The 54876-nt window shown below is 66.0% G+C and carries 37 protein-coding genes, 1 tRNA gene and 1 pseudogene; 15 read left to right on the top strand and 24 right to left on the bottom strand.

Annotated features, from left to right (window positions below):
* Positions 1-720 (top strand): beta-ketoacyl synthase N-terminal-like domain-containing protein (locus tag ON44_RS16420; protein ID WP_040690876.1); only part of this gene is annotated, 720 nt, incomplete at its 5' end.
* 46 nt (positions 721-766) lie between these two features.
* Here ON44_RS16420 and ON44_RS53445 read toward each other — a convergent pair.
* The 4 genes from ON44_RS53445 to ON44_RS16400 form a co-directional block, all read right to left on the bottom strand.
* Entirely contained in the window at positions 767-1171 is a 405-nt protein-coding gene (locus ON44_RS53445; protein WP_040690874.1) for a helix-turn-helix domain-containing protein, read from the bottom strand.
* A 30-nt stretch (positions 1172-1201) separates the two neighbouring features.
* Entirely contained in the window at positions 1202-2011 is an 810-nt protein-coding gene (locus tag ON44_RS16410) for an AfsR/SARP family transcriptional regulator (RefSeq protein WP_051182091.1), read from the bottom strand.
* A gap of 511 nt (positions 2012-2522) precedes the next feature.
* Positions 2523-2894: a nuclear transport factor 2 family protein gene (locus tag ON44_RS16405; RefSeq protein WP_040690873.1), complete on the bottom strand. Its 372-nt coding sequence runs from the start codon at positions 2892-2894 to the stop codon at positions 2523-2525.
* A 60-nt stretch (positions 2895-2954) separates the two neighbouring features.
* Entirely contained in the window at positions 2955-4445 is a 1491-nt protein-coding gene (locus ON44_RS16400) for a DHA2 family efflux MFS transporter permease subunit (protein ID WP_063721576.1), read from the bottom strand.
* Between the two features lie 139 nt (positions 4446-4584).
* Between ON44_RS16400 and ON44_RS16395 the strand changes: the two genes are divergently transcribed.
* The 5 genes from ON44_RS16395 (at position 4585) to ON44_RS16375 (ending at position 7612) form a co-directional block, all read left to right on the top strand.
* On the top strand, positions 4585-5172 hold the full coding sequence (locus ON44_RS16395; protein WP_040690871.1) for a TetR/AcrR family transcriptional regulator: 588 nt from the start codon (positions 4585-4587) through the stop codon (positions 5170-5172).
* 479 nt (positions 5173-5651) lie between these two features.
* Positions 5652-6020, top strand: coding sequence for a hypothetical protein (locus tag ON44_RS16390; RefSeq protein WP_245567188.1), 369 nt, complete (start codon positions 5652-5654; stop codon positions 6018-6020).
* Entirely contained in the window at positions 6010-6762 is a 753-nt protein-coding gene (locus tag ON44_RS16385) for a hypothetical protein (protein WP_157187183.1), read from the top strand. The genes ON44_RS16390 and ON44_RS16385 overlap by 11 nt, the downstream gene beginning before the upstream one ends.
* Entirely contained in the window at positions 6759-7244 is a 486-nt protein-coding gene (locus ON44_RS16380) for a roadblock/LC7 domain-containing protein (RefSeq protein ID WP_245567187.1), read from the top strand. The genes ON44_RS16385 and ON44_RS16380 overlap by 4 nt, the downstream gene beginning before the upstream one ends.
* Entirely contained in the window at positions 7241-7612 is a 372-nt protein-coding gene (locus ON44_RS16375) for a hypothetical protein (RefSeq protein WP_040690869.1), read from the top strand. Before ON44_RS16380 ends, ON44_RS16375 begins: the two co-directional genes overlap by 4 nt.
* Positions 7613-7694: 82 nt before the next feature.
* Here ON44_RS16375 and ON44_RS16370 read toward each other — a convergent pair whose 3' ends face one another.
* Entirely contained in the window at positions 7695-8840 is a 1146-nt protein-coding gene (locus tag ON44_RS16370; RefSeq protein WP_040690867.1) for an esterase/lipase family protein, read from the bottom strand.
* 230 nt (positions 8841-9070) lie between these two features.
* Positions 9071-10591, bottom strand: coding sequence for a long-chain-fatty-acid--CoA ligase (locus tag ON44_RS16365; RefSeq protein WP_245567186.1), 1521 nt, complete (start codon positions 10589-10591; stop codon positions 9071-9073).
* A gap of 102 nt (positions 10592-10693) precedes the next feature.
* On the opposite strand from ON44_RS16365, the gene ON44_RS16360 reads away from it, so the two are divergent.
* The gene (locus ON44_RS16360; RefSeq protein ID WP_040690864.1) at positions 10694-11344 is read left to right on the top strand and encodes a TetR/AcrR family transcriptional regulator; all 651 of its coding nucleotides are present in this window, start codon (positions 10694-10696) and stop codon (positions 11342-11344) included.
* Positions 11345-11698: 354 nt separating this feature from the next.
* On the top strand, positions 11699-12562 hold the full coding sequence (locus ON44_RS16355) for a hypothetical protein (protein ID WP_040690863.1): 864 nt from the start codon (positions 11699-11701) through the stop codon (positions 12560-12562).
* A 92-nt stretch (positions 12563-12654) separates the two neighbouring features.
* On the opposite strand, the gene ON44_RS16350 is transcribed toward ON44_RS16355, so the two are convergent.
* Entirely contained in the window at positions 12655-13221 is a 567-nt protein-coding gene (locus tag ON44_RS16350) for a DUF8020 domain-containing protein (protein WP_245567185.1), read from the bottom strand.
* 297 nt (positions 13222-13518) lie between these two features.
* Between ON44_RS16350 and ON44_RS16345 the strand changes: the two genes are divergently transcribed.
* The 3 genes from ON44_RS16345 to ON44_RS16335 all read left to right on the top strand — a co-directional run bounded on the left by ON44_RS16345 (position 13519) and on the right by ON44_RS16335 (position 17673).
* Positions 13519-14562 (top strand): T6SS phospholipase effector Tle1-like catalytic domain-containing protein, encoded by a 1044-nt coding sequence (locus ON44_RS16345; RefSeq protein WP_040690860.1) that lies wholly within the window; start codon positions 13519-13521, stop codon positions 14560-14562.
* Between the two features lie 62 nt (positions 14563-14624).
* Complete coding sequence (locus ON44_RS16340; protein ID WP_051182089.1) at positions 14625-16418, top strand: gluzincin family metallopeptidase; 1794 nt, start codon at positions 14625-14627, stop codon at positions 16416-16418.
* Between the two features lie 7 nt (positions 16419-16425).
* Positions 16426-17673 carry a ComEC/Rec2 family competence protein gene (locus tag ON44_RS16335; RefSeq protein ID WP_157187182.1) on the top strand — a complete coding sequence of 416 codons (1248 nt, stop codon included), beginning with the start codon at positions 16426-16428 and terminating at the stop codon, positions 17671-17673.
* A 58-nt stretch (positions 17674-17731) separates the two neighbouring features.
* Here the strand turns inward: ON44_RS16335 and ON44_RS16330 are convergent, their stop codons facing one another.
* Positions 17732-18952, bottom strand: coding sequence for a hypothetical protein (locus ON44_RS16330; RefSeq protein WP_040690855.1), 1221 nt, complete (start codon positions 18950-18952; stop codon positions 17732-17734).
* A 303-nt stretch (positions 18953-19255) separates the two neighbouring features.
* On the opposite strand from ON44_RS16330, the gene ON44_RS46830 reads away from it, so the two are divergent.
* Positions 19256-19843, top strand: a complete 588-nt coding sequence (locus tag ON44_RS46830) for a hypothetical protein (RefSeq protein WP_051182088.1) — start codon at positions 19256-19258, stop codon at positions 19841-19843.
* Positions 19844-19849: 6 nt separating this feature from the next.
* On the opposite strand, the gene ON44_RS16320 is transcribed toward ON44_RS46830, so the two are convergent.
* The 3 genes from ON44_RS16320 to ON44_RS16310 form a co-directional block, all read right to left on the bottom strand.
* Complete coding sequence (locus ON44_RS16320) at positions 19850-37954, bottom strand: non-ribosomal peptide synthetase (protein ID WP_085998550.1); 18105 nt, start codon at positions 37952-37954, stop codon at positions 19850-19852.
* A 130-nt stretch (positions 37955-38084) separates the two neighbouring features.
* Complete coding sequence (locus tag ON44_RS16315) at positions 38085-38501, bottom strand: hypothetical protein (RefSeq protein WP_157187181.1); 417 nt, start codon at positions 38499-38501, stop codon at positions 38085-38087.
* Positions 38502-38889: 388 nt separating this feature from the next.
* Complete coding sequence (locus ON44_RS16310) at positions 38890-39297, bottom strand: PaaI family thioesterase (protein WP_040690851.1); 408 nt, start codon at positions 39295-39297, stop codon at positions 38890-38892.
* 64 nt (positions 39298-39361) lie between these two features.
* Here ON44_RS16310 and ON44_RS16305 point away from each other — a divergent pair, with 64 nt between their 5' ends.
* Positions 39362-39970, top strand: coding sequence for a TetR/AcrR family transcriptional regulator (locus ON44_RS16305; protein WP_051182087.1), 609 nt, complete (start codon positions 39362-39364; stop codon positions 39968-39970).
* A gap of 33 nt (positions 39971-40003) precedes the next feature.
* Here ON44_RS16305 and ON44_RS50250 read toward each other — a convergent pair whose 3' ends face one another.
* The 4 genes from ON44_RS50250 to ON44_RS16290 form a co-directional block, all read right to left on the bottom strand.
* Positions 40004-40168: a hypothetical protein gene (locus tag ON44_RS50250; protein ID WP_157187180.1), complete on the bottom strand. Its 165-nt coding sequence runs from the start codon at positions 40166-40168 to the stop codon at positions 40004-40006.
* A gap of 63 nt (positions 40169-40231) precedes the next feature.
* Positions 40232-40305: transfer RNA gene (locus ON44_RS16300), tRNA-Leu, on the bottom strand.
* Between the two features lie 97 nt (positions 40306-40402).
* Entirely contained in the window at positions 40403-41989 is a 1587-nt protein-coding gene (locus ON44_RS16295; protein WP_083897917.1) for an amino acid permease, read from the bottom strand.
* The gene (locus ON44_RS16290) at positions 41956-43422 is read right to left on the bottom strand and encodes a peptide MFS transporter (RefSeq protein ID WP_083897920.1); all 1467 of its coding nucleotides are present in this window, start codon (positions 43420-43422) and stop codon (positions 41956-41958) included. Before ON44_RS16290 ends, ON44_RS16295 begins: the two co-directional genes overlap by 34 nt.
* A 295-nt stretch (positions 43423-43717) precedes the next feature.
* Here ON44_RS16290 and ON44_RS16285 point away from each other — a divergent pair, with 295 nt between their 5' ends.
* Positions 43718-44530, top strand: coding sequence for a neutral zinc metallopeptidase (locus ON44_RS16285; RefSeq protein WP_040690848.1), 813 nt, complete (start codon positions 43718-43720; stop codon positions 44528-44530).
* A 6-nt stretch (positions 44531-44536) separates the two neighbouring features.
* Here ON44_RS16285 and ON44_RS16280 read toward each other — a convergent pair whose 3' ends face one another.
* The 9 genes from ON44_RS16280 to ON44_RS16240 form a co-directional block, all read right to left on the bottom strand.
* Positions 44537-45484 carry a Ppx/GppA phosphatase family protein gene (locus tag ON44_RS16280; protein ID WP_040690846.1) on the bottom strand — a complete coding sequence of 316 codons (948 nt, stop codon included), beginning with the start codon at positions 45482-45484 and terminating at the stop codon, positions 44537-44539.
* On the bottom strand, positions 45481-46020 hold the full coding sequence (locus ON44_RS16275) for a DUF501 domain-containing protein (protein WP_040690843.1): 540 nt from the start codon (positions 46018-46020) through the stop codon (positions 45481-45483). Before ON44_RS16275 ends, ON44_RS16280 begins: the two co-directional genes overlap by 4 nt.
* A complete protein-coding gene (locus ON44_RS16270; protein WP_040690841.1) occupies positions 46017-46664 on the bottom strand; it encodes an FtsB family cell division protein in 648 nt (215 codons plus the stop codon). Before ON44_RS16270 ends, ON44_RS16275 begins: the two co-directional genes overlap by 4 nt.
* A 17-nt stretch (positions 46665-46681) precedes the next feature.
* On the bottom strand, positions 46682-47968 hold the full coding sequence (gene eno / locus ON44_RS16265) for a phosphopyruvate hydratase (protein ID WP_040690840.1): 1287 nt from the start codon (positions 47966-47968) through the stop codon (positions 46682-46684).
* Positions 47969-48125: 157 nt separating this feature from the next.
* On the bottom strand, positions 48126-48851 hold the full coding sequence (locus ON44_RS16260; RefSeq protein ID WP_040690838.1) for a lytic transglycosylase domain-containing protein: 726 nt from the start codon (positions 48849-48851) through the stop codon (positions 48126-48128).
* Between the two features lie 210 nt (positions 48852-49061).
* Complete coding sequence (locus ON44_RS16255) at positions 49062-50660, bottom strand: ABC transporter ATP-binding protein (RefSeq protein ID WP_051182086.1); 1599 nt, start codon at positions 50658-50660, stop codon at positions 49062-49064.
* The gene (locus ON44_RS16250; protein WP_083897919.1) at positions 50657-51532 is read right to left on the bottom strand and encodes an ABC transporter permease; all 876 of its coding nucleotides are present in this window, start codon (positions 51530-51532) and stop codon (positions 50657-50659) included. Before ON44_RS16250 ends, ON44_RS16255 begins: the two co-directional genes overlap by 4 nt.
* A 44-nt stretch (positions 51533-51576) precedes the next feature.
* Positions 51577-52500, bottom strand: a complete 924-nt coding sequence (locus tag ON44_RS16245) for an ABC transporter permease (protein WP_040690878.1) — start codon at positions 52498-52500, stop codon at positions 51577-51579.
* Positions 52500-54017, bottom strand: coding sequence for an ABC transporter substrate-binding protein (locus ON44_RS16240; protein WP_040690837.1), 1518 nt, complete (start codon positions 54015-54017; stop codon positions 52500-52502). The genes ON44_RS16245 and ON44_RS16240 overlap by 1 nt, the downstream gene beginning before the upstream one ends.
* Positions 54018-54332: 315 nt before the next feature.
* Between ON44_RS16240 and ON44_RS16235 the strand changes: the two are divergent.
* Positions 54333-54876: pseudogene (locus ON44_RS16235) on the top strand (TauD/TfdA family dioxygenase); the annotation flags it as partial.

Raw genomic sequence — 54876 nt, 5'->3', positions numbered from 1 at the left:
ACCCTGCGCCAGGATCTGCCCTATCTGGTCAATCCCGCGCAGATTCCCAATACGGTGATGAACAGCACCGCCGGTCATATCGCGATCCGGCATCAGCTGAAGGGCGTCAATGCCACGCTGTCGGGTGGTGCCGCATCCAGCCTGCTCGCGTTCCGGTATGCCCGGATGGCGATCGCCCTCGGCCGGGCCGAGCGCCTGCTCGCCGGTGGTGTCGAGGAACTGTCCGCGCCGTATGCCTGGGGTTGGCGGCAGGCCGAATTACTGCCCGCCACAGCGCCTATGGGCGAGGGATGCGCATTGTTCGCGGTGGCCGATGCCGCCACCGTCGAGCAGCCGGCGGCCGAACTGCTGGCCTGCGAGATCGGATTGGCCGGGCCGCAGCAACGGCTCGGTGACGGTCTCGCCATCCGAATCGATCGCGCGCTGCAACGCAGTGGTGTGACACCGGAGGACGTAGCCGCCGTCGCGGTGACGGCGAGCCGAAATTCCGGCCTGGCTCGCGCCGAACAGCTCGCGCTGGGCGCCACCGTCGGCGAGCAGCCGCGCCGGATCGATACGTCCGCGGTCGTCGGCGACACCTATAGCGCAAGTGGCGCACTGCAACTCGCCGCACTGCTGGCGACCTGGAAGCGGGAGGACGCCGCCGCTGGGGCCATCGGTCTGGTCACCACGGTCGGTCTCGACGGGAATGTCGGTTGCCTGGTGGTCCGCAACCGATAGATTCCGCAAATGAGCGGGCCGGAACCGATCGAGGTTCCGGCCCGTTTCATGCGCCACGCCTCGCCGGATCCGAATGCGCTTGTCCGCCTGCCTTGTTCACCACATCGAGCCGCGATACCGCACCGAGTTTGGTGAAGATATTGCGCAGATGCCGTTTGACGGTCCCCTCCGTAATCGCCAATCGAACCGCAATCTGCCTGTTGCTCAATGCCATTGCCACCAGATCCACGATCTCGCGTTCCCGTGGCGACAGCAGGTTCCGGCCCGTTGGCACCGGAACCGCAAGCTCCCCCAACGCCGCCAGCGCATCATCGAGCGCCGACCGTGCCCGCCGCAGTACCTCCGGCTCCGGCGGCCAGGTGTGCGCGTACTGCTCGAGCAGCCGACCGGCCAACTCCACGCGGTTACCGACTCGCAGCTGCAGATCCGGTTTCTCGCCTCGAACCGTCATGCCCGCCCCCATCCGCCAACTGCCGCCGAGTCATCGAGCGACGGGACGCAGGGCGGGCGGCTGCGCGTCGGCGGTCAGGATCTCGCGCTGCAGCCGTCGCAGTTCATCGCTCGGGCCGAGACCCAATTCGCGGTCGAGCAGCACGCGCAGTTCGTGATAGGCCCGCAGCGCCTCGCTGCGACGCCCACTGGCGTGCAGTGCCTCGATCAGGCGCGCGTGCAACCACTCGTTGAGCGGATCGAGCGCGATCAGGCTGCGCAGTTCCGGAATGAGGTCGCGATGCAGGCCCAACCGCATATCGGCCTCGATACGCAGTTCCTGTGCGCGGGTCTTGAGATCGTGCAGATGGGCGACGTGGCGGGACAGGATTTCACCGAGCACCAGATCGGCCAGGGCCCGGCCCTGCCACAGCGCCAGTGCCGACTGCAGGCTTTCCCTGGCCTCGGCGAACGCACCGGCGTGCATCTGGGTGCGCCCCTTATCGACGAGCTGGCCGAAGATCCGGCTGTCGATCTGCTGGTGCGGCACACACAGCTGATAGCCGCACGGCCAGGTGACCAACGCATCCGCACCCTCCACGGTAGACAGCGCCGACCCCCCGGCGAGCATCTTGCGCAGGTGATAGACGTGCGTGCGAGCGGTGGAGGTGGCCTGACTCGGTGGGTTGTCACCCCACAACTCGTCGACCATGGCGTCCATCGAGACCACCTCCCCGGCATTGACCAGCAGTAGGGCCATCAGTCGCCGCACCTTCGGGCCCCGGACGACACCTGGCACCTTCAGCGGGCCGAGCACACGGTATGGCGACTGCGGGAATTGCTCCCGAGCGTGCGATTTCATCGAATTTACAGTGTTCACCGAATACCCCCCGGTATTATGGTTTGCCAGAAAAGCGAATCAAGGAATTCGATCTGTGCGACGCTGCACATCCTCGACCAAAGCTATCAAGATTTTCCGCGACCGTCGATGTGTGTCAGATCGCAATCGGCTCATCCGACGAATACACACGAAAAATTCAGGTAATTCCACGAGACGCTCGATTCTTCGAATCACGGAATTCCGCAGTTGAATAAACCCTACCCACCCTTTTTATCTGCCGGACAGCACGGTTCGTTACGGCCCGACTTCCCATGCCACCGAAAATGGGGGCAATTGATTTGCGTGGTTATCGATGCGCGAACACGAAGTCGGCGGACCACCGATGCGGGTGGCCGCCGACGCACACGCGAAGATCCCGGGCGGAGCGAATCGTTATGATTCCGCCGTCCGCCCGGGACCAACGCATCCTGCTGCGATATTCCTGGAATGCCCTCCGTCCCAGCAGCTATCGCGGGATCACACCCCTACCCGATCACAAACCCATGAACATGTAGACGGCATTCATTCGACCGTCCGCACCGCGCAGGATGAAATCTCGACCGGCGCCGACGACCTGGTCACTGCCGTCCACCATCTCCCACTGCAATGCCACCGAGTCGTGGTTGGCCACGGTATTGACATGCCGGAACCGGAAACCGGCCTCCTGGATGTTCTGCTTGTTCACCCGGTCGATATTCGCCCGAATGTCCGGGACCCCCGCGAAGCTCGCCCCGGCCGGTGAGATGTGAAATGCCGCCGCGTCGGCCCACATCGCCTCGATCGCGGCATGGCGCTTACCCTCGTCGGCCTCGTTCCACATGCCGAAGTAGTCGCTGATGAAATCGTCCAGATTTGCCGAGCTCATAATTCTCGTCCTTTCGTTGGGTTTCGAACAAAACGGGTCGGGGGGCTCCGGCCCGACGTTTCAGGCCACCAGGTCGCCGCGTAATTCCTCGGCTTCGGGTGCGGGCGATTCCGTGCGGCCGCGCGGCAGCACGATGGCCGCGAGCACCGCCCCGACGGCGGCCACCACCGCGCCGACGATCGTCGCCGAGCGCACCCCGTCGAGGAAGGCATCGGTCGCCGAGGCCAACAGCTGGGCGCCACCATCACCGATGAAGCGGGCGGCCGCGGCGGCACCGCCGATCGAACTGGCGGCGGCCTCGTGCAGGCTCGGCGACAGGCCGTCCGGAACAGTCACCCCGTTGCGATAGCCGGTCGTCACCACACTGCCCATGACCGCGATACCGAGCGCACCGCCCAACTGGAACGCGACATCGGCGACCGCGGATCCCGCGCCGGACTGGTGCGCGGGCGTGGCCTCCAGCACCGAATTCGTCGAGGGCGCGGTGCCGAATCCGACGCCGATGCCCATCACCCCGAGCGCGAGCAGCACCCGACCGCTCGACGGTGCGTCACCGGCGGCGAGCACCACCAGCGAGACCACCATCAGCACCAGGCCGAACATCGACACCGGGCCGAGCCCGAACCGCTCGACCAACTTGGTGGCCAACGGCGCGGCGAACATCATCGTGCACAGCGCGAGCATGTGCGCGCCCGCCTTCAGCGGCTCATACCCCAGCGCGAATTGCAGATACAGCGTGACCAGGAACAGCGCGCCGAACAGTCCGAAGGACAGGGTCGAGATCGTCACCAGCGGACCGCCGAACCGGCGGTCGCGGAAGACCGCATCGCTGAGCATCGGATTGCGCGCACGGCGCTCCCAGACGATGAAGCCGGCCAGCACCGCGACACCCCCGATGACCAGGATCAGCGTGCGCGCGGAGGTCCAGCCGTGTGCGGGCGCCTCGATTATGCCGTCGACGGCCGCGAGCAGACCCGCCACCGACAGCACCAGACCGACCGTATCCAGACCCGGATGGTCCTCGTTGCGCGATTCCGGAATGAGCAGCAGGCAGCCGATCAGCGCCGCGCCGATGAGCGGCAGATTGATCAGGAAGACCGACCCCCACCAGACATTCTCCAGCAGGACGCCGCCGATCACCGGGCCGAGCGGGACACCGAGTGAGGCCGCGCCCACCCAGATGCCCATGGCCTTGGCCCGCTCCTCCGACGGGAAAATATGCCGGATCAGCGACAGTGTGGACGGCATGATCAGCGCAGCACCCAGGCCCATTCCGACCCGAGCCGCGATGAGTGTGGCCGCACTGCCCGCAAGCACCGCGGCGATGGAGGCGATGAGGAAAACCACCATGCCGCTGGTGAAGCCGAGTCGGCGACCGAAGCGATCGACGAGTCCGCCCGCGAACAGGATCGGCGCCGCGAACGCCAGCGAATAGGCATCCACCATCCACTGCAACTCGCCGGGCGTCGCGCTGAGCTGGTCCTGAATGGACGGTAAGGCCATCGTGATGATCAGAGTGTCGAGCCCGGCGACGATGAGCGCCAGGCACATTATGGATAGGATCGCCCACCTTCGGGGGTGGGGAATGGTCTCGGTCACGGGTCGTCCCCCTCGGACACCGGATATCGTGTTGACTGTGTCAACCTAACCGGCCCTGTGGACAGCGTCAACTTTCTTTTATGCTCGTTTGATGAACAAAGCCGTCGACACCCGCACAGCCCTGGTAGCCGCGGCCAGCGAGTTGCTGACCAAGGGCGGTCCGGACCATGTCACGCTGCGCGCCGTCGGCGCCGCGACCGGGGTATCGCGGACCGCGCCCTATCGCCACTTCCAGGACAAGGACGCGCTGCTCAGTGCGGTGGCGGCGGAAAATCTGACCTGGTTGATCGGCCAGATGCGGCAGGCGGCCACGGATACGACGGGTGAGGGCACCCCGCTCTATCGCGCCTGCCTCGCCTACGCCCGCGGCGCGATGGAACGCCCCGATCACTACCGCCTCGAATTCGGCGACTACCAGATCCAGTCCCCTAGCCAGGTGCTGCTCGACGCCGCCGACGAATGCGCCGCGTACTTCTACGAACTCGTCGCCGACGCGCAGCGGGACCGGATCCTCATCCCCGGCGATGTTCGCGAGATCGCCGCGCTGATCTGGGCCATGCTGCACGGCCAGGTCCACCTCACACTCGCCGAACATCTGCACGAGCCCAGGACCGTCGAGGGTGCGACGGTCATGCCACGACTGATCGCGCTCGCCCTGCAAAGCCTCGCGCCGCACTGAGTTTCGGCCTCCTCGCCGGAGCCGCCCCGCCACCCCACCGAGCCCGGCATCCACACACTGGCCCCGCCCCGAATGCCGCCCGGGCTTCGCCGTCTCCCGCACAACTCGGCCGCCTGGCCGCGTGTTCGCCAGTCAGTAGCTATGCTGGACATATACGTTTGCTGATCGAAATGCCGGTTCTCCACTGCCACCGCGACTCTCGTCGCCTCGACACCAACAGTAGTTAATACCGAATGACATTCGGCCGTCGGCAGCCGAAAAGTGAGTATTCCGTGCCACATTCGGCTCGGCCGACATTTTTGATACCGAAAGGTATTGATACCGAAAGGTATTCTTATCCGCGTATCCGGCGGAAATGCGGCGCTCGGTCAGAAATCTGAAGAATTCGCCTTCCATCACCTGTCCGCAGTGTGTAGCGTCTGGACCGCTGGAATCCCCGAAATGACAGGCCGGGCGCGGTGATCGGTATCGACGACTGCTTGAAACGCATCATGGACATTCCCGGTGCGCGCAGCGTGACGATGGTGGACAGCGCGAGCGGTCTGGCGATCGCCGCGGCGGGTCGGCACGACCATGTCGATCAACACGAGGATGCCGCTACCACGACTGATGTGGTCCGCACGGTGCTCGGCTGTCCGGCGCTGGCGACCGATCGCGACGACGACCTCACCGAGATCATCGTGTGCGGCACCCGCGGCTATCACCTGTTGAATCTGGTGAACGGCGACTTCGACGGTCGCCTTTTCGTACACGTGCTATTCGACGAGGACACCGGAAATCTGGCCATCGCGAGATTTCGACTCCGCACAATTCTCGGCGAATTTGTCGAGGACGCTCATGGTCGTTGACGTCGCGACCGAACTGCGGCGACTGGAAAAGCAAAGAAGCACCGGCGTACTGTGCGCGGGCGATGGCGCATTTCACCTCGCAGACGGTGCGATAACCGCCGCCGACTGCCTGCGCACCACCGATCTGGAACGGCTCGCGATCGCGGCCGGTGTAGCGACCGCGGCGGAATGGCAGCGGGCCGCGTCCGGCGATCCGGGCCGTGTGCCGGTCCTACCGCGACTGGAAACCCTGGCGTTGCTGTCGGTCTTCGACGCCGCCTACTTTCTACTCGCAACGCCGGTCGTTCCAGAATTCCGATCGGCGCCGCCGCACTGGTTGACCCCGGTCTGCCAGATCCCGCCGCAGGTACTGCTGCACGAGTGCGCCCGGCGGGGTGATCCGGAGGCCGAACCATGGCCGGCCGAACTGGTCGACCGCGCTCCCGTCGTGCCGGTGCGCCGTGTCCGGCGCAGACGCGTCGCGCTCAGCGGCGGCCAGACCGAGGTACTCGCCGCCGCCGACAGTAGGCGCAGCGTCACCGGCATCGCCCGCGACCTGGGCCGCACCAGCTACGGCGCGCTGGTCGCGGTGCGCGAGCTGACCGCGGCGGGACTCATCGAGCCGCCCGATCTGGGTACCGAGCCGCGGCAATTTCTCCCGCGCCGGGTGCGCCGGGCCCCGGTCGCGCACCCGCAGAGCTGGGAGCCGGTCGATCGCGATGTGCTCGTCCGCCTCCGTGCGGCGTTGGAGGAGCTTGCGTGACCGCGCGGAAGAAACTGCTCGGCGAGTTGATGGGAAGGTTGACGAAGGTGGCGATGTCCGGACCCGAACCGAATGCGGCGGTGCTGGCGGAACTGAAGGCGCTACGCGATCGTCTGCCTCATCTGACCGGCACGCTCGTCGCCTCGAGTGACGGACTGCTCGTCGCACACGATCTGCCACCCGATATCGAGCCGACCCGCATGGCCGCGCTGGCCTCGGCCCATCTGTCGCTGTCATATCAGCTGGCCGTCACCGCGCACGGCGGTGGATTCCGCGAGGTCGTGGTGCACGGCACCGGCGGGCACGCGGTGATCTACGCGGCGGGCTGGACCTCGCTGATGGTGCTCGCCGGACCCGAGGTGAATGTCGGCCGCCTGCACCTGGAATCACGCCCGGTAGCTCGCAATATCGCCGATCACCTGACAGCCACCGACTCCGGAAAAGACCGGACCTGGAAAACCGATCGAAAGGAACCGATATGACGAATCTGGATCTGGCGCTGAAGGACATGATGGGGATAGACGGTGCGATCGGCGCCGCCGTCGTCGACTACAGCAGCGGCATGGCCCTCGGCATGCTCGGCAGTTCCAAGGCACTGGATCTGCAGGTCGCCGCGGCGGGGAATACCGAGGTGGTGCGCGCCAAGCTGCGGACCATCGAGCAGCTCCAGATCAAGGAGGATATCGAGGATGTCCTCATCACGCTGACCGGCCAGTACCACATCATCCGCCCGATGACCGGCCGCAAGTCCAAGGGCCTGTTCCTCTATATCGCCCTGGACCGTGGCCGGGCGAACCTCGCGCTGGCTCGGCACCGCCTCAAGTCCATCGAAGAGGATCTCGAGGTGTGAGCTTGCGGTGCAACACCTTTCGCAGCCGGGCGGTGTGGACATCGACCACACCGCCCGGCGTCGAGATGAATCACGTTGCGGACTAGAGCTTTCCGCCGCCACCGATCATCCAGGGATTGAAGGTGCAATCCAGGTTCCGGTTGGCATCGGGGTCGAGGGTGTGCAGCGTGATCGATGCGGCGCGGGGGGAATACATGATCGTCAGGTGGTCGGACATGTCCTGCGGGCAGCCATCTTGGAGAGTGATGTTGTGGACCGTCGCATCCGGGCCTGGCTGTAGGAAGGTCCATTCGTATGGGTTGGACACTTCGTCGTGGCTGGTGCCGACGGTCGTGTAATCGACTCCGGGCACGGTATCGCCATTTGCGTTGAGGGCCGCGTAGAACGTCGAGCCCACAGCCTGTTGGATATTGGTGATGCCGACGATCGGTTCGTAGAAACCGAGAATGTTCACGCCGAGATTGGTGATCAATCGGCCGAGTGTCGCCATTCCCATCAGGGAGGTGCCGTGATTGGTCGCACCGAAGGTGATCAGCTTGTCGACTTTGTCCGCACCGCCATCGAACTCGAGGTATTGGCTGGAAACCGGGCCGCCCTGGGAATGCGCGACGATATCGACCCGATCCGCACCGGTGGCCGACCGCACACGATCGACGAATTCGCTCAATTGCCGCGCGGAATCCTCCATCGGCCCGACGCCGTAGCGGCCCGGCAGCACGGGGCCGATACCACCGCCCTCCAGCAGATTGGATCGACCGTAGTTGAATGCGAAGACGCAATATCCGGCGCGGGCGAGCTGCGGCGACAGGTACGCGAAGGTGTCGTAGGCATTGAGCCAAGTGCCGTGCACCAGCACGACCGGCCGCGGATGGGCCGCCGACGGGGTGCAGTTCGCCCGGTTCGCGCCGGGTGGGGCCGCATCGGGATGGGTCAGGCCGTATCCGAAGGCGGCCAGGTAGGCCGACACTTCCGGGCCCTCGCCCACGGCGGCCGTGGCGTGGCTGCGCGAACCGGATCCGGAGCTGCTGCCGGTATCGACGATCGCCTTCGGCTGGTTGCCGTCCGGCGCGGGCCGCAAGCCCGCGTTCAGGTAGTCGATGAGCTCCTGCTGAGTAAATCGCGGAGCCGGGTCCGCGGTCGATACGCCGACGCCCGAACTCGCGGCGAGTGCGGTAACGCCGGTAATAATGGCGAGACCGAGCGCTCTTCGGCCGATTCTGTGCTTCATTGCAAAACCTTTCCTGCCGCTTCGTGATTCAATCGTAATAAAGCGGCAAGATCATCATTACGGTCCGTTCCTTCGATGTCACTGCGCTTTCGAAACAAGAACACGGTCGACATACTGTCGTGGCATACACTGAATAACAGGCAGCATGACCGACACCCATTATCGCGATCACAAAGATCGCGATAATTCGTATTTTGAATTATTTCGCCCCTACAGTCGGGCAAAAACACTCAGCTGAACTGTTTCTTCAGCTCTCGCTTGAGCACCTTATGACTCGGCCCGAGCGGAAGTTCCGCGACGAACTCGACCCGTCGCGGATACTTGTGCTTCGCCAGATGCGCACGCCCGTAGGCGATCACGTCGGCGGCGGTCACCGGTGCCGCGGGCACGACGACCGCGCAGACCTCCTCGCCGTAGGTCTCATCCGGCACTCCGATGACCGCGACCGCGGCGATATCCGGATGCCGCAGTAGCGCCTCTTCGACCTCCGTCGGATACACATTGAACCCGCCGCGGATGATCATGTCCTTGATCCGGTCCACAATCGTCAGGTAGCCGTCGGCATCCTTGACGCCCAGATCACCGGTGCGGAACCAGCCGTCGACCACCGCCGCTGCCGTGACCTCCGGCTTCCCGAGATACCCGTTGAAGACATTGTGGCCGCGGATGACCACCTCGCCGAGTTCACCGATGGGCAGCAGCGCAATCCGCTTCGTTTCGGACGGATCCGCGATCTCCACATCGACGCCCCAGACCGAATGTCCGACCGTTCCCGGTTTCACGCCGAAGTCCGGCTGGTTCACCGCCGCCGTCGGCGAGGTCTCCGACAGCCCGTAGCCTTCCAGGATCCGCGCACCGAAGACCTCCTCGAATGACTCCAGCACCGGTTGCGGCAGCGATGCGCCACCGGAGATGCACAGCCGCAGTCGCGGCGGATCCGGCAGGTCGCGGGCGGCGGCGATCAAGCCGACATACATGGTCGGTACGCCGTGAAAAGTGTTGACGCCCTGTGCTTTCATCAGACGGACGGCCTCGCCGGCCTCGAAGCGAGGCAGCAGCACCAGGCCGGCGCCGGCCCGCCAGGTCGCATTCATCGACACCGTCTGTCCGAATACGTGGAACAGCGGCAGCGCGCCGAGCGCCACATCATCGCTGCGAACATCGTTGGCGTCGAAGGCATTCACCGTCGCGTTCAGCACCATATTCAGGTGACTGAGCTCGGCGCCCTTGGGGCGACCGGTGGTGCCGCTGGTGTATAACACCACGGCCGGATCCTCGGGCCGCCGCGTGACAAAGTTCGCAATGGGCTGTGCATCAAGGGAATTCGGCTCGACCAGTGATACCTCAGCAGCGGTCGCGGCCGCGCGGCCCACCTCCGCGAACCACGGATGACACACGAGCAGGCGAGCATCGCTGTCGCGCAGCACATGTTCGACCTCACCCGCGGTCAGCAGCAGATGCACCGGGACCACCACCGCACCCGCGGCGATAATCGCGTAGTAGGCGGCCGGAAATTCGGCGGTATTCGGGCACATCAGCGCCACCCGGTCGCCCGGCCGCACACCGAGTTCGATCAATGCGGCGGCCTGGCTCCGCGCCCGGCGCCACAGCTCGGCGAAGGTGATTCGCTGCGCGCCTTCTATCAGCGCGATCCGGTCGGGTCGCCGTCTCGCTTGTTCGGCCGGGATGCTCGCCAGGGACAGTGTCGCGTTCATGCCGCAGGCCCGGTGAATCTCGTCATCGCTCTCCAAAACTAGCAGCGCAAGTTTCCAGCCAACCGTACGGGACAGAAACTAGCGATGCAAGTTTGATACGGCTGCTGCAAGAATGCGAGCACCGAGAGGAGGCGATACATGGCCCGACCCCGCCGACCGCTGCTCACCCACGAGCGCATCATCGAGACCGCATTGGCCCTCGTCGATGCGGATGGGCTGACTGCGGTTTCGACCCGCCGTCTCGCCGCCGAACTCGGCGTGCAGGGACCGTCGCTGTACAACCACGTCGGCACCAAGGACGAAATCATCGATGCGGTGGTCGATTCCGTGCTCGGCGAGGTGGATACCTCGATGTTCGGCGAGCTGTCGGCCGATAATCCGGATTGGCGATCGGCGCTGCGCCGCTGGGCCCATTCCTATCGGAGCGCGGTCGCCGCGCATCCCAATATCGTCCCGGCACTGGCGAGCGGACCCGGTCTCCGGCCCAACGCATTACGCATGGCCGATGCGGTATTCGGCGGTTTGGTCGCGGCGAATTGGCCGCGCCGGGAAGCCACGACCGTGGGCACTCTGATGCGCTACTTCCTCACCGGATCATCGCTCGGTTCGTTCGTCGCAGGCTTTCCCACCGACGCCGAGGTCTATGCCGAGGAGTACCCGCACCTGAACGAGGCACATCTACTCGCCGAGCGGCAGCAGCGGATCGATCAGGACGCATTCGAGGTCGGTCTCGAATCGCTGCTGGATGGGCTCGAGGGGCGCTACCGGTTACTGCCGCGCACTCGGTAGCTCGATCCCGGTGCGCTGGTAGGCATCCCGAGGCGGCTGTCTATCGGGTCACAGTCGGCGCGGTTGCCGGAGCCGTATCGACGCGGCTACCCGCGCATTTTGCCGACCGCGAAAACACCTACAAGAGAGCAAGTTTCATCGAATTCACCCGCCTCGGCGACGCTTGTATCACGGCCGTTTCACAAGTTACGTGTGCATGGGGTCACGTTGCCCCGCCGACCGCGGAGTCCTAACGTAACTCCCTGTTAACAGACGATGTCGTCTGTACCAATTCCTATTATTCGTCCCAGGAGGACATGCCCCGCAGCGTCCGCTTCCTCGAAACCGGAAGTGGCACAGCAGGTGTGGTTAGAAATGGCACACACAACGCCTTGGCAAGAAAACAATGTTCAGCTCGGTCGCCCCGAGAACGATGACGATCTCATCGGCGAGGTGACCGCACAACGTTTCGATCTACGGTCCGATTGGGGTTATCTGTGTGCCCCGGGTCTGGGTCTGGTCACCTTCCTACTGCTGTTCCAGCCGTGGATTTCGGCAACCGGGCCCAACGGCACCGTCACCTCCAATGCATTCGGCCGGATCGACGGATTCACCACCGGCTCATTCCAATCCGTGGTGAGCATCAGCAGCACCTGGGCCGTCCTCACCACCCTGGCGATCGCCGGTACGGTCGTCGCGACCGTGATGTTTTTCCGGGTCCGCAGTCGGCTGCTTTCCTATCTGGTGCTGGGCTGCAGCATTGCCGCCGCCCTTTTCGTACTCGCCGCCTTGTCCTACCTCAACGGCAAAGCGCCGGAATTGCGCGAAATCACCGAATCCGCAAACCAGTCCGGACTTTTCAGCTGGCTCTTCGGAAATAACTCGGCAACCGACCTCGCGGGTGAACACCGAATCGCCAGCGCCGGTCTCGATTTCGCCGCCACGCTCAGCGCTGTCACCGCATGCGGTGCCGCACTGGCCGCCGGTGCCATGAGTCTGCGCAAACAAGGATTCACAGTTCGCCTGATCTCGGCTCCCCAGCCGAATGTCACTGCGGCGGAGAACACGTCGGAGCAATCCGCCCAGAAGGCATCGGAAACCGACGTATTCCTCTGGGAACAACTGGCTTTCGACGATGACCTGGCCGTTTACGACCCCCAGGTCCGCCGCCGGATGGTTCGTCGAACCAAGACAGCCGATCGCCGCCCACCCGCGCGCGAAACGGCACTGACCAGGTAACGCGCGCAACGCAGCGGGCAAAAGCGGGCCGGGCGGCCAATAGGCGCCCGGCCCGCTTGCATTGTGTTCGATTACCTCCGATGCGTGACCTGTCACGGGAACGGCGAGAAGAAGCCGATCGCCGCACCGATGGCTGCGCCGATCGCGCATCCGAAGATCGCACCGACCAGGAAGAACCAGATACCGATCGCAACACCGACCAAGCAACCGATGGTTGCGCCGACAGCGATCGAAATCGGTCCCCAGGCCTGGTGCACGCCGGGCATATTCTGGGAGTCGACGGCCTCAGTTGTCGGTCCGCCGACCGGCGTGAGGGTCAATTGCGTGCTGGTCCTGTCCAGCGACGGTGTCACCGCGAGGCTCTGTCCGGCTTCGGTACGCAGTGTCGTCGGGATGCTGCCGACTACCGCACCATTGTCCGCGAGGACCGTGACGGCATCGGGTGTGACGACGAATCTGCCGGAGGCCAGGCTCACCAGAGCACTTGTGTGATCGGCTGCGAGAGTCGTTGTGTAGGCGATCGGGCCGTCCGCGGCGTTGAGGCTGACATCGGTCAGCATCCCCTCACCATGTGCGGTGGCAGTGGCTATGCTGGTCGCCGCAACGGCCATAAAGGCGGTCGCTATCAATTTCTTGACGAACATTGGACTTCCAATCATTTCCGATTTCCATGACGTTCCCCGACAAACGGCACCCGGATATCTATAATGATGCTCCGCGTATTTGATTGAGTCGACAACTTCTTTGCGGAATGAAAGTCGGTTTTACTCCCCTAGGGAATAGGAAATCGGATTCCGATCGAATAACATCGAGCGGTCGATTCGATTTCCCCGCCGAGCGCATCGTCTAACTACGCACAGTGCCACCGAACGCGGAAAATCGATCGCCGACCGGGGGCGAAACTCAGGTACCGCACTACTCGATACTTCGCGGCTCGACAGGCCCACACTCGTTGCGTGTCCACCGGTAAGAACATCGTCATCTGTCTCGACGGAACAGGCAATCAGGTCCGCGCCAGCGGTAGCACCAACGTGGTCCGCCTGTTCGAGATGCTGGACCTGAGCGATGCCACGAAACAGATCGCCTACTACGACCCGGGTGTCGGTACCTTCAGCTCTCAGGGCGCATGGACGCCTCCGGCCCGGTGGTTCTCGCGAGTGCTGGGCCTAGCGGTCGGCAGCGGGCTGCGTTCGAATCTCGCCGAGGCCTACTCCTATTTGATAGAGCACTGGCAGGCGGGCGACCGGGTATTCGTATTCGGATTCAGCCGCGGCGCGTATACCGCGCGAGCGCTGGCCGGATTACTGCATGAGCCCGGCCTGCTGCGGCCGGGTAGCGAAAATCTCGTCCAGTACGTCGTCAGCGCCTACACCCGCAAGACCACGAACTGGCCGGAACTTCGCCGATACGCGCGCACCTTCTGCTCGAAGTCCGCGGACGGCGACTTCTCGATTCCCGTCGAATTCCTCGGCGTATGGGACACGGTCAAAGCCGCCGGGCTGCTGCGCTGGGAACTGAAATGGCCCTTCACCAGGCAGGTGCCCAATGTGGTGAAGGCACACCACGCCGTTTCGATCGATGAGAAGCGCCGTCCGTACGAGGAATACCTGGTCACTCCGAAGGGAAACCGGCCGATGCTCACCGAGGCCTGGTTCGCCGGTGTCCACTCCGACGTCGGCGGTACCTTCGAGGACGATCCGAAGCTGGCCGAAATCGCGCTCAAGTGGATCACCGACGCTGCGCTCGAGGCCGGATTGCTGCTGCGCGCCGGGACTTACCTGGACACCTGCGCGATACGCCCCGAGCATGCGAACGGCAGCGTGCACCGAATGGGCTGGATCTGGGCCCTGCTCACCTACCGCCGGCGGAAGGTTCCGGCGGGTGCTCGGGTGCACGCGAGCGTGCGGTCACGGTGCGAGAGCGATACGACGTATGGAAAACGAATCCCCCGGGATGTCATGTGGGAAGACGAGCAATGGACGAAACTGCGAACTCAGTAGAGTACGCGAGCGGAATCTGTCCACCGGCCCGGCGCAGACTGCGTACTTTCGCATTCGACCCGATGTCGACGCGTCTGTCCGGCCAGTTCCTCACACTGGATATCCCGTTCGAACACATCCGGGGACCGGGCCCCGACGGCACACTCGTGCAGGTGGTCGATTTCGACGCCAGCCGCAATGCCTGGTACGAGCCGGTCGACCTCGACGATCCATTTGTCTTGGCGCAGGACGGAATTCGACCGACCGAAACCGATCCCCGTGCGCACCAACAGATCGTCTATGCGGTCGCGATGAGCGTCATCGAGCGATTCGAACGGTTCATGGGACGTCGATTCCGGTGGCACCGAGACCAGATCCTGCGTCTGGTCCCGCACGCTTTCGAGGGGCAGAACGCCTATTTCGATCCGCGGCGCCGCGCCCTGCTGTTCGGCTATTACCAAGCCGATGCCGAGAATCCGGGCGCAAATCTCCCCGGACAGGTCATCTTCACCTGCCTGTCGAGCGACATCATCGCGCACGAGGTGACACATGCGATCGTGCATCGAATCCGGCGGCTGTACAACGAATCCACCAACCGGGATGTCTTCGCCTGGCACGAGTCCGTCGCCGACTTGATCGCGCTGTTCCAGCATTTCGCCCACCGAGACGTAGTGCTCGACGCGATCGCGACCACATCGGGAGTACTCGAGAAGAGTGCGGGGCTGCTGGACCTGGCCAGGGAGTTCGGCGAGTCCACCGGACGCGGCGCGGCATTGCGTTCGGCGCTCGAGGACCGCAGCCGCACACCCGAACGATTTCGCGCGGCACAGGAGCCGCACGAACGCGGTGCGTGTTTCGTGGCGGCGGTATTCGACGCGTACTTGGACGCCTACCAAAGCGCGATCGCGGATCTGCTGCGGATCGCCAGTGGCGGCACCGGAGTGCTGCCGCCCGGTCGCCTGCACCCGGATCTGGTATCTCGGATCGCCGACGAGGCGGTCAAGACCGCGGACCGGATGCTCGGGATGGTCGTGCGGAGTTTCGACTACCTCCCGGTATTGGACGTCACATTCGGCGATGTCGTCCGGGCGATCGTCACCGCGGATCGCGGGCTTTATCCCGAGGATCGGCAACACCTGCGCAGCACGCTCGTGGAGGCGCTGCGGCGGCGCGGCATCTGGCCGATAAGCGTCACCTCGCTGACCGATGAAGCGCTGGTCTGGCAGCGGCCGGACACCCGGCTGAACCTCGGCGACGGCGATCACCCGGTGGATTTGTCCCGGGTCATCCTGTCCGCATCGAAGGATCTCGACCCGATCGGTATTCCGGGTGAATTGCGTACACCCGCCGTACTCGACGGCAACGGCACCTCCGGTCGGGAAAGTTCTTCGGCCCGACATTCCGTTTTCGAGCAGGTCGCCCAGGAGCTCATCGGATGGGCCAACGCGAACGCCGCCCGCATCGGACTGGATCCGAACTTCAAAATCAGCTGCGAGGGAATCCACGTCTCGTACCGGATGGCGGGCGATCGGTTGCCGCGTCCCGAATTGGCCATCCAGTTGCTGCAGCGTCGCGCGGATCTCGAAGATGCGGGCCAAGGGAAGCACCAACCGGTGATCCGCGCCGGTACCGCGCTCGTCGTCAGCGCCGACGGGAGCGTGGACTATGTGATCGCCAAGCCGCTGCCGTTCAGCGACGAGTCGTCGGCGGCTGACGACACTGCCATCGCGTTCCACCGGGCGGGCAAGCAACGGCTGGCCGCGATGCGGGAATGGTTCGACCGATTGGAAGCCGACGACGCGCTGAGCGCATGGACGCCCGAGCACGCGATCCACCGCCTCGACTTCGCGGCGATCCACGCGCTAACAGATGAGTAGGTACGAAATGTCAACGCCGACAACGATTGCCGTCCGGATGTACAACGTCGGATTCGGCGACGCGTTCACCGTGACGGTGCGGCGCAAGAACGAAACCTGGCGCATGCTGGTCGACTGCGGCGTGCACAGCCAGGGCCGCGCACGCCCGATCCGCGACTCCGTGCAGGCCATCATCGCCGACCTCACCGAGGCCGATCCGCACCACCGACCGCACCTCGACATCGTGGTCGCCACCCATCACCACGCCGATCACATCACCGGATTCGCCTGCCGGGAATGGGAACAGGTGACTGTGGACGAGGTGTGGGTGCCATTCGTCGAGGATCCCGACGACGAGGACGCGCGCCGGATCCGCAGCGGGCAGGTCGATGCCGCGAACGGTCTGCTCGCGCTGATCGAGCGGCGCGGCAACGGGCGTCGCATGTCGGCGACCGTCGAACAGGCACAGGCATTCGCGGTGAACTCGCAGGGCAATGCCGCCGCGACCGATCGCCTCCTCGGCCGCAATTTCAGCGGATTCGCCGCACCCCACCGGGTGCGGTACCTGCCGAGCAAGGACGAAACCGAGAATACGATCGCCGTGGATCGCGTCGGGCTCGTCGCACATATCCTCGGGCCGCCGCGCGATGCCCGATTCCTGAAGCGCATGGATCCGCCTGCGAAGCAATCGTGGCCCTTGGTACGCGCGGGCGCGTCCGCGGAGAGCGACGGCAGGCCGACGCCGCTGTTCAATCGGCGCTATATCGCGCGGAATACCCTGCCGGACCGCCTGCTTCAGGCGAAGGCGGATCTGGACCTGGACGAACTCGTCGACGATGACGATCGACTGCTGCGCGCCGCCTCGATTCTCGAGAACGCGGTCAACAACACCAGCGTCTTCTTCGTGCTGGATATCGCCGGAACCCGGTTGCTATTTCCGGGAGACGCGCAGCAGGGTGCATGGGAGCACGTCCTATCCGATCCGCGCAATGTCGATCTCGTGTCCCGCCTGGCCTTCTACAAGGTCGGACATCACGGTTCGCACAATGCCACACCCCGGCGTTTCATCGAAAAAGATTGGCAGACAGAAGGTTACGCGATGATTCCGTTCGGACTCGTCAAGCGCTGGGCGAAGACCATTCCGAAGAAATCGCTGGTCGATTCGCTGGTGAGTCACGATCACACCGTCATCCGAGCCGACACGGCTCCCGATGTCGTCCCCGGCAAGATTGCCGTCAACGGTGACCTGTGGTCCGAGGTAACGCTCACCGCCTGATCCTCATCCGAGCCGGACTTGCCGAGGTGGGACGTTGCGGTCGCCGGGTGGGTCGGCGTCAGCCGCCGTGCAGCCAGCGTTCCTTCAACATCCAGTGGTTGGCCCACCAGGCGCGTATGACTTCGGGATCTGCGTTCAGCGATGGTGGTGGGGACTCACCGGGAAAGAGCCAGTTGCCCTCCGGCGCGCCGACGGTGGTCGATGTCGGCGCTTCGGTCGTGGTGGAGCCGGGTTCGGTCGGGAGTGCAGAGCCTGGCGTCGACTCCGTTGTGGGTGCGGCACCGGGTTCGGTCATCTGCGTTGTGGGTGCGGAGGCGGTTGCCGGCGGGGTGCGGCGAGCCGGTGGCCGTGTGGGTGCCATCGGCACGATCTGTTGCGGCGTCGGTTCGACGGCGGTCGGGGTAGTGGGCGGTGCGGATTCGATGGTGATCGGCGCGGATGGGATGGCGGCTGCGGGCGTGCTCGGTGGCAGCGATTCGGCGACTCGGCCGATGGCCTCGCTCGGGTGGTCGTCGAGGATCTGCGCCACCGCGATGCCGGACGCACCCAGTACCGTCGCAATGGCGGCGGCGCCCAACAGCATTCGTCGTTTCCGACGGCCGTTGCTCGGCACCACCACCGGTAGCTCGCGCAGCCGCTCGGCGGCAATCAGTGCTGCCCCGCGGGCTGCGGCATCGGCGTAATCCGGAACCAATGTCACCGGCGCCTCGAATCCGACTTGCAGCACGGTCGCGATGTCGGGGTCACCCGCCCCCGAACCGCAGACAGCGACGGCGTCCAGATCAACGGAATCCAGGATCGGCGATATCCGGCTGATCATGTGGCCCGCGGAATCGGCGTCCACTGGGCCGGAAGCCCAAGAGTCGGCTGCCGATACCGTGTCGCGCGCCGGTCCGAGGAGCACGAACGAGGTCTGGCCGTCCACGAGCTCCAACACGAGCACGGTGCCGAATTCGTCGAGTCCGCGCTCCTCCCTGGCCAGCACAGCCAGCGCCGATCGATCCGAGACCAGCGACGAAGACGCCCACTTCCCGGCCGCCAGCTCCGATACGATCGACCGCCGCTCGGCCACCGACCGGTACACGATGGCAACGTCCTCGACCCCGGTATCGTCACCCAGCTCGTCGGCGAGACCATCCAGTAGGCCGCTGATCGCAGCGCCGACCGCACCCCCGCCCAGCCGTCGCTGTACCGAACACAAAACAATCCCAGGCGGCCCCGCCGCCAACACGACCCCGCGCACCACCGCCTGCTCCACCGATATCCCGACTGTGGCCATACCGAACACCCCTACTCGGAGACAACTCTCGCCTGTCATTCGCCACGGACACGTCAACCGATTGCACCCCGGTCGATCTGAATCCCCGCGTATCGCACACCGCTTGGACATAACCACAGATTTGCGAGGACGCACGGGATTTGGCAGTTCTCCCTAATCCGGCCGCGTCGGCCGCTTAAGCTTGCTGCGCCGCAACGTGCGACAAAAGCTCGAGGTCGACAAGCTAAGAGGTAGACGTCCAGGAGGTGCGGAATGCCGGAAGCCGGTCGTTGGCGTGGATCACGTCCGATATTGATTGCGAGCATGTTGCCAGTTGCGATCGTCCTCGGCACCGGAGTAGCGAACGCATCCCCGGCTGAGACCGCGCAGGCGCCTGCCATCCCATCGGCGACAGTGGACTGGCTATCCGACAGCCACCGCGGCGATCGAGCTGTCGGCCCAGCGCATCCGCTCGCCGCCGACCGTTGGACCCGAGTCGAGACGGTGGACGCGCCGGACGTGCCGCCGACCGTGGATCAGCAGCCGATCCAGGCCTTCTGCGAGCGCATCCCGGTAGATCCCGGCAGATGCAGCGCCACCGCCGTCGACGCGGGCGTCGGTGCGGTGATCGGTGCAGGCATCGCCGCGGGAGTGTCCGCGCCCGTCGCGATAGCCGCCGGAATGGTCGGCGCGGCCGCCGGATTCGTCGCCGGTATCCCGTTCCTGCCGACCGGCTTGGTTGTCGGCCCGCTCCTCGGCGCGGCCGTCGGCGTCGCCATCGTAGCCGGACCTGCCGCCCTGCTCGGCGGGGCGCTCGGGGCGTCGCTCGGGGCGATATTGGGCATCACCACGCCACTCCCGCAAGACGGCCGAACCGATGGATCCGGCGCGTCCACCACCTCGCCGAGATAAACGCGGTCACCGATCCAGTCGTGCGTTGAGAACCCGGGCGATCTGGGCAACCGCACCCGGTTCGGTCATTGCGAGGTGGGTCGCATCGATGTCGAAGATCGAAATCTGCCCGCTGACCACCCGCGCCCATCCCTCGTGACCCGCAGCATCGGACCGCCTTTCACGTGTCGCGGTGAAGTAGAGCATGTCGCTGTCGAAGACCGCGGGCCGCCAGACGCCGGCCGCCCGGATCGCCAGGTTGTAGGCGTCGGTCAGGCGCTCGATCATTGCGGCGTCGATACCGAGGCTGTCCCCCAGGTGCCGTTCGATCAGGTCGGCGGCCTCCTCGGCGGTCGCATCGGGGCGCACGAAATCGACGCCCATGACCGGGCCGAGATTGCTGATCAGTTCTCCGGCCGTGACAGCGGAGAGGGTCGACTCGTCGACACCACCCACCTCGGCGTCCAACAGTGCCAGTAGCGCAACCTGTTCACCGGCGGCGCGCATCTCGACGGCAATGGCATGGGCGATCGCACCGCCCAGCGACCAGCCGAGGAGGTGATAGGGGCCGTGTGGCTGAACCGCGCGAATCTCGTCGAAGTAGCGTTCGGCCATTTCCGCGATCGACGTCGGACCGGGCACCTCGCCGCCGATTTGTGGCGCCTGAAGGCCGTAGATCGGTCGACCGTCGGAGAGGTACCGGTCGAGTGTGCGGTAACACCACGACAGGCCGACGGCCGGGTGGATACAGAACAGTGGTGGTCGGTCACCGCCGGTCCGGATCGGCAGCAGCACATCGAAGCCGGCGGTCCGGTCGACGGTAGGCCCGGAGCGCATTCCGGATTCGATCCGCTTTGCCAGGTCGGCCGGGCAGGGATCCGACAGCATCCAGCTGATCGGAACCTCGTAGTCGAGTTCTTTGCGCAACTCGCTCACCACTTGCACCGACTTCAGCGAGTTACCGCCCAATGCGTAGAAGTCGTCGTCGGCGCCCACCCGATCCATGCCGAGTGCCGCTCCGAAGGCCCGTACAACCTCCGCTTCCAGCCACGACGAGGGCTCCCTGAACTCACCGAGCGCGAGCACCGGCTCCGGTAACCGCGTGCGGTCCAGCTTGCCCGACGCGGTGAGGGGCACCGTGTCGAGCACCATCACCGTGGTCGGCACCATGTAGTCGGGCAGTTCGGTTGCCGCGTGCGCCATGACCACCGCGGTGTCGACAGTGGCGCCGGCGGCAGGCACCAGGTAGCCGACGAGGTGGTCCACCGCACCGGTGGAGTGCACCACAGCGATCGCCCGGGCGACGCTCGGATGCGCGGCGAGCACTGCCTCGATTTCACCGAGTTCGATACGCAGGCCGCGCAGCTTCACCTGGAAATCGGTGCGGCCCAGGTATTCCAATTCGCCGGTATGGCGCCAGCGCACCAAGTCGCCGGTGCGGTACAGGCGCCTGCCGTCACCGTACGGGTCGGGCACGAACCGTTCCGCGGTGAGGCCCGGACGTGACCGATAGCCGCGCGCGAGCTGGGCGCCCGCCAAGTACAGCTCCCCGGCGACACCGGGCGGTACCGGATGTAACCGGTTGTCGAGTACATACGCCCGCGAGTTCCATACCGGTGTGCCTATCGGCATGCTCCCACTGTCGGCTTCGGTCACCCGATGCGCGGTCGCGCACACGGTGAACTCGGTCGGCCCGTACAGATTGTGCAACTCGATCCCGGGCACTATTCGCTCCACCGCGGCCACCACCTCGGGGCCGAATGCCTCACCGCCCACCAGGAGCGTCCGCACCGACTCCAGCGACTCTCCAGGCACCGCGTCCGCGAGAACCGCCAGCATCGACGGCACGAACGCGGCGATCGTGACCCGCTGGGTGGCAATGGTTTCGGCGAGATAGGCCAGGTCGGTATGACCATCGGCTCGCGCGATCACCATCCGCGCCCCCATCGCCAGTGTCGCGAACAGCTCCCACACCGACATGTCGAACGTGGCCGGGGACTTCTGCAGCACCACGTCATTCGGCGTCAGTGCGTAGCTCTCGTTGACCCACCGCAGCTGGTTCACCACCGAACCATGCAGTACCGCAACACCTTTCGGTCGCCCGGTGGACCCAGAAGTGAAGAGCACGTACGCGATGTTGTGCGGTCGCAGTGGTGCGAGCCGATCGGCGTCGGTGACCGGCGCGTCATCGAATCCGGATAGCTCCAGCCCATCGAGGGACGACAGCTCCAGCACCGGCGCGGCGACCGACAGCATGTACGCGATGCGGTCGGCCGGAAGGTCCGGATCGACCGGCACGTACCCACCGCCGGCAGCGTGCACCGCGTACATGGCGGTGACCTGGTCCAGTGAACGCCGCATCCGCAGCGCCACCAACGACTCCGGCCCCACTCCACGGGAGATCAACCACCGCGCCAACCGGTATACGCGAGACGCGAATTCCGCATAGGTCAGCGACTGTTCGCCGAATGTCACCGCGGGCCGGTCCGCATGCGCCTGCACGGAGTGGGCGAAGACCGAGGCGAGCGTCTCGCCGGAAGGGAGCCCGCGATCGGTCGAATTCCACTGCACCAGAACGGCTTCCCGCTCATCGGCACCGAGCAGATCCACCTCGTGCACCGGCTGTGCCGCATCGGTGACCAGTGCGCCGAGCAACCGCAGCAGGCGATCGACGATCGTGGTCACCGTCGTCGCGTCGAAGAGGTCGCTCGCGTAGGTCACCGCGCCGCTGACGCCTGCCGGGGCACCGGTGGAGTCATAGGAATCCGATACCGCGATCTGCAGATCGAACAGTGCGGTGTCGATATCGGCCGTCATCACCGACGCCGAGAGCCCCGGCAGTTCGAACTGGGCCCCGCCGATGTTCTGGAATGCCAGCATCACCTGGAACAGTGGATGGTGGGCGTGCGATCGCGCCGGGTTCAGCTCCTGCACCAGCCGCTCGAACGGAACATCGGCGTGCCCGAACGCGGCCAGATCGGTTCCGCGCACGTGCTCGAGCAGTTGGGTGAACGTCATCCCCGGGGTCAACCGGGTCCGCAGCACCAGGGTGTTGACGAACATCCCGGCCAGATCGTCGAGCTCCGGCTCGCCGCGTCCCGCATACGGAGTGCCGATCGCGATGTCGTCCGTATCGGCCAGCCGGGCCAGCGTGGCCGCCAGCGCGGCGTGGAAGACCATGAACAGTGTCGTGTTGTGTGCCCGCGCGACCCGCTGCAATCCCGCGTGCAGATCGGCGCCGACGGTTATCGGTACGCTCGCGCCCGCGTGGGTCTGCACGGGCGGACGCGGGCGGTCGGTCGGCAGCTCGAGCAAAATCGGAAGTTCCGCCAATTCGACTGTCCAGTAGTCGATCTGGGCGCGCAGCAGCGAGTCGGGATCGTCTTCGGTCCCCAGCACGGTCCGCTGCCAGATCGCGTAGTCGGCGTACTGCACCGGCAGTGGCGGCCGGCTCGGTGTCTCCCCGACCAGGTGTGCCGTGTACGCGGTCATCATGTCCCGTGCCAGTGGGCCGAGCGACGCCCCGTCGCAGGAGATGTGATGCACCACCACGGCCAGGATCCACTCGTTCGGCCCGAGCTCGAACAACCGGACCCGCACCGGCGCCTCGACCGTCAGATCGAACACCGTCGAGACGAACGCCGACAACGCTTCGGCCAGTTCATATTCCGCGATCGAGGTCACGGTCATCGGCGCGATCGCCTCGGCGGCGGGAAGGACAACCTGCGACGGCTCGCCCTCGCCATACGGGTATACGGTCCGCAGTACCTCGTGCCGGTTCAGCACATCCTCGACGGCCGCGCGCAGCGCGTCGAGATTCAGATTCCCGGACAGCCGTAGCACGATCGGAATGCTGTAGGCCGCCGAGCCGGGGTCGAGCCGGTTCAGGAACCACATTCGCTGTTGTGCGTACGACAGGGGAATTCGCTGCGGCCGTTGCTGTGCGGTCAGCGCCACCCGACCGGTGTCGGCCCGCGATTCGGCGCGCGCGGCCAGCCGCGCGACCGTCGGCGCCTCGAAAATCATCGACGCCGGGATGGTCGCGTCGAGGGCGGCACCGATCCGCGCGGCCAGGCGGGTGGCCACCAGGCTGTTGCCACCCAGTTCGAAGAAGTCGTCGTCGGCGCCTACCGGACTATCGATGCCGAGGACCTCGGCGAATACGCCGGCCACTATTTCCTGCACCGGTGACTCCGGGGCTCGGAATCGCTTGGCCTGGACGACAGGTGCGGGCAGGGCCGCGCGGTCGAGTTTTCCATTCGGCGACAGGGGGATCGTGTCCAGGATCATCACCGCGGCGGGCACCAGGTACGACGGCAACACCTCGGCCAACGACACCCGCAATTCTTCGCCCGACAAGCTCGCCCCGGATTCCGGCACCGCATAGGACACCAACATCACCGAACCGGTGTCCTCCCGCTGCGCCACGGTGACCGCGTATGCGACATCCGCCCGCGCGCTCAACACCGCGTCGATCTCGCCGAGCTCGATACGGTAACCGCGGATCTTCACCTGGGAATCGTTGCGCCCCAAAAATTCCAGGGCACCGTCGGTATTCCAGCGCACCACATCACCCGTGCGATACATGCGATGTCCCGGTTCCCCGAACGGGTGCGCCACGAACCGCGCCGCATTCGTCACCGCCCTGTTCAAGTACCCGCGCGCCAGCGCAGGACCCGCCAGATACAGCTCTCCGGCCACCCCTACCGGCACCGGCTGCAACCGGGCATCCAAAACCAGCGTCTGTATTTCCGGCAGCGGGGTACCGATCGTCGGCCGGTCGGCCGGTCGCAGCGCACCCGTCGCCGTGGCGACGATCGTGGCCTCGGTCGGCCCGTACAGCACCCGGAACTTCCTGGCGCCCGCGATGTCGGTGCCCGCCCATCGGCTCACCAGATCCGCCGGGACCTCCTCACCACCGGACATCACCAGCCGCAAGTCGTCCAGCCCGGCCGGATCCACCGAGGCGAGCGCGGCCGGGGTCAGAAAGGCATGGGTGACCCGCTGTACGTGCAAGAGCTCGGCCAGCTCGCCGCCGCCGTAGACCCCTGTCGGCGCCACGACCAGGACAGCGCCCCGGCTGACCGCGATCAGGATCTCCATCAGTGCGGCGTCGAACGACGGCGACGCGAAGTGCAAGACCCTGGACGTGTGCCGAAGCTCGCGGTCTGCGCGCCACTCCGAGACGAAGTCCGCGATGCCGGAATGTGTGATGGCGACGCCCTTCGGCACCCCGGTCGATCCGGAGGTGAAGATCACGTAGGCGACATCCGAGGCCCGCAGGGGCCGCGGCCGCTCGTCATCGCCGATCGGGCCGCTGGCCGACGCGTCGATCCGCGCGGCGACGGCCGGGTCGTCGAGCACGATCCAGTTCACCGGATCGGGCAGCTCGGCACGCGCCGACGACACCGTAATTCCCAGCGTCGCATCGGAATCCGAGACCATCTGCTCGATCCGGCTCGCGGGATAGCCTGGGTCCACCGGCACGTACGCCGCACCCGTCTTGACCACCGCCCACCACGCGACGACGGATTCCATCGACCGCGCCGCCGCCACCAGCACCGGACGCTCCGGTCCGGCGCCACAGCGGAGCAGTACCCTCGCCAGCCGGCTGGACCGCTCGTCCAGCTGCGCATACGACAACGTGACATCCCCAGCGACAACGGCGATACCGTCGCCACTGTCGCGCACGGCCGAGGCGAATACGTCCGGCAGTAGACCGGAGGGCTCCGGCGCAGCCACGGTATGCGCCCCCACCCGCGACGTGAGCGCCGAGCGCTCGTCGGCTTCCAGCCAGTCGATATCCCCGATCACTACGGCCGGATCGTCGGCGACGGCTTCCAGTACCTGCACCAACCGTCGGACGATCGCCACCGCGGTCGCCTCGTCGAACAGATCCCGCGCATAGGTCATCGTTCCCGAGATGCCCTGCACCACACCGGCATTGCCGAACGAATCGGACAGCACCAGTTGCAGGTCGAACTGGGTCGCCCCGGTATCCACATCCACTCGGGCGACCCGGACACCGGGCAGCGCGATATCGGCCGTCGACACGTTCTGGAACGCGAGGGCCACTTGGAACAACGGATGCCGCGCCGCCGATCGTTCCGGGCTCAACGCCTCCACAACCCGCTCGAACGGCACGTCCGTGTGCTCGAACGCCAGCAGATCCGTCTCGCGAGTGCGCATCAGCAACTCGGCGAACGGCTCGCCCGTATCCACCCGGGTCCGCAATGCGAGGGTGTTCACGAACATCCCGACCAGATCGTCCAGAGCGGGCTCGCCGCGCCCCGCGACCGGGGTGCCGATCACTACGTCATCGCTGTCACCGAGACGCCCCAATACCGTTGCCAGCGCCGCATGCATCACCATGAACAGCGACGACCCGTGCGAACGTGCCAGCGCGAGCAACCGCTCGTGCAGCCTGGCATCGATCTCCACCGGAATCCGGCTTCCCGACAGCGATGCGACGGCCGGGCGTGATCGGTCCGCGGGCAGTTCCAGCCGGTCCGGTGCACCCGCGAGCGTCGAGCGCCAGAACTCCAGTTGCGCGGACATCAACGACGCCGGATCGTCCTCGGTCCCCAGCATCTGCCGTTGCCACCACGCGAAATCCGCGTACTGCACGGCGAGCGGCTCCCATTCCGGCGCATGCCCGGCCAGTCGCGCGGCATACGCCGCCATCACGTCATGGGCCAGCGGCCTCATCGACTGACCATCGCCTGCGATGTGATGGACCACCAGCACCAGCAGGAATTCTCCTGTGCCACCGTCGAGCTCGAACAATCCCACCCGCATCGGCACTCCGGCCGTCACATCGAATCCGCGCCGCACGAACTCGCCCACCACATCGGGGACCGAATCCGCGGGCACCCGCACCGGCTCCACCGGCACCGCGGGTTCGTCGAGGACGACCTGGCGCGGCTCACCGGAGACTTCCGGATATATCGTCCGCAGTACCTCGTGACGTGTCATCACATCCGCGAGTGCGGCCGCCAGCGCCGTGGTGTCCAGCCGTCCCGACAGCCGCAGCATCACCGGGATGTTGTATGCCGCAGAGTCCGGCTCGAACCGGTTCAGGAACCACATCCGCTGCTGTGCCAGCGATAGCGGCACGGGGTCGGGGTGCACTCCGGGCAGCAGGGGCAACCGGCCTCCACCGCTGAGTGTCCTGGCGAGCGCGGCCAATTCGCCGACGGTCGGCGCCTCGAACACCGAGCGCACCGGCACGTGCACGTCCATGGCCGCACCTATGCGCGCCACTACCAGCGAGGCGCTCAGCGAATCGCCGCCCAGCGCGAAGAAGTCGTCGTCGACTCCCACCCGTTCCACGTCGAGTACCTGCTCGAATGTCCGCGCGACCAACTCCTCCAATCCCGGCGACGGCGCCCGGAATTCGCGGGCGACGGCAACCGGTTCGGGCAGCCGCTCGCGATCCAGCTTCCCGTTGGCGGTCAGCGGCACCTCGTCCAGCACCACCACCGCGGACGGCACCATGTACCGGGGCAACGCCTCGGCCAGCGCCGCACGCAACTCCTCGCCCGATACCTCCGCGCCGGGCGCGGGCACGACATAGGACACCAGCAGCACCGGTCGCCCCTCATCGCTGCGCGGCACGGTGACGGCGTATGCCACATCCGCACGCGCACCCAGCACCGCGTCGATCTCCCCCAGCTCGATCCTGGTGCCGCGCACCTTCACCTGAAAATCGTTGCGCCCCAAGAACTCCATCTCACCATCGGCGGTGCGACGCACCACGTCACCGGTCGCGTACATGCGCTGACCCGGCTCCCCGAACGGGCAGGCGACGAACCGCGCCGCAGTCAACCCCATCCTGGCGACGTACCCGTGGGCCAGGCCGGGGCCGAACAGGTACAGCTCGCCCGCGATACCGGCCGGTACGGGCCGCAACCAGGTATCCAGGACCACGGCCGCGACGGGGCCGACCGGCCTGCCGATCGTAATCGCGGCACCCGGTGCCAGAGCGTCGCCGGAGGTCGCCCAGATAGTGCATTCCGTCGGCCCGTAGACATTGACCATGGCGCGATGCGGCGCCCACCGATCGACCAGTTCCGGCCCGACCGGCTCACCGGCCGCTGCCAGCACGCGCAGCCCCTCGAGACCATCGCACGGGACTGTCGCCAGCGCCGACGGGGTCACTATGGCATGCGAAATACCTTCTCGCCGGATCAGATTCGCCAGCTCGGGACCGGCGTAGACATCGGCAGGCGAGACGACGAGCCGACCGCCCGAGCCGTGCGCCATCAACAGCTCGAACACCGAGGCGTCGAAGCTGGGCGAGGCGACCTGCAGCACCACCGACGTGGGGTCGACGCCGAGTATTCGACGCTGCGCCGCGACGATATCGGCCAAGCCGCGATGGCTGACGAGAACGCCCTTGGGCGTTCCGGTCGACCCGGAGGTGTAACTCACGTACGCGGTCTGATCCCGCCGAATCGGCCCGCCGCGTTCGGCATCGGTGATCGGCGCGGCAGGGACCGAGTCCAGGGCGCCGAGCGTCTGCTCCGTGTCGAGGACCAGCCAGTCGACGCCATCCGGAAGGTGCTTCCTGGTGGAGGTATCGGTAAGCCCGAGAATGGTTTTCGAGTCCGACAGCAGAAATTCGATGCGGTCCGATGGGAGGGCCGGATCAATCGGCAGGAAGGCGGCGCCGGTCTTGGCCACGGCCCACAGTGCCACCGTCGCCGCAAGGGATCGCGGAAGCACAGCGGCGACGACCTGTCCCCGCCGGGCGCCGTGCCGCAGCAGGACCCGCGCCAGACGTGCGGAGCGCTCATCGAGCTGCCGGTAGGTCATGGCGGCCGTACCGCACCGCACGGCGATCGCGTCGAGTTCGGCGGCAGCGGAAGCGGCGAGCATGCGGTCCAGCGTGTCCGGAATCGCAACTTCCGCATCCGAAACCGGCCACAACGGCCCCGGTTCCTCGTCGAGCGGCAGTTCGCCCAGCCGCACGTCCGCGTTCGTGGCGATCCGGCGCAGCAACTCGACGAAGCGGTCGAGGATGCGGCGCGCCGAGGCGGTGTCGAATGCACGCTCGTGGAATCGGAGGATGATCCGCAGCCCCTGTGCCTCGCCGTCCGCGGACTGCTTCGGTTCCACAGCCAGGATCAGCGGGTACGGCGTCGCGTCCACACCACTGAGTTCGTCCACCCGAAGGCCCGCCGAATCGACGAGTTCCTGCAGCGCCGTCCGGTCGACGGGGAACGACTGGAAGGTGATCGCGGTATCGAAGAGTTCGGGCAGGCCGACGCTGCGGTGAATCTCGGGTAGGCCGATATGGTGATGCTCCAGCATGCGCGCGTGCCGCGCCTGAATGCCGGTCAGCAACTCGCGCACCGTCATGGTGGGTTCGAGCGGGACTCGCACCGGAACCGTAGTCAGGAACATGCCGAGCGTCTGATCGACCAGCGGCAACTCCGGGGGCCGCCCGGACACCGCGGCACCGAAGATCACATCGGTCTCACCGGTCGATACGCGCAGATTCAAGGCCCAGGCCGCGGCAACCGCCGCATTGATGGTGACGGCCGTCTCCGCCGCCACTCGACGAAGTTCTGCGAAACGATCCGCGGTGAGTTCGGCCGTGACCTCGGCGGCGGATACGGAGCCCGCCGCGACGGCTTCGCGGGACACCCGGGTGGGTGCGTCGACATCCGAAAAGGCTTGCGCCCATGCCGCTTTGGATGCGGCGCTGTCCTGTCGACCCAGCCAGGACAGATATTCGCGGTAGGAGGGAGCCGGCCCGGCGGAGTCGATATGTGTGGGAGATCCGTAGTAGTCGAGTAGTTCTCGCATCAGCAACGGCATCGACCAGCCATCCAGGATCATATGGTGATTCGTCACGAGCAGCCGGAAAGAGCCGGCATCGAGACGGATCAGCGTCAAGCGCAGAAGCGGAGGAGCCGACAAATCGAATCCCGCCACCGCGTCCGCTGCCGCAATGGATCCCGGGTCGGCGGCGGATTCCGCATCGCCGCCACCGGCGAGATCGATCTCCCGGAACGGGATTTCGGCATGGTCCAGCACGATCTGGCACGGCCCTGCCGCCGTCTCCACAAAGGCGGCCCGCAGGATATCGTGCCGGTCGACCACGGCCTGGGCGGCACGTCGCAGGCGCTTACCGTCGACCGCGCCGGATAGTCGGATCATCGTCTGGACGGTGTAGTTGTCCCCGGCATCCGGGTCGAACGTCGAATCGAAGTGCATCCCGGATTGCATGGGCGACAACGGCCAAATGTCGGACAGGCCGTGGTACTGCCGTTCGAGCCGATCGATGTCCTGCTCTGTCAGCGCGACGAGCGGATAATCCGAGGTGCGATCCCCCGTCGGGCGTCGCGGGGGTTCCTCGATGGTCACCGGAGCCGCATCGCGGCCCGCCAGTGCGGCGAGGGCGGCAACCGTCTTGCCTTCGAACACATCTCGCGGCGTGAACGTGAGCCCGGCGGATCTCGCCAGCGCCACCAGCCGCATCGAGACGATGCTGTCCCCGCCGAGCGCGAAGAAGTTGCTGTCGGCGGACACCGTGTCGAGATGGAGCACCTCGGCGAACAGTTGCGCCACGACCTGTTCCGCAGGCGTCGACGGCGGCCTGCCGCCCGCGGCGTCGAGATCGAAGGTGCGCTGCCGCAATGCTTTCCGATCGATCTTTCCCGTTGGCGTGCACGGCATCTCCTCGAGTTGCACGATCGCCGCGGGATTCAGATAGCGGGGTAGCCTGCCCGCGAGATCGTCGCCGAGCGCCGCCACATCCACGGCAGCGCCCGACGCGGCGACGACATAGGACACCAGAACCGGTTCGCCGGCAGGCCCTTGCACCGCAACGGTGGCGACGCTCGCCACGTCCGGGTGCCCGGCCAGGAGGGCATCGATTTCCCCCGGCTCGATCCGCAGGCCGTGAATCTTGACCTGTTGATCGCTGCGGCCCAGGTATTCCAGCGTCAACCCGGCGCGTCCGCGCACCCAGCGCACGGAATCACCGGTGCGGTAGATCCGCTCGCCGCGGGTGGATCGCGGATCCGCGACGAAGCGCGACGCGGTCACGCCCGGTTGATCGACGTACCCGCGGGCAAGTCCGGGCCCACCGATATAGAGTTCGCCCGCGACACCGATCGGCACCGGTCGCAGCCAGGTGTCGAGAACCATCGCGGACGCGCCTCGGATCGGGCCACCGATCGTCACCGGCTCGCCGGGTGCGAGGGCATCCGACCCCGTCGCCCAGATCGTGCACTCGGTCGGTCCGTAATGATTCATCAGCCGTCGCCCAGGGGCCCACCGGTGCACGGTGTCCGGCCCGGTCGCTTCGCCGACGACCGCGAGCGATGTCAACGACGGCATCCGGGACGGATCCATGGTGTTCAGCACGGACGGGGTGATGATCGCGTGCGAAACCCGCTGCGACCGAAGCAATTCCTCGAGGTCGGTCCCGGCGTACACCTCCGGTGGCGCCACCACGAGACACGCGCCGCTGCTGTGCGCCAACAGCAACTCCGACAGGCAGGCGTCGAATCCTGGCGACGCGACCTGCAACACCACCGAATCCGTACCCACACCGAAGGCGTCGACTTGCGCCGCGACCAGGTCGGCCAGACCTCGATGGCTGAGGTGGACCGCCTTCGGTTTGCCGGTCGATCCGGACGTGTAGATCACATATGCCGCATTGTCGGCCGACAGCCTGTCGGCCCCAGCCGGACGGGGTAGACCCGCATGAGCGTCCGAAGCCGAAGCGTCCAGCATCAACCAGTCGACAGTATCCGGAAGCTGTGGTGCCACAGCGCTGGTCGTCACGCCCACAGTGGTCCGCGAGTCGGACAACAACTCCCCGATCCGCGCGGCGGGATTGGCGGGATCCAACGGCAGGAAGGCGGCACCGGTTTTCGCCACAGCCCAGATCGCGACGACCAGTTCGGCCGAACGGGGAACGGCCAATGCGACGATCGACTCGGCACGAGCACCATGGCCGGCCAGCAGGCGAGCGAACCCGTCGGCGCGACGCTCCAGCTCGCGATAGGTCCACGTGGTGTCACCGCACCGGACAGCCACGGCATCCGGATATCTGCGCGCGGTCCCCGACAGGATGTCGCGCAGCACGAGCTCCGCGGCCGGCTCCTCGCTGACGACCGAAAGCAGTTCCGCGCGTTCGGAATCCCGGCAGGAGGAGATCTCGGCGACCTTCCGGGCGGGATCCATGACGATCTGCGTGAGAAGCAGCTCGAATCGTTCGAGCAGCGTGCGGGCATCGTCCGAATCGAATCGGTCGGTCGCGAATTTCAGCGTCACCGTGTAGGTGCCGGGCTCGTCGGCGTCCGGTCGCCCGTCGCGACTCGACCGTGGCGGGGTCACTTGCAAACTCAGCGGATATGGCGTGGCATCGTGTGCGTCGATCTCGACGAGCCGCAATCCGGCGTCGGAGAGATTGCGTGCCAACAGTTCCCGGTCGAGCGGATAGGACTCGAGCACCGTCGCGGTGTCGAACATATCGGTGATACCGGTGGCCCGTTGCAGCTCCGCCAAGCCGACGTGCTGGTGATCCAGCATTGCGGCCTGCTCGGATTGCACGCGGACGAGCAGGTCACCCACGGTTTCGTCGGGTTCGAGCCGGACTCGGACCGGCAGCGTGTTGACGAGGAGCCCGACCATGCGCTCGACATCCGGAATCTGCGGCGGACGGTGCGAGAGCGTATTGCCGAACACCATGTCCGACCGTCCGGTCAGGACCGCCACCAGCAATGCCCACGCCACCTGTAGGGCCGTGTTGGCAGTCACTCCATGCGATCGGCCCAGATCGAGAATCGCGGCGGTGGTCGCGGCGTCCAGGTTCAGGCCGACTTCGTCCGCGTGCGCGGTGACGGTCCGATCCTGCCCGCTCGTGACCCGGGTCGGACTGTCGATTCCGGCGAGCATCGCCCGCCACGCGGCGATTGCGGCGTCGCGATCCTGAGCCTGTAGCCACTGCAGATACTCTCGGTACGAACGAGGCAGCGCGAGCTCGGCAGTATCGCAATCGGATGTATACAACAAGAGCAACTCGTGGATCAGCAGGGGCATCGACCAGCCGTCCAGCACGAGGTGGTGGTTGGTGACCAGCAACTGGAACATATCGACGCCGGTGCGCACGAGGTGGAACCGCACCAGTGGCGGGCGGGCGGGGTCGAACGGAGCCGCAGCCGCAGCCGCTAGTCGACGCAGTGCTTCTGCCTGCCGGTCGACATCGGTGATACTCGACTCGTCCCAATCGACCTCGGTGTCGCGCAACACGATCTGACGTGGCCCGTCGGCAGTCTCGACGAACGCGGTACGCAGGCTGTCGTGTCGGTCGATGAGCACCTGCGCGGCCCGCCGCATCCGCTCCCCATCCACCTGCCCGGCGAACGTCAGCGTCGCCTGCACGATGTAGCCGTCGTCGCCGTCCCGGTCGTAGATCGTGTGGAACAGCAGCCCGGACTGCAGGGCGGTGAGTGGCCACACATCGGTCATCGACGGATATTCCCGCAGCCAGTGGTCGACATCGTCCTGCGATACCGCGATGAGCGGGAAGTCGGATGGGGTGTAGCCGGGTGTGATGTCGGATCGGACGTGATCGGCGAGCGCCCCCAGGGCTCGAGCCCACAACCCGGCGAGTTCGTCGACCTCCTCGCCACTCAACACCTGCGAGGCGAACTCCCAGGTCGCGTCGAGTTCGAGCCCGTCGCGACCTTCCTCGGCGATCGCATTGATATCGAGCACGGCGGACAGCGCCATCTCTGGATCGCTCGTCGCGGTCAGTGCGGTGAATTCGGTGGTGGGTGCCCAGGGCCCCGAACGTTCGCCGACACCCACCCGCCCGAGGTAGTTGAAACTGATCTGAGGTTCGGGCAGGTCTGCGAGCTCGGTGCTGCCCCCGGAATCGAGATGACGCAGCATCTGATAGCCGATGCCGTTGCCGGGCACCGCGCGCAGCTGCTCCTTCACCTGCTTTATCGCCAGTCCCGCACTCTTGCCGCCGGCCAGCGCATCATCGAGGTCGACGTTCTCCCATTCGATCCGGACCGGAAAGCGTGTGGTGAACCAGCCCACGGTGCCGCTGAGATCGGCGCCGGGCACGGCCCGCTCCTCGCGGCCGTGTCCCTCCAGCGAGATCAACTCTCCGGCGGCCGCCGCCCGCCCGCGCCTGCGCCGCCACTCACCGAGTGCCAGTACCAGGGCCGCCAGAAGCGGATCGTTGGCACTGCAGTGAAAGCGGTCCGGAATAGTGCCGAGAACCGCCTCGGCAACCGCTGCCGGTATGCGCTGATGTACCCGGCCCGCCGTGGCCCCGACGTCACGACCCGGGACCAGACGGCGCGATCCCAGGAGCTGATCGCCGCGCTCGAGTACGTCTTTCCACAGGTCGAGCTCCGCCGAGCACCTGCTCGGCGCCTGTTCGACCAAACCGTGCACCCATCGCCGGAACGAGGTGGTGACCGGGCCGAAGTGCGGTTCGCCGCCGTCGGAAAACTGCGACCAGGCCTGCGCGAGGTCGGCGAGAATGATGCGCCACGACACCGCGTCGACGGCGAGATGGTGGATCACCAGCCACATCAGGTCGGGTCCCGAGCCATTGCGATCCTGAATCCAGACGGCCTGAACGAGCACACCGTTGCCCGGGTCCAAGCGATCCGCGGCTTTGTGCAGGTGCCGGTCGACTTCGGCAGCGTCACGTCTATCGAGCCGAACATCGACGAGCGCGGCGTCCGGGTCGACCGCTTCCCGATCGAGTACCTCGACGTACCACCGATCAACCGAATCACCACCGCGCAGTACCGCACGCAGCATGTCGTGGCGGTCCAGCAGGGATCGCAGCGCGCGCACAAGACCCGCTCGATCGACCCCCTCGGGCAGCTGCACGAGCGCGGCCTGCGCAAACCGGTCGTACTGACCCCGATCGAGCATTGCGCGCATGATCGGCGACAACGGCATCGGCCCTACGCCGCCACCGGCCAACTCGGCCAACTCGGGGGTATCGCCGGCTTCCGTCGCCGTGGCCGCCAGGCCCGCGACGGTCTTGTGCACGAACACATCCTGGGTGGAGAAACTCAGGCCCTCGGCCTTGGCCCGCGCCACCAGCCGGATCGACAGAATACTGTCGCCGCCGAGGGCGAAGAAGCTGTCGTCGGCCCCGACGCGAGGCACGCCGAGCACCTCGGCGAACAGCCTTGCGACCGTCTCTTCCCGGCCTGTGGCCGGCGCCCGGCCGACCGGCGCGGCCCCGAATTCGGGCTTCGGCAATGCGCGGCGATCGAGCTTGCCGAACGCGTTCACCGGGAGGCTGTCCAACGCGAGGATCACCGCCGGGACCATATGCGGCGGCAGCGAATCGCGGGCGAAGCGCTGGAGTTCGAACGGATCGATCCGACGGCCGCTGACCGGGACCACATAGGACGCCAGCACGGTCGTACCGGCATTGTTCTGCACCGGCACCGTGACGGAAAGATCCACGTCCTCGTGGGTGGAGAGCGCGGCGTCGATTTCACCCGGTTCGATCCGGTATCCGCGGATCTTGACCTGGAAGTCGCCGCGCCCCAGCATTTCCAGCGTCATTTCGCCGTTGTCGCCGGTCCAGCGCGCGATGTCGCCGGTGCGATACATCCGCTCGCCGACATCGCCGTACGGATCGGCGACGAACCGGGCGGCGGTTTCGACGGACAGATGGCTGTATCCACGGGCCAATCCCGGCCCGGCGAGATACAACTCGCCCGCTGTGCCCCTTGGCACCGGTTGGAGCGTTCGGTCCAGCACCATCGCCGAGAAGCCACGAATGGGGCCACCGACCGTGTGCGCACGGCCGGGTCGCAGCATGGCACCGACGGCGGTCACGGTGGTTTCGGTGGGACCGTATTCGTTGTACATGGACAACGACGGTGTCCACCGCTCGATGACGTGCGGTGGACATACGTCACCACCGACCACGACCACCCGCAAGTCGGTCATCGGACGCGGGTCCACGGTTGCCAGCATCGCCGGCGTCAGCGTCAGGTGGGTCACGTGCTCGTCGGCCAGCAGTTGCGTGAGCGGCTCACCGCCGGTCACCTCGGGCGGCACGATCACCAGCGTGGATCCGTTCGCGAAGCAGGTCAGAAACTGTTCCAGGGAGGCGTCGAAACTGGGTGAGAGGGCATAGGACACGCGGGATGTCGTGTCGATCCCATATGTGGCGGCGCGGTCGGCAACGAGATTCGCGAGGCCGGTGTGGGTGACCTGGACGCCTTTCGGCGTTCCGGTGGATCCCGAGGTATACGTCATGTAGGCGACATGGGATGGCCGTAGTGGCCGGATACGGTCATCGTCGGAAATCGGCCCGCCCGCGGCGTCGGATTCCCACCGGGTCGCGGGGCCGTCGAGAACCACATGGTGTATCTCCTGCGGGAGCCGCCCGCGCAGGGCATCGACCGTGATCGCCACAGCTGCGCCGCTGTCGGCGACCATATGCGCTATCCGCTTCGACGGGTACTCGGGGGCCAACTGGACAAACGCGGCCCCGCATTTCGCGACCGCCCATGTCGCCACGACCGATTCGACCGAGCGTCGCAGCATGATCGCCACCGCCGTGTCCGGCCCACAGCCCAAAGTGATCAGATGCCGGGCCAGCTGGGAAGACCTGGTGTCGAGCTCGCCATACGTCATCGTCTGCCCGGCCGAGGCGATCGCGCACGCACTTCGATTCCGGCGCGCGCTCTCGCTCAGTATCTCCGGAAGCAGCCGTGTTTCGACCCCGCTGGGCCCCCGCACCGGCAGCAGCTCAGACCGTTCCTGTACTTCGAGCAGCGGCAGTCTACTGACCGGACATCCCGGTCCCCCGGCGAGGAACTCGTGCAGGAACATGAGGAACCGGCGGTGGTGCCCGCCGAGCTCCTCAGGGCTGTAGGCATTCGGATTCCCCTGGAAGTCGATATGTGTACTGGCCTTGCCCGCGCCCGGGTAGATATTGACGAAAAGGTCGGCGGTAGGGCCTGAGGTGAGGACGTGCAGGCGGCCTGTCGTGTTGCCGAGCACAACCTCGTTCTCGATCATCATGAGGTTCACGGCCGGCCCGAAGGATGCCGCCTCGTCGCGCGCAATCCCCATATCGTGGAATAGGTCCTCTTGGCGGTAGCGCTGCCGCCGCAGCGCACTCGTCAACTCGCCCTGCACAGCGGCGATCAGTTCACCGACGGTGTGGCCCGCGACCTGCACTCGCAGCGGGACCACATTTGCCACCATTCCCCCGGAACGGCGCAGCACGGCAGAGTGCCGACCCGAAACCGGCAGGCTCAGCAAAACTTCATCGCTTCCGGTCATCCGCGCGAGATACCCGGCAAACGCCGCGACGATGGTCGCGGTCGCGGCCTGGCCGTGCTCGAGCGCGACACTTTCCAGCAGCTGTGCGGTGGCATCCGGCAGCTCTGTGCTGACCAGCGCAGGATGAATGGTGGGCTTGCCCACGCGCCCGGCCAGGCTGACGACGGGAGGCGCGCCTGCCAGGTGCTCCAGCCAGTACCTGCGGTCGTTATCGAAACGCGCCGAACCCCGGTATGCCAGATCCTGCTCGACGACGGCCCCCAGATCCTGCGCCGCGCACGGTGCCGGTACCTCGGACTTCAGCCAAGCGTTGTACAACTCGGTTATCCGGTGCAGCATTGTTACCGCGGCGAATCCGTCGAGCGCGATATGGTGCGCGCGCTGATACCACAGGAAATGGTCCGCGCCGACCTGGAACACAGTGCTCGTCATGAGGTCGTCGTTCATCAAGTCCAGCGGGGCAGAATAATCCTGAACCATAATTCTGTGCGCGGTCGCAACCGGATCGGAATGTCGGCGCAAGTCCATGACCGACACCTGAGCACCATGTTCCTCGTCGACGAACTGGCATGGCTCTCCGTCGACCTCGATCAGGCGCATATGTCCGGATCCGAACTCGCGACTGGCGGTTCGGCATGCTTCGGCAAGCAATTCCAGGTCCAACTCGCCGATGATCTCGACGTATTGGGCCACAGATATCGGCGACGACTCCGCGAGATGCTGGGCAAACCAGATACCCCGCTGTGCCGCGGTCAGCGGAAGAATGTCGAATGACGACGGTCGCGCGTCTCCATTACTGTTGGCGCGCGCGCCGGAACCGATAGCCGAATCCGGGTTTCCGGAAGAGCGGAATGAGCCGGTTTGCAACGATTCAGACCGGTTCGGACTGCTATCGGTACCACTCTTCGACTGGTCCACTTCGACCTCCGCTTATATCGTTCGTTTCAGGAACTCAATAAGCGCGAGCACCGGCTGCCGATACGGTGTCGCGCGCCGGACCGACGAGCAAGAACAAGGTCTGGCCGTCCACGATCTCCAACACGCGCACGGTCTCGAATAGTTCGAGTCCGTGCTCCTCCCTGGCCAGCACAGCCAGCTCCGAACCATCCGAGACCTGCGACGACGCCCACTTCCCCGCCGTCAGCTGCGATACGATCGCCCGCCGCTCGGATACCGCCTGGTACACGATGGCATCGTCGCCACCCTCGGCATCGTTACCCGATTCGTCGGCCGCACCGTCCAGCGCACCGGTGATCGCAGCGCCGACCGCACCCCCGCGCGGAGGTCGCTGTAACGAATGCAAAACAATTCCCGGCGGCCCCGCCGCCAGAACAACCCCCCGAACCACCGATATACCGACTGTGGACATACCGGACATCCCCTACTCTAAAACAACTGTCCTCTGGGATTCGCAACAGACACGTCAACCGATTGCATCCCGACCGATTTGCCGCATTTGTGAGCAAAGCGTTCACGCCGCATATGGCGGCAAATACGTTGTCGGGATCGCCGTTAATTCAGGGTATGAGCACTGCAACGAGCTCGCGGATGCGTTTTTCATCGAGGGGCGCTCGTCCGATCGAGGCAAGGATGAGATACCCCGCGAGTAGATAGACAATCGTCCACGACGATACGCGAACAGCCAGATCACCAGTGCTCTGCGCGGAATACAGCGGAATACAGACGTTCGATGATCAGCCGATCGATCCGATCGGAAAGGATGCGATTCCCCGGGCCGGGCACGATGTTCCGGTGTCTCACCCAGCAGCGGCCGGACCGCGTGTCTGCACCGTTTGGATCACATGGACGCACAGCTCGCCGGATTCGTCGACGACCTTTACCCCGACCACCACAGCGGTGCGGCTGGCGCGTATCGGCTCGGCGACCGCGTGCGCCGCCCCTCGGACCGGACGCAGGAAGTGCGTTGTCGAATCGGTCGTCGCGGGCAACGCTCCCGGCGCGGCGTTGAGAACCGCGCACACCGCGGCCGCGGCATCGGCCAACCCCATCAGTGCGCCGCCGTGCAAACCTCCCCCGGTTGTCGACAGCTCGACGGCGTAGTCCAGGCGGGCAGCCACCACAGCCGATGTGAGTTCGGTGAACTCCACGCCGAGGGTGCGCACGAACGGAGCAAGTTTGTAAACGTCTTCGGAAGTGATGGTCATTGTTGCCCTCTCATCGTTGTAGAGATCTCACTCTACAAATTTCTAGAGAGTAATCTCTACACCCGTGGCGAGATTCGTACATGACACCGCGGCGATTCTCGACGCCGCAGCGCGACTGCTGGCTACCGACGGCGTGGCGGGCGTCACGATGGTCGGTGTGATCCGGGAATCGGGCGCGCCGAGCGGATCGGTCTACCACCGCTTTCCGGACCGTCCCTCGTTGCTGGCTGCCCTGTGGAACAGGGCCGTCGGGCGCTTGCACCAGGACGCTTACGTCTTGTTCGGCAAGCACGATCCGGTCGAGGCCGCAGCCGCGGTCGCCGGCCATGTCGTGACGTGGTGCCGGAGCAACCCACTCGATGCGCAGGTGCTGCTGGCAGGAGTCCACAGCTTTGCACCCCAGAGCTGGCCCGGCGCCGCCTGCGAGGAGCGCGACAACGAATCCGCTCGGTGGGACACCGCGATCCGCGGACTCGTCCACGCGTTACGTGCCGAAACCGGACTGTCCACGGCCACGATCGCCCTCGCCGTGATCGACCTGCCCTACGCCGCGGTGCGGCGATATCTCACGACCAACCGGCCGATACCCGCCGAACTCGACGACCAGGTGCCCGGCATCGTACGCACGGTGCTGCACAGCTTGCCGCCCGCAGACAAGGGACCGCTCCACTGACCCTGCCGTGTCCGGACAGCTGCCCGCCAGCAATCATCCGGCCCGCACGGCAGCCGCAGCGCCGCATGAGGTCGCGAATGCCAGCAGCTCGCCAAGACTGGATCCGGCCCGGTCTGCGTGATCGCCCGTCGAATCCCGAACTGCCCGCCGAGCAACTCCCCCGGTCGCCCACACCGCGACATCGATCAGCAGCATCATGACCGCTCCGCAAGAATCGCCTGTTCAGGCCACAGATGTTGGTGCATGTGCCGATGTTGTACGTGCCCCCAGTCGGACTCGAACCGACACTTTGCAGATTTTAAGTCTGCTGCCTCTGCCAATTGGGCTATAGGGGCGCCCGGTCAGCGTACCGACTCGTACTGCCGTACCGGAATTCTGTTCTGCAGGCTAGTGCATCTCCGGTGGTGGCCAGAGTAATGCCGCCTTGCGCAGTCAGGTGCCGTCATGAGCGGCGACCGATGCGGTGCCGTCGGAGGAATTCGCCGGCCGGTTGGCGAGGACGGAGTGGCGCCGGCCGTAGGCGAAGTAGACGATCAGGCCGAGGGCCATCCAGACGAGGAAGCGCAGCCAGGTTTCGACCGAGAGGTTGAGCATCAGCCACAGGCAGGCGAGCACGCCGAGGATGGGGACGAGCGGGACCAAGGGCACGCGGAAGCCGCGCGGGAGTTCGGGGCGGGTGCGGCGCAGGATGAGGACGCCGATGGCGACCAGGACGAAGGCGAAGAGGGTGCCGATATTGACCATCTCCTCGAGGGTGCCGAAGTCCACGAAACCGGCGAGCGCGGCGCAGACGACGCCGACCACGATGGTCAGCCGAACCGGAGTGCCGTTCTTGCCGGTGTGTGCGAGCTGACGCGGCATCAGTCCGTCACGCGACATGGCGAACAGCACGCGGGTCTGTCCGAGGAACATCACCATGACGACCGTGGTGAGTCCGGCGAGCGCGCCGATGGAGATGATGTTCTTGGTCCAGGTGGCGCCGTGCTGCGCGAAAGCCGTTGCGAGCGTTGCGCGGTCACCGGACAGCGCGGTGTAGGGCACCATTCCGGTAAGGATCAGCGATACCGCGACATAGAGAATCGTGACGATCACCAGCGAGCCGAGAATGCCGCGCGGCACCGAGCGCTGCGGATTCTTCGTCTCCTCCGCCGTGGTCGCGACGACATCGAATCCGATGAACGCGAAGAACACCAGGCTGGCCGCGGCGAGCAGGCCGTACCAGCCGAAGGTGCTGTGACCGGCACCGGTGAAATAGGAGAACAGCGACTGGTGCAGTCCCTCCCCTTCCGCGCCGGACTGCGACGGCGGGATGTAGGGCGTCAGGTTCGACTTGTCGAAGTAGGTGGCGCCGACAACGAGAACCACCGCGATAACGCCCAGCTTGATGGCGACGGCCACCGCCGAAACCCGCGACGACACCTTGGTGCCGACCGCCAGCAGCACACCAAGAACCGAGATGAGAAGTACCGCACCCCAGTCGAAGTCGATCGGACCCAGATGCACGATCGGCGAATGCGATCCCATCACCTCACCGAGGTATTGCGACCACCCCTTGGCGACCACCGACACCGCGAGCGCGAACTCCAGGATCAGATCCCAGCCGATGATCCATGCGACGAGCTCGCCGAAGGTGGCGTAGGAGAACGTGTACGCGCTGCCGGCAACCGGAACCGTCGAGGCGAATTCGGCGTAGCACAGCGCGGTCAACCCGCAGGCGACGGCGGCGAAGACGAACGCGAGGGAAACCGAAGGTCCGGCGACGTTGCCCGCGGTCCGCGCGGTGAGCGTGAAGATGCCCGCACCGACGACCACGGCGACACCGAAGACGGTGAGATCCCAGGCGGTCAGATCCTTACGCAGTTTCGAATCGGGTTCGTCGGTGTCCCGGATGGACTGCTCGACCGATTTGGTGCGGAACAGACCGCCCCATCGAGTTCCTGGGGTCGCCAACACTGTCTCCTTGCTGTCGTCGACGGGTTCTCCGTCTAGTGCACACCGGCCATATGTCGGCTCACCCATGGTGTGAGTGCGACGACGATCAGACCGGCACAGATCGCTACTGCTCCGGTGATGCCGAAGTACGCGAATTCGTGGTCCGCGTCATAGAACCGAGCCAAAGTACCGGACATCGAGGTTCCGATGCCAACGGAGAAGAAGTACAGCGCCATCATCTGGGCCCGGAACGCCTCGGGCGCCAACTGCGTGGTGACCGAGAGGCCGATCGGGGAAAGCAGCAGTTCGGAGACCGCGAATGCGCCCATGATGAGCAGTACCGCCAGCGCAGGCACCGATTTGCCGCTGCTCCCCGAGAACAGCACGAACAACCAGAACGCCAGCCCCATGCCGATGACGCCGAGGGCGAATTTGTGTGGTGTGCTCGGCGCGCGATTGCCCAGCTTGGTCCACATCAGCGCGAACAGCGGCGACAGGCAGATGATCCACACCGGCTCGACCGAACCGATCCAGTTCGACGGCGCGGTCCAGCCGAAGATGGTCCACTTCATCCGCTCATCGGAGTACACCGCGAGGACCGTGAAGATCTGCTGGAACAGCGACCAGAAAACCGCATTCGCGATGAACAGCGGAATGAAGGCGCGGACCCGGCTGCGCTCGACGGGGGTCACCTTGGCGCTGGTGAGCATGAGTACGAAGTAGGCGAGCGAGGCCGCGATGATGACGCCGGTGGTGACCTCGGAGAGGTTGTCCAGGTTCACCAGGCCGGTGATCAATGCCAGCGCGACCATGATGGCCGCACCGGCCACGATGCCGAGGATCGGTCCGACGGCGTTGCGCGGCAACGGGTTGGGCACATGCCTGCCCGCGGTACCGAGGTTGCGCCGGAACACCACGTACTGCGTCAGCCCCAGCGCCATGCCGACCGCGGCCGCACCGAAACCGTAGTGAAAGCCCCAATTCCGTTGCAGCAGACCGGTGAGCAGCGGACCGACGAACGCACCGAGGTTGATGCCCAGATAGAACAGCGTGAAGCCGCCGTCGAAGCGCGGATCACCCGGCCGGTAGAGGGTGCCGAGCAGCGAGGACGCATTGGCCTTCAGTCCGCCGCTGCCGAGCGCGACCAGCACCAGGCCGACTCCGACACCACTCAGTCCGGGCAGAATCGCCAACGCGATATGCCCGGCCACCACCACGATGCCGCCGTAGAAGACGGTGCGCTCCATGCCGATCAACCGGTCTGCGATCCACCCGCCGAGCACCGTGGACAGATACACCAGCCCGCCGTACGCGCCGACGATCCCGACGCCGGTGCTCTGCGATAGTCCAAGTCCGCCCTCGGTCGTCGAGTAATAGAGGTAGTACCCGAGGATGGTGAGCATTCCGTAGAACGAGAAGCGCTCCCAGAGTTCGACTCCGAAGAGGTTGGCCAACCCGATGGGATGACCGAACAGACTCCGCTCCCGAACCGGTTGCTCCGCCATTGCTGCGTCGGACATGCTCAGACCATCCCATATAGGCGGGGAATTCCCGGCATCCTGAACAAAGTTTCCCTGCTCACGGCCGATATAGCCGAGCATGCCAGAGCGGCCGTCCGAGCAATCCGCCAACCAGTACGTCCATCTTGGAAATATCGCTTCAGTGCGCCTAGTCAGCAACTTTGAGGCAACGTCGAATATTCGTCGACCGCGATCGGTGACGCACAGCACTCGACGAGAAAACCGGAGAACTTCCCGGTAAAGTTCGCCTCGCTGGACGGGGAAACCTCGTTTGTTGGCTGGACGGGGGAACCTGATGAAGCGCTCGAGCGCCCATGCGGCGCTGCTTCTCGCCGTGATCGGCGCGCTGGTGTCGCTGCTCGGCACCGGGTGCGCGTCGGTATCCGCGGTGGACGCCGAGCCCGTCGTCGGCGCGCTGCAGGAACCTCCGCTGACGGCCAATACGCTGCACGCCGAGCTGCGCTTGCCCCTGCTGCGGTGTCAGCTGCCGCCGATCGAGATGAGCGCGGCGGGCCAGCGGCAATTCGTGCAGACCGAGCTGGACTGCTTGACGAAGGCCTGGGATCCGGCCCTGCGCGCCGCGGGTATGAGCCTCGCACCGCTGCAACTCGTCGTGGTCGACAACGTGACGACCGGCTGCTCGAAACAGGTCCAGTCCACGGATCCCGCGTTCTATTGCGGCGGCAATGTGTACTGGCCGACCGACGATCCGATCCATCGGGGTTGGGGTTCGCAACTCGGGCAGTACCTGATGTTCGTAGTGATGCACGAGTACGGCCACCACCTGCAGTCCTCCACCGGCATCCTGCGTAGCGCCGATCGGGATATCGATACCGCGGGCGAGAAGTCGCCGCTCGGACTGGAACTCAGCCGACGCATCGAACTCCAGGCCCAGTGCCTGGCCGGAGTGATGCTGGCGGCAGCGCAGGCCGGCGGGATGCTGACCCCGGCCGAGGCCGTGGATCTGATCGATATCCAATCCGATACCGAGGAGGATCCGACCCACGGTACCGGCGTGAACAGCCGACGCTGGGTCGAAGCCGGTTACCGCGGCGCTTCGACGTCATCGTGCAATACCTGGGCTGCCCCGCTCGACGAGGTGGAGTGACCAGGCTCAGGCTATGGACAGGGCGATGCCGTCGAGGATGTCGTGTTCGCTGACGATGAGGGCGGATATGTCGGCGCGGCGGGACAGTTCGTAGGCGAGCACCTCGGTGATGACGGCGCCGCCGCCGATCACATCGACGCGGCCGGGATGCATGGGGCCGAGTGCGGCGCGTTCGTCGTGGTTCATACCGATCAGGCGATCGCAGACCTCGCGCACCTGGTCCAGGGTGAGGCTGGTGAGATGGACTCGCGCCGAATCGTATTCGGGCAGATCGAGGGCGACGGCGGCGATCGTGGTCATGGTGCCCGCAACGCCGACCCAGGTGTGCGCGCCGTCGACGGGGACCTTGGCGAAGGCCTCATCCAGTCGTTCGGTGGCGAATTCCCGTGCGGCGGCGACCTGTTCGGCGGTCGGTGGATTGCCGGGCAGGCACCGTTCGGTAATGCGGACACAGCCGATATCGGCGGAGAATGCGGCCCGCACACCATCGCTGTCGCCGACGACGAGTTCGGTGGAACCGCCGCCGAGATCGACGACAACGAAAGGCCCTGCCTCGCTGGCCAATTCGCCGACGGCACCGGTGAAGGACAGCCGCGCCTCCTCGTCACCGGTGATCACCTCGGCCTCCGCACCCGCCACCACAGTGCCGAGTTCGGCACGGGCCATGGCGAAGAAATCCTCGCGGTTGGCGGCATCGCGCGTCGCGGAGGTAGCGACCATCCGCACCCGACCGACCCCCGCCTCCCGCATCAGCGCGACATAATCGGCGAGCGCAACCCTGGTGCGCTCGATCGCCTCCGGCGCAAGTGCCCCCGTCGCATCCACCCCCTGCCCCAGCCGCACGATGCGCATCTCCCGATGCACATCCGCCAACCGCCCGTCGCCGAGCACCTCGGCGATCAATAGTCGAATCGAATTCGTCCCGCAGTCGACAGCCGCTACCCGATCACTCATTGCTCAGCTCCGCTCATTTCCGGGGTGTGGGGCGGCTCGTATTTCGGCCAGTCGGCGGGGATTGCGGTGCCGCGGAGGCCGTGGTCCGCGGCCATGGCTACTGCTTCGTCGCCGAAGGGGTTGACGCCTGGGCCCTTGGCGAGGGCGTGGGCGATCAGGACGTGCAGGCATTTCACTCGTTCGGGCATGCCGCCGCCGGTGAAATCGGTTCCGAGCGATTCGATTTCATTGCGCTCGGCCAGATAGCTCTCGTGGGCGGCGCGATAGGCGGCGGCCAATTCCGGGTCGGTGGCGAGGCGTTCGGTCATTTCCCGCATGACGCCCGCGGATTCCTGCCTGCTCGCCTCTGCGGTGAGGCGGGGATCGGTCAGGTAGTAGAGAGTCGGGAAGGGGGTGCCGTCGGGCAGCCGCGGCGCGGTCTTGACCACCGCGGGCAGCCCGTCCGGGGTGCGGTAAGCGACGGCGAGTACGCCACGCGGTTCGCGTCCCAGCTGCTTGGCGATGATCTCGAGATCGCGGTCGTTCGGTGCGGTCACCTGGGTCCTTCCGGTGCTGGCTGCGGCGCGGCGGGCGGCCCGGCCGGTGCGGCCTCGGGCGCCGGGGCCTGCTGCGGTTGCGAAATACTGCGCCACAGTTCGGTGTACCAGGGCTCGGGCGCCTTCGACTGGGTCGGTGCGGCGGGCGGCGCGGGAGCTTCGATGCCCGGCACCTGGACGATATAGGGCGTCTCACCCGGCATGACCAGCCGTAACCGGTCCCTGGCCTCGGAGCGGACGTAGGCCGGATCCTGTTGCTGCGCACGGCGATCCCGCAACTTGGCGAGATCGGCCTCGAGTTCGATGCGCTCCTGCGCCAGGTGCGCGGCCTCGGCGCGCTGGGTGAAATAGGTGCGCAGCGGCACGGCCAGCGTCAGCGCGAGTGCGCCCACGACAATGGCCAGGATGACCGCCTTACCGGTGGACAGGCCCAGGATCGTGCGATCATGCCTGTCCTCGTGCCCGCCGGAGCGCAGCCCTGTCTTCTGCGACTTGGCCTTCTCGGCGGATTCGGACCGCCTGCGGGTCGTCCGCTTCGGTGCGGCCGCCGGCGATTCGGCGGCCGGGCGCGATCTGGCAGAGCGCGACGTGCGGCGGTTCCCGCGTCCAGCCGGACTGGATCCACGCGCACGTCGCTCTGTCATACCGCTCCCCTAGCTGACTAGCCTTCGAACGCGAACCGCGGGAACGCGACGTCACCCGCGTACCGTGCGGAATCGCCGAGCGCATCCTCGATGCGCAGCAGCTGGTTGTACTTGGCGACGCGCTCGCTGCGCGCCGGGGCGCCGGTCTTGATCTGACCGCTGCCGACCGCGACGGCCAGGTCGGCGATGGTGGTGTCCTCGGTCTCGCCGGAGCGGTGGCTCATCATCGTCTTGTAGCCGTTGCGGTGCGCGAGCTCGACGGCATCCAAAGTCTCGGTGAGCGTGCCGATCTGGTTGACCTTCACCAGTAGCGCATTGGCCGCGCCCTTGGTGATGCCCTCCTCCAGGCGCTCCGGGTTGGTGACGAACAGGTCGTCGCCGACCAACTGCACCTTGTCGCCGATCTGGTCGGTCAGCGCGACCCAGCCGTCCCAGTCGTCCTCCGACAGCGGGTCCTCGATGGAGACCAGCGGGTAAGCGGTGAGCAGTTCGGCGTAGAACTGCGCCATATCGGCGGCCGAGCGGACGCTGCCCTCGAACTTGTAACCACTGCCCGCGGTGTAGAACTCGGTGGCCGCGACATCGAGCGCGAGCGCGACATCGGTGCCCAGCTTCAGGCCGGTCTTCGCGATGGCGACACCGATCAGGTCGAGCGCTTCCTTGGTGCCCGCGACGGACGGCGCGAAACCACCCTCGTCACCGAGACCGGTGGACAGGCCCTTGGACTTCAGCACCGACTTCAGCGCGTGGTACACCTCGGCGCCCCAGCGCAGCGACTCCTTGAAGGTGGTCGCGCCGATCGGGGCGACCATGAACTCCTGGACATCGACGCCGCTGTCCGCGTGTGCGCCACCGTTGAGGATGTTCATCATCGGCACCGGGAGCACATGCGCGTTCGGGCCGCCCAGGTAGCGGAACAGCTCCAAGCCCGAGGATTCGGCGGCGGCGCGGGCCACCGCGAGCGAGACGCCGAGCAGGGCGTTCGCACCGAGGCGGGATTTGTCCGGAGTGCCGTCCAGATCCAGCAGGACCTGGTCGACGGTGCGCTGCTCGACCGCGTCGAGGCCGATGACGGCGGGCGCGATCTCGTCGAGCACACCCTCGACGGCCTTCTGCACACCCTTGCCGCCGTAGCGCTCGCCGCCGTCGCGCAGTTCGACGGCCTCGTGTTCACCGGTGGAGGCACCGGAGGGCACGGCAGCCCGGGTCAGGGTGCCGTCGTCGAGGGCGATCTCGACCTCGACAGTGGGGTTTCCGCGGGAATCCAGGATCTCGCGAGCTCCGACCTGTTCGATGATGGCCACGAAAACGACACTCCTTCGGCTGTTGGCACGGTAGGTCTGACGGGAAGGGCCGTGCGTCTGCGAGCCTAGCGTCCTCACGCATTGCGCAGTAACCGGCACTCCGACGAATCGCTTCGCACTGTCGCGGTAAGCACCCGTTGTTTCCTCCAACGGGTGCTCATGCCCGACGCCCGACGCTGTACGCGGCGGCGCGATCACGGACGGTCAATAGATAGGCATTCGACTGGTTGTAGGTCAACAGAGCCTGCTGCCAGCCGCGCTCGGAGGTCAGATCGCCGCCGCTCGCACACAGGTAGCGGGCCGCGGTGAGAGCGGCGTCATCGATATTCTGCGGATCGGCGACGCCGTCGCCATTGGCGTCGACACCCCAGCGCTTCCAGGTCTCCGGAATGAATTGCAGTGGGCCGAGCGCCCTGTCGAACTCCGGGTCGCCGTCGAGCTTGCCGCCGTCGGTGTCCTTGACCAGTGCCACGCCCGGCGCACCGTCCAGCGGGATGCCGATGATCGGCGGGCGCACAGTGCCATCCGCATCGACCGCCGAACCGCGATGGGTCCCGTGCTTACTCTCCACACTGGCGATCCCCGCGATGGTGGTCCAGGCGATCCCGCAGTCCGGCCGGGACCGGCCCAGGATCGCCGCGGCATAGCCGTACGCCTCCAGCGAGACACTCGGAATGCCGAGTTTGTCGGATTGTTCGTCGGCCCAGTCGCGTAATTGCACGGCGGTGCGGCCGGGCGCATCCAGATCGATCAGCGGTAGCGGAGTACCGGGACCGGGCGGGATGCCCTCGGGAATGGGCGGCAGATTGCGTTCGGCGCCGCAACCGGCGAGTACAAGAATCACCATTGCGGCGACCAACACGCCGGTCAGCTTCGCGAGCATTCCTCCATCATCCCGATCCGAATGACCACCCCCGCGATACACGCGTCGCGGCAAGCCCAGCGCCATGTGTCCCTCCCCTGCAGACCCCGCATGCCTGGTGGTCACGCGCTCCGTATTCCGAGATTACCGAGCAGATCGCCGATTACGCCGCCGCCGATTCGTCCTCGCAGCACTACTGTGCGTCGCGCACAAACTGTGTGCGGGAAACGCCTAGCCGAGAAGTTCGCGGGTCGCGGTGTGCGCCGGGGCGGTGAGGACCGCTGTCGCCGAGCCGGATTCGACAATGCGGCCGTGGTCGAGGACGACGAGGTGGGAGCAGTGTCCGGTGACCAGCGTCATGTCGTGGGTGATGACGAGCAGGCCGGTGTCGTGTTCGGCGCGGATGCGGTCCAGCAGGGTCATGATCGAGACGGCGGTGTTGTGGTCCAGGGCCGAGGTGATCTCATCACAGACCAGCACGGCTGGTTCGGCCGCGAGCGCTCTGGCGAGTGCCACCCGCTGGCGTTGGCCGCCGGAGAGTTCGTGCGGGTAGCGGATGGCGAGCTCCGGTGCGAGTTCGACCGAGTCGAGTAGGTCGGTAATGCGCTGCGCCAGTTGTCGTTTCGGTACACCTCCGATTCGGCGCAGCGGACGGCCGAGCGTCTGGGCGACGGTGCGACGGGGATTGAGCGCGGACCGCGGGTTCTGGGTGACCAGCTGAATACCATTGCGGCCATTGCGAGCTCGTCGACGGGGCCCGATCGGGATCGACTCACTTCGCAGTTCCAGCGATCCGGTCGCTTCCCGGTGCAGACCGGCGATAACCCGTGCGAGAGTGGTCTTTCCAGCTCCTGACGCCCCGACAATGGCCAGTGCGGCGCCGCCCGGCAGCACGAAATCGATGTCCGCCAATACCTCGTGCCCGTCGATCGAGGCACCGATGTCCTGGCCGCGCAGGACGGGTTCCGCAACCAACTCGACCGTCCTGGCGCGCACAGCTACCGCACCCTGTCCTTCGCTGGGCTGCAGAGCCGAGACCCCGGTGTCGGCCGCTCGGCCGAGCGGCATCTTCGGAGCCATCGCCACCCGCACGATCGATGCGGCACCCCCGTTCGATTGCGGTGATTTCGATATCCCCGAAAGAGTCGGCACAGGTGTGCGGCTGATTACATCGGTATGCACCGCACCCAACTCGACCACCTCATCGGCGATCGCATGAATAGTCGCGGTGTCGTGCCCGGACAGCAAGATCGCGGCAGAGCGCTGTGCGGCGATATCGGCCAGCAGACGGGCGATATCGGTGCGGAGGGAACCGTGCAGCCCGGCAAGAGGCTCGTCGAGAATGAGGATCCCGGTGTGGCGAACCAGCGCACGCGCAAGGGCCACTCGGCGCTGCTGACCGCCGGAGAGTTCGCCGGGTCGGCGGCGCAGGTGTTCGTCGGATAGGCCGACCAACTCCAGGGCTTCGGGCACGGCGGCAGCGGGGTGGCGAACCTCGTTCAGCAGGGAACGCACACGCATCAACGGATTGAGGGCCGAACCAGGATCCTGTCCGACATAGGCGATGTGGTCACGCCGGAACCGTTGCAGTGCGCCAGGATTCAACGCGAATACGTCCTGCCCCGCTATCACGGCCGAACCCGCGGACCGCCGCGCGCCCGTTGGCAGATGCCCGAGCAGTGCCCGCATCAACGTGGTCTTGCCCGATCCCGACGGGCCGGTCAGGGCGGTGACCTTACCCGCCGCGACGCTGAAACTGGTGGGCTCGAACAACTCCCGACCATTCGATCCGCACACGGTCAGCGCATCGACGACGACAGACGCATTCATCCCCGCTCCTCCATCGCATTGCCTGCGACCGGCAACTCCGCACCGGCCGGTCCCAGCGGCTCGGAACCGCGCGTCCTTCGAACAGCCCAGCGGCGCGGACGGTGCTGATCGAACGAGGTCACCGCGAGATTCACACTGACCGCGACCACCGCGATCGCCAGGCTCGGAGCCAGCACGGACCAGGGGTTGAGGAGCATGCCGGAGGAGTTCTCGCGCACCATGACCGCCCAGTTGCTCGCGCCGAGCGTGGTCGGCAGTTGGAGGAACGATGCGGTGCTGACCACATACACGCCCTCTACGAAGCGAAGACCGAGTTGCGCGGCCAAGACCTCGCGCAGATTCGGAATCACTTCACGGAAGACCAAGTGCGGCAGAGTTTCACCGCTCGCCTGGGCGGCCTCGACATAGCCGCTCGCAGCGACGCCCGTTGCGGCCGCCGCGAAAACTCTTGCGCAGTATGGAGTTCCGAAGAGCAGAGCCACCACGACGAGCCCGTAGACGCCCGCATCCGGCCAGGCCGTCAGCACCAGCAGGATCCCGAGTACGGCCGGGAGCAGGATGGCGAAATCGGCGACGCCCTCGATCAACGCACCGACCCGAGGACGCAGTGCCGCGATCGCGCCGAGCACGCACGACAACCCGGTCACCGCGACCGCGATCACACCCGCCAGCAACAGCAGACCCCAACCGCCATAGAGCAGTTGAGCCAGCACATCCCGTCCGAGTCGGTCCGTGCCCAATAAGGTATCCGCGCCCGGCCGCCCGAACGGTATCCCGACCGCCTCCTCTGCAGGCCGAGTCGCCGAACTCGGCCCGAGCGCGGCAGCGATGACCAGCACCAGCGCAGGCAATACCGTGAGGAATCTCTTCATCTGCGACCTTCCGATCCGAGCCGCTGGATTCCGCTGCACATCGGTCATATCCGCCCCCGCAGTGCCCAGGCCCGAATCCCGTCCGCCATGGCCAGCATCGCCATGATGACGATTCCGGTCAGCGCGACCACCGCGGCGATCAACGAGGTGTCCCGATCGGCGACCGACCCCGCGAGTACCGCACCGAGTCCCGGGTAGTTGAAAATGGTCTCCACCACCAACGCACCACCGAGCAGCATGCCGACCGTGGTCGCGAAACTCGCCACAATCGTCGGCAGCGCGAACGGCAGCACATGCCTGGTCAGCACCGTGGTGGTCGAAAGTCCGTCCAGCACCGCACTTTCCACATGCGGCGAGCGCGCGGAGTCGAGCAGGGCCGCGCGCACCACCCGGGTGTTCCAGCCGGTCTGCGGTATCGCCAGTGCGAGTACCGGCAGCACCAGCATGTCCGGACTGGCCGGAAATCCGGAACGCCCGGTAATGGTGACGGCGGGTAACCAACCGGCGCCCAGGGAGAACACCAGGATCAACAAGGTCGCGATGACGAACTCCGGAATCGCCGCCGCCGCAGTGGTAGTCGGCTGCAGGAACCGAGTAGCCGCACCCCGCCGCGTCGCCCACCAGCCACCGAGCAGCAGCGACGCGACCACGGTCACCAGGAAGGCGAGCCCGCCGAGCAGCAGCGTCGGCGGAAACTTGTCGGCCAGCAGCTCATTGATCGATCGCCCACGCGCGGTGCGGCCGAAATCACCGGTCGCCACACCGGATATCCACTCGACGAACCGCACCGGCAGCGGCCGGTCCAGGCCCAGTTCGTGTTCCTTCGCCGCGATCTGCTCCGCGGTGGCGTCGCGGCCGAGCACCGCGCGGGCGGAATTGCCCGGCAGCAGATCGACGGCCGCGAACACCGTCGCCAGCAGCGCGACCAGCAGGAGGACGCGCCGGATGAGGAGTCGGGCGAAGGACATCACTCCGCGAGCCAGGCCCGTTCCAACTGCACCCTGGCGAAGCCGCCCAGGGTCGGCACATCGCGCACCCGGGATGTCGCGATATCGATACCGTCGGCCATGCCCCACACCAGATAACCGCCGCGGGCGTACTGGATCCGCTGTACGTCACGGCAGGCTGCCACGTACTCCGAGTCACTGGACGCGGCAATCGCTTTCGCTGTGGCCGCATCGAATTCGGCATCCTTGAAGGCGGTTTCGTTGCGATTGGATGTCGAGGACATCAGCTTGGTCGCGAAGAACAGCGTGGAATCATTGGTGCCCCAGGAGACGGTGTAAAACGGCGCCTTCAACCAGGTCTGGTCGTAGAAGGTATTCGACTCCTGCGTCACGACATCGAGGCGCAGCCCGATATCGGCCAGCTGGGTGGCGATCACCTTCGCCGATTCGACCTCGCCAGGGGCCTCGGCTTTGGTGAGGAACTGGTAGCTGCGCCCGGTATCGAATCCGGCATCGCGCAGCAGCGTCTTGGCCCGGTCCACCTCGCGGGTTCGCTGCGCAATAGTGTTGTCGTACAACGGATCACCGGTACCCAGGATGTCGTTCGCGACGGTGCCGTACCCCGAATGCACCTGATTCACCAGGGCCTTGCGATCGACGCCCAACCGGATAGCCTCGCGCACCCGCGCATCGGCGAACGGTCCGTCGGAGGTCCGCATCGCGACCCCGACCACGGTGTCGTTCGACCGCCGCACCACCCGCAGATCACCGCGCACCTCGGCGGTACGTCCCGCGATCGCACCGACATTCGAGGCCAGATCGATCTGCCCGCCGAGCACCGCATTGCCCAATGCCGTCACGCCGTCGAACATGGTGACCTCGATGGCATCCAGCAGTGGCGCCGGACCGTACCACCGATCGTTGCGCACCAGCCGGGCATTGCCACCCTGATAGGACTCCAACCGGAACGGTCCGGTGCCGATGGCCTTGGTGAAATCGGTGGTGTCCTTCTTGACGGTGAAGGTCATCAACCGAACCAGCAGCGGCAGTTGCGAATTCGGTTCGGGCAGCGCGATCACCACCCGGTTCGGACCGTCCGGGGTGATGTCCTCAACGGCGGCAGGCATTTTCGACGCACCGCCGACGGTCCGCAGGCGGCGCAGCGACCACACCACATCATCGGAGGTGACCGGGGTTCCGTCGTGGAAGGTCGCGCCGTCGGCGATGGTGAAACTCCAGCGGCGCCGCTGCGCGTCGGCTTCCCACCGACTGGAAAGGCGCGCAGCAACATTCGGGTTCGCGCCCGGTACCGTGAGCGCGTCGTACACCAGCGAGGTGATGAGGAAGTCGCTGTCATTGCTGAGATTCGCATGCGGATCGCGTTCGATTCGCGCCGCGCTGCCGAGCGCACCGACCCGCAGGGTGCCGCCGCGCCGCGCCGGGCCGTCCGAACTGCCGCCGTCCGAACATGCGGCGGCCAACAGCACCGCGCCGACACCGAGTCCCGATCGCAGGAGTTGTCGTCGATTCCATTCCATGGTGCTGCCTTCCTCGAACCTTGACGAGTTACCCTCGCGCGACCGCGAACCCTAGCGAATCTAGCTAGGACAGGCTAGCCTAATAGAGTTCCGGCCGTTGAGTTTTGCCGCACCACAGCTACCAGTCACCACCCCGAAGGCAATGCCGCAAATTAGCTACAGCTAGCTGCGACAGGCTTCGACCCCAGTCATACGCGCTCGGCATTTCTACGACTCGCTTAGGTAAGCCTTGCTTAACGCGGCCGGACCCACTAGCTTCGCAGATCGAATCGTCATACCCCCGCTTTTCGACCCGATGCGAAGAAGGGACTCCTGGTGAAAGGCGTTCTCTCCGAACGTAAGACGCTTCACCCACTAGATATCGAACGGCGCGAGCTGCCGACCACCGCCGGACATGCGGTACGTGCTCTCGCCCGGGAAATATGTGTCACAGTCGATGCCCGGCCCGATGCCACCGCCGATATCGCGCGCACGCTGACCGATCCGGCATTGCTCGAGCAAATCGATGCCCGCGTCGGCGAGTTGCCCGATGCGGTACGCGTCGCCCTGCGACCGCCCGCCACCGCGGCCGGTGCCACCATCGTCGGCAAACTGCCGTTGACCGCTGCCGAATTCGGCCCGACCCCGCCGAGCTGGGTCGAGGCGGCCCGCTGGAGTGGTGAAACCGACCGCCGCGCGAGCTCATTCGAACTCGATATCGCAATGCTGCTGCTCGCCCGCAGCGCGGGTGAACCGTTCGGCTGGCAGGGCCAGCAGGGCGGGCGACTGGTCAACAACATCGTGCCCTCGCCCGGTCACGAACACGAACAGTCAGGCGCGAGTAGCAAAACCCTGCTCAGCCCGCATACCGAGGACGCCT

The organism is Nocardia vinacea NBRC 16497, from assembly GCF_000308835.1.
Lineage (GTDB): Bacteria > Actinomycetota > Actinomycetes > Mycobacteriales > Mycobacteriaceae > Nocardia > Nocardia vinacea.
The sequence above is the reverse complement of the archived record's forward strand: the minus strand, read 5'-3'. Positions and strand labels throughout refer to the sequence as shown.

Coding starts and splice junctions, on each gene's coding strand:
- ON44_RS53445 (WP_040690874.1), bottom strand. CDS start 1,171: ATGACGGTTCGAGGCGAGAAACCGGATCTGCAGCTGCGAGTCGGTAAC.
- ON44_RS16410 (WP_051182091.1), bottom strand. CDS start 2,011: ATGAAATCGCACGCTCGGGAGCAATTCCCGCAGTCGCCATACCGTGTG.
- ON44_RS16405 (WP_040690873.1), bottom strand. CDS start 2,894: ATGAGCTCGGCAAATCTGGACGATTTCATCAGCGACTACTTCGGCATG.
- ON44_RS16400 (WP_063721576.1), bottom strand. CDS start 4,445: ATGTGCCTGGCGCTCATCGTCGCCGGGCTCGACACTCTGATCATCACG.
- ON44_RS16395 (WP_040690871.1), top strand. CDS start 4,585: ATGAACAAAGCCGTCGACACCCGCACAGCCCTGGTAGCCGCGGCCAGC.
- ON44_RS16385 (WP_157187183.1), top strand. CDS start 6,010: ATGGTCGTTGACGTCGCGACCGAACTGCGGCGACTGGAAAAGCAAAGA.
- ON44_RS16375 (WP_040690869.1), top strand. CDS start 7,241: ATGACGAATCTGGATCTGGCGCTGAAGGACATGATGGGGATAGACGGT.
- ON44_RS16370 (WP_040690867.1), bottom strand. CDS start 8,840: ATGAAGCACAGAATCGGCCGAAGAGCGCTCGGTCTCGCCATTATTACC.
- ON44_RS16360 (WP_040690864.1), top strand. CDS start 10,694: ATGGCCCGACCCCGCCGACCGCTGCTCACCCACGAGCGCATCATCGAG.
- ON44_RS16355 (WP_040690863.1), top strand. CDS start 11,699: ATGGCACACACAACGCCTTGGCAAGAAAACAATGTTCAGCTCGGTCGC.
- ON44_RS16350 (WP_245567185.1), bottom strand. CDS start 13,221: ATGATTGGAAGTCCAATGTTCGTCAAGAAATTGATAGCGACCGCCTTT.
- ON44_RS16340 (WP_051182089.1), top strand. CDS start 14,625: ATGTCGACGCGTCTGTCCGGCCAGTTCCTCACACTGGATATCCCGTTC.
- ON44_RS16335 (WP_157187182.1), top strand. CDS start 16,426: ATGTCAACGCCGACAACGATTGCCGTCCGGATGTACAACGTCGGATTC.
- ON44_RS16330 (WP_040690855.1), bottom strand. CDS start 18,952: ATGGCCACAGTCGGGATATCGGTGGAGCAGGCGGTGGTGCGCGGGGTC.
- ON44_RS46830 (WP_051182088.1), top strand. CDS start 19,256: ATGTTGCCAGTTGCGATCGTCCTCGGCACCGGAGTAGCGAACGCATCC.
- ON44_RS16315 (WP_157187181.1), bottom strand. CDS start 38,501: ATGTCCACAGTCGGTATATCGGTGGTTCGGGGGGTTGTTCTGGCGGCG.
- ON44_RS16310 (WP_040690851.1), bottom strand. CDS start 39,297: ATGACCATCACTTCCGAAGACGTTTACAAACTTGCTCCGTTCGTGCGC.
- ON44_RS50250 (WP_157187180.1), bottom strand. CDS start 40,168: ATGATGCTGCTGATCGATGTCGCGGTGTGGGCGACCGGGGGAGTTGCT.
- ON44_RS16295 (WP_083897917.1), bottom strand. CDS start 41,989: ATGGGTGAGCCGACATATGGCCGGTGTGCACTAGACGGAGAACCCGTC.
- ON44_RS16290 (WP_083897920.1), bottom strand. CDS start 43,422: ATGTCCGACGCAGCAATGGCGGAGCAACCGGTTCGGGAGCGGAGTCTG.
- ON44_RS16285 (WP_040690848.1), top strand. CDS start 43,718: ATGAAGCGCTCGAGCGCCCATGCGGCGCTGCTTCTCGCCGTGATCGGC.
- ON44_RS16280 (WP_040690846.1), bottom strand. CDS start 45,484: ATGAGTGATCGGGTAGCGGCTGTCGACTGCGGGACGAATTCGATTCGA.
- ON44_RS16270 (WP_040690841.1), bottom strand. CDS start 46,664: ATGACAGAGCGACGTGCGCGTGGATCCAGTCCGGCTGGACGCGGGAAC.
- ON44_RS16260 (WP_040690838.1), bottom strand. CDS start 48,851: ATGCTCGCGAAGCTGACCGGCGTGTTGGTCGCCGCAATGGTGATTCTT.
- ON44_RS16255 (WP_051182086.1), bottom strand. CDS start 50,660: ATGAATGCGTCTGTCGTCGTCGATGCGCTGACCGTGTGCGGATCGAAT.
- ON44_RS16250 (WP_083897919.1), bottom strand. CDS start 51,532: ATGAAGAGATTCCTCACGGTATTGCCTGCGCTGGTGCTGGTCATCGCT.
- ON44_RS16245 (WP_040690878.1), bottom strand. CDS start 52,500: ATGTCCTTCGCCCGACTCCTCATCCGGCGCGTCCTCCTGCTGGTCGCG.
- ON44_RS16240 (WP_040690837.1), bottom strand. CDS start 54,017: ATGGAATGGAATCGACGACAACTCCTGCGATCGGGACTCGGTGTCGGC.